Source organism: Ruminococcus sp. 1001136sp1_2201st1_G3_2201SCRN_220225, assembly GCF_040924365.1.
Lineage (GTDB): Bacteria > Bacillota > Clostridia > Lachnospirales > Lachnospiraceae > Blautia_A > Blautia_A faecis.
Genome location: NZ_JBCOME010000019.1, coordinates 1 through 57,671 on the forward strand (window position 1 = coordinate 1; position 57,671 = coordinate 57,671).

Annotated in this window: 47 protein-coding genes and 1 pseudogene (1 of these 48 running past the window's edge); 45 read left to right on the plus strand and 3 right to left on the minus strand. The window is 43.1% G+C overall.

Going from position 1 to position 57,671, the window contains the following annotated elements; all coding sequences use genetic code 11:
• Positions 1-102 precede the first annotated feature (102 nt).
• The 8 genes from recJ (at position 103) to aspS (ending at position 11,022) form a co-directional block, all read left to right on the plus strand.
• Positions 103-1,815, plus strand: coding sequence for a single-stranded-DNA-specific exonuclease RecJ (recJ, locus tag AB5642_RS08020; protein WP_173718302.1), 1,713 nt, complete (start codon positions 103-105; stop codon positions 1,813-1,815).
• Between the two features lie 204 nt (positions 1,816-2,019).
• Complete coding sequence (locus AB5642_RS08025; RefSeq protein ID WP_118579390.1) at positions 2,020-2,544, plus strand: adenine phosphoribosyltransferase; 525 nt, start codon at positions 2,020-2,022, stop codon at positions 2,542-2,544.
• 141 nt (positions 2,545-2,685) lie between these two features.
• The gene (locus AB5642_RS08030) at positions 2,686-4,965 is read left to right on the plus strand and encodes a bifunctional (p)ppGpp synthetase/guanosine-3',5'-bis(diphosphate) 3'-pyrophosphohydrolase (RefSeq protein WP_334285875.1); all 2,280 of its coding nucleotides are present in this window, start codon (positions 2,686-2,688) and stop codon (positions 4,963-4,965) included.
• Positions 4,966-5,098: 133 nt separating this feature from the next.
• The gene (locus tag AB5642_RS08035; RefSeq protein WP_148461921.1) at positions 5,099-5,728 is read left to right on the plus strand and encodes an MBL fold metallo-hydrolase; all 630 of its coding nucleotides are present in this window, start codon (positions 5,099-5,101) and stop codon (positions 5,726-5,728) included.
• A complete protein-coding gene (gene hemZ / locus AB5642_RS08040; protein WP_330590208.1) occupies positions 5,721-7,229 on the plus strand; it encodes a coproporphyrinogen dehydrogenase HemZ in 1,509 nt (502 codons plus the stop codon). The genes AB5642_RS08035 and hemZ overlap by 8 nt, the downstream gene beginning before the upstream one ends.
• 16 nt (positions 7,230-7,245) lie before the next feature.
• Entirely contained in the window at positions 7,246-7,821 is a 576-nt protein-coding gene (locus AB5642_RS08045; protein WP_173715889.1) for an HD-GYP domain-containing protein, read from the plus strand.
• A gap of 9 nt (positions 7,822-7,830) precedes the next feature.
• A complete protein-coding gene (gene hisS, locus AB5642_RS08050) occupies positions 7,831-9,081 on the plus strand; it encodes a histidine--tRNA ligase (protein WP_118579399.1) in 1,251 nt (416 codons plus the stop codon).
• A gap of 135 nt (positions 9,082-9,216) precedes the next feature.
• The gene (gene aspS / locus AB5642_RS08055; RefSeq protein WP_148461918.1) at positions 9,217-11,022 is read left to right on the plus strand and encodes an aspartate--tRNA ligase; all 1,806 of its coding nucleotides are present in this window, start codon (positions 9,217-9,219) and stop codon (positions 11,020-11,022) included.
• 198 nt (positions 11,023-11,220) lie between these two features.
• Here aspS and AB5642_RS08060 read toward each other — a convergent pair whose 3' ends face one another.
• The gene (locus tag AB5642_RS08060) at positions 11,221-12,351 is read right to left on the minus strand and encodes a hypothetical protein (RefSeq protein ID WP_173718305.1); all 1,131 of its coding nucleotides are present in this window, start codon (positions 12,349-12,351) and stop codon (positions 11,221-11,223) included.
• Positions 12,352-12,631: 280 nt separating this feature from the next.
• Between AB5642_RS08060 and AB5642_RS08065 the strand changes: the two genes are divergently transcribed.
• The 6 genes from AB5642_RS08065 (at position 12,632) to AB5642_RS08090 (ending at position 22,166) form a co-directional block, all read left to right on the plus strand.
• On the plus strand, positions 12,632-14,146 hold the full coding sequence (locus AB5642_RS08065) for an efflux RND transporter periplasmic adaptor subunit (protein WP_173718306.1): 1,515 nt from the start codon (positions 12,632-12,634) through the stop codon (positions 14,144-14,146).
• On the plus strand, positions 14,143-14,814 hold the full coding sequence (locus AB5642_RS08070) for an ABC transporter ATP-binding protein (protein WP_148461915.1): 672 nt from the start codon (positions 14,143-14,145) through the stop codon (positions 14,812-14,814). Before AB5642_RS08065 ends, AB5642_RS08070 begins: the two co-directional genes overlap by 4 nt.
• A 4-nt stretch (positions 14,815-14,818) precedes the next feature.
• Complete coding sequence (locus AB5642_RS08075) at positions 14,819-16,915, plus strand: efflux RND transporter periplasmic adaptor subunit (RefSeq protein ID WP_173718307.1); 2,097 nt, start codon at positions 14,819-14,821, stop codon at positions 16,913-16,915.
• 11 nt (positions 16,916-16,926) lie between these two features.
• On the plus strand, positions 16,927-18,198 hold the full coding sequence (locus tag AB5642_RS08080) for an ABC transporter permease (RefSeq protein ID WP_173718308.1): 1,272 nt from the start codon (positions 16,927-16,929) through the stop codon (positions 18,196-18,198).
• A gap of 311 nt (positions 18,199-18,509) precedes the next feature.
• Complete coding sequence (locus AB5642_RS08085) at positions 18,510-20,852, plus strand: ABC transporter substrate-binding protein (protein WP_173718309.1); 2,343 nt, start codon at positions 18,510-18,512, stop codon at positions 20,850-20,852.
• A gap of 12 nt (positions 20,853-20,864) precedes the next feature.
• The gene (locus AB5642_RS08090; protein WP_173718310.1) at positions 20,865-22,166 is read left to right on the plus strand and encodes a cell wall metabolism sensor histidine kinase WalK; all 1,302 of its coding nucleotides are present in this window, start codon (positions 20,865-20,867) and stop codon (positions 22,164-22,166) included.
• A gap of 14 nt (positions 22,167-22,180) precedes the next feature.
• On the opposite strand, the gene AB5642_RS08095 is transcribed toward AB5642_RS08090, so the two are convergent.
• Both AB5642_RS08095 and AB5642_RS08100 read right to left on the minus strand, forming a co-directional pair.
• Positions 22,181-22,858 (minus strand): response regulator transcription factor, encoded by a 678-nt coding sequence (locus tag AB5642_RS08095; protein ID WP_118579423.1) that lies wholly within the window; start codon positions 22,856-22,858, stop codon positions 22,181-22,183.
• A 25-nt stretch (positions 22,859-22,883) separates the two neighbouring features.
• Positions 22,884-23,000, minus strand: coding sequence for a DUF6783 domain-containing protein (locus AB5642_RS08100; protein ID WP_368357298.1), 117 nt, complete (start codon positions 22,998-23,000; stop codon positions 22,884-22,886).
• Positions 23,001-23,077: 77 nt separating this feature from the next.
• Here AB5642_RS08100 and AB5642_RS08105 point away from each other — a divergent pair, with 77 nt between their 5' ends.
• From AB5642_RS08105 to AB5642_RS08255, 31 genes and pseudogenes are all read left to right on the plus strand, one after another.
• On the plus strand, positions 23,078-23,923 hold the full coding sequence (locus AB5642_RS08105; RefSeq protein ID WP_173718311.1) for a carbohydrate ABC transporter permease: 846 nt from the start codon (positions 23,078-23,080) through the stop codon (positions 23,921-23,923).
• Positions 23,924-23,926: 3 nt separating this feature from the next.
• Complete coding sequence (locus AB5642_RS08110; RefSeq protein WP_226837636.1) at positions 23,927-24,766, plus strand: carbohydrate ABC transporter permease; 840 nt, start codon at positions 23,927-23,929, stop codon at positions 24,764-24,766.
• A 132-nt stretch (positions 24,767-24,898) separates the two neighbouring features.
• Positions 24,899-26,305 carry an HlyD family secretion protein gene (locus AB5642_RS08115; RefSeq protein ID WP_173718312.1) on the plus strand — a complete coding sequence of 469 codons (1,407 nt, stop codon included), beginning with the start codon at positions 24,899-24,901 and terminating at the stop codon, positions 26,303-26,305.
• Positions 26,306-26,354: 49 nt separating this feature from the next.
• Positions 26,355-27,338 carry an ABC transporter permease gene (locus tag AB5642_RS08120; RefSeq protein ID WP_173718313.1) on the plus strand — a complete coding sequence of 328 codons (984 nt, stop codon included), beginning with the start codon at positions 26,355-26,357 and terminating at the stop codon, positions 27,336-27,338.
• A 306-nt stretch (positions 27,339-27,644) separates the two neighbouring features.
• The gene (locus AB5642_RS08125; protein WP_173718314.1) at positions 27,645-28,514 is read left to right on the plus strand and encodes a DegV family protein; all 870 of its coding nucleotides are present in this window, start codon (positions 27,645-27,647) and stop codon (positions 28,512-28,514) included.
• Positions 28,515-28,686: 172 nt separating this feature from the next.
• On the plus strand, positions 28,687-30,453 hold the full coding sequence (argS, locus tag AB5642_RS08130) for an arginine--tRNA ligase (RefSeq protein WP_118579438.1): 1,767 nt from the start codon (positions 28,687-28,689) through the stop codon (positions 30,451-30,453).
• 224 nt (positions 30,454-30,677) lie between these two features.
• Positions 30,678-32,558 carry an ABC transporter ATP-binding protein gene (locus tag AB5642_RS08135; protein WP_173718315.1) on the plus strand — a complete coding sequence of 627 codons (1,881 nt, stop codon included), beginning with the start codon at positions 30,678-30,680 and terminating at the stop codon, positions 32,556-32,558.
• Complete coding sequence (locus AB5642_RS08140; RefSeq protein ID WP_330382705.1) at positions 32,539-34,404, plus strand: ABC transporter ATP-binding protein; 1,866 nt, start codon at positions 32,539-32,541, stop codon at positions 34,402-34,404. Before AB5642_RS08135 ends, AB5642_RS08140 begins: the two co-directional genes overlap by 20 nt.
• Before the next feature lie 271 nt (positions 34,405-34,675).
• Positions 34,676-35,986 (plus strand): serine/threonine-protein kinase, encoded by a 1,311-nt coding sequence (locus AB5642_RS08145; RefSeq protein WP_173718316.1) that lies wholly within the window; start codon positions 34,676-34,678, stop codon positions 35,984-35,986.
• Positions 35,983-37,248, plus strand: coding sequence for a hypothetical protein (locus AB5642_RS08150; RefSeq protein WP_368371534.1), 1,266 nt, complete (start codon positions 35,983-35,985; stop codon positions 37,246-37,248). Before AB5642_RS08145 ends, AB5642_RS08150 begins: the two co-directional genes overlap by 4 nt.
• A 166-nt stretch (positions 37,249-37,414) precedes the next feature.
• Entirely contained in the window at positions 37,415-38,062 is a 648-nt protein-coding gene (locus tag AB5642_RS08155; protein WP_118579450.1) for an HAD-IA family hydrolase, read from the plus strand.
• Between the two features lie 20 nt (positions 38,063-38,082).
• Entirely contained in the window at positions 38,083-38,898 is an 816-nt protein-coding gene (locus AB5642_RS08160; protein WP_173718318.1) for a CPBP family intramembrane glutamic endopeptidase, read from the plus strand.
• A gap of 203 nt (positions 38,899-39,101) precedes the next feature.
• Complete coding sequence (locus tag AB5642_RS08165) at positions 39,102-39,473, plus strand: GntR family transcriptional regulator (protein WP_148461901.1); 372 nt, start codon at positions 39,102-39,104, stop codon at positions 39,471-39,473.
• Positions 39,470-40,369 (plus strand): ABC transporter ATP-binding protein, encoded by a 900-nt coding sequence (locus AB5642_RS08170; RefSeq protein WP_368371535.1) that lies wholly within the window; start codon positions 39,470-39,472, stop codon positions 40,367-40,369. Before AB5642_RS08165 ends, AB5642_RS08170 begins: the two co-directional genes overlap by 4 nt.
• Positions 40,347-42,521, plus strand: coding sequence for a DUF6449 domain-containing protein (locus tag AB5642_RS08175; RefSeq protein WP_368371536.1), 2,175 nt, complete (start codon positions 40,347-40,349; stop codon positions 42,519-42,521). Before AB5642_RS08170 ends, AB5642_RS08175 begins: the two co-directional genes overlap by 23 nt.
• Positions 42,522-42,543: 22 nt before the next feature.
• Positions 42,544-43,371, plus strand: coding sequence for a pseudouridine synthase (locus tag AB5642_RS08180; RefSeq protein WP_195477823.1), 828 nt, complete (start codon positions 42,544-42,546; stop codon positions 43,369-43,371).
• A 375-nt stretch (positions 43,372-43,746) separates the two neighbouring features.
• Positions 43,747-44,487, plus strand: coding sequence for a 30S ribosomal protein S2 (rpsB, locus tag AB5642_RS08185; RefSeq protein ID WP_118579468.1), 741 nt, complete (start codon positions 43,747-43,749; stop codon positions 44,485-44,487).
• 107 nt (positions 44,488-44,594) lie between these two features.
• Entirely contained in the window at positions 44,595-45,533 is a 939-nt protein-coding gene (tsf, locus tag AB5642_RS08190; protein ID WP_368371537.1) for a translation elongation factor Ts, read from the plus strand.
• 339 nt (positions 45,534-45,872) lie between these two features.
• Positions 45,873-46,223, plus strand: coding sequence for a DUF6075 family protein (locus AB5642_RS08195; RefSeq protein WP_118579471.1), 351 nt, complete (start codon positions 45,873-45,875; stop codon positions 46,221-46,223).
• Between the two features lie 117 nt (positions 46,224-46,340).
• Entirely contained in the window at positions 46,341-47,024 is a 684-nt protein-coding gene (locus AB5642_RS08200; RefSeq protein ID WP_173718324.1) for a response regulator transcription factor, read from the plus strand.
• Positions 47,008-48,567 carry a HAMP domain-containing sensor histidine kinase gene (locus tag AB5642_RS08205; RefSeq protein ID WP_173718325.1) on the plus strand — a complete coding sequence of 520 codons (1,560 nt, stop codon included), beginning with the start codon at positions 47,008-47,010 and terminating at the stop codon, positions 48,565-48,567. Before AB5642_RS08200 ends, AB5642_RS08205 begins: the two co-directional genes overlap by 17 nt.
• 94 nt (positions 48,568-48,661) lie before the next feature.
• Positions 48,662-49,591, plus strand: coding sequence for a hypothetical protein (locus AB5642_RS08210; protein ID WP_118579480.1), 930 nt, complete (start codon positions 48,662-48,664; stop codon positions 49,589-49,591).
• A gap of 363 nt (positions 49,592-49,954) precedes the next feature.
• Positions 49,955-50,218 (plus strand): type II toxin-antitoxin system prevent-host-death family antitoxin, encoded by a 264-nt coding sequence (locus tag AB5642_RS08215; protein ID WP_118579486.1) that lies wholly within the window; start codon positions 49,955-49,957, stop codon positions 50,216-50,218.
• A complete protein-coding gene (locus AB5642_RS08220; RefSeq protein ID WP_173715914.1) occupies positions 50,211-50,513 on the plus strand; it encodes a type II toxin-antitoxin system RelE/ParE family toxin in 303 nt (100 codons plus the stop codon). The genes AB5642_RS08215 and AB5642_RS08220 overlap by 8 nt, the downstream gene beginning before the upstream one ends.
• A 177-nt stretch (positions 50,514-50,690) precedes the next feature.
• Positions 50,691-51,182 carry an RNA polymerase sigma factor gene (locus AB5642_RS08225; protein ID WP_195392085.1) on the plus strand — a complete coding sequence of 164 codons (492 nt, stop codon included), beginning with the start codon at positions 50,691-50,693 and terminating at the stop codon, positions 51,180-51,182.
• A 5-nt stretch (positions 51,183-51,187) separates the two neighbouring features.
• The gene (locus tag AB5642_RS08230; protein WP_237925803.1) at positions 51,188-52,240 is read left to right on the plus strand and encodes a hypothetical protein; all 1,053 of its coding nucleotides are present in this window, start codon (positions 51,188-51,190) and stop codon (positions 52,238-52,240) included.
• Entirely contained in the window at positions 52,182-52,682 is a 501-nt protein-coding gene (locus AB5642_RS08235; RefSeq protein ID WP_227199047.1) for a hypothetical protein, read from the plus strand. Before AB5642_RS08230 ends, AB5642_RS08235 begins: the two co-directional genes overlap by 59 nt.
• 419 nt (positions 52,683-53,101) lie before the next feature.
• Positions 53,102-53,392, plus strand: a pseudogene (locus AB5642_RS08240) (TrmH family RNA methyltransferase); the annotation flags it as partial.
• Between the two features lie 119 nt (positions 53,393-53,511).
• Entirely contained in the window at positions 53,512-53,973 is a 462-nt protein-coding gene (locus AB5642_RS08245; protein WP_173715916.1) for a hypothetical protein, read from the plus strand.
• 10 nt (positions 53,974-53,983) lie between these two features.
• The gene (locus AB5642_RS08250; protein ID WP_195380010.1) at positions 53,984-56,224 is read left to right on the plus strand and encodes an NHLP family bacteriocin export ABC transporter peptidase/permease/ATPase subunit; all 2,241 of its coding nucleotides are present in this window, start codon (positions 53,984-53,986) and stop codon (positions 56,222-56,224) included.
• 12 nt (positions 56,225-56,236) lie between these two features.
• Positions 56,237-57,671, plus strand: partial view of an NHLP bacteriocin export ABC transporter permease/ATPase subunit gene (locus AB5642_RS08255; protein ID WP_195380011.1) — the 5' portion only. It continues 752 nt past the right edge of the window; 1,435 of the gene's 2,187 nt are visible here — the first part of the coding sequence; the start codon lies at positions 56,237-56,239; its stop codon lies off the right edge, out of view.

A 57,671-nucleotide genomic window follows, 5' to 3' on the forward strand; every position in this document is an offset into this window, starting at 1 on the left:
GGAACGTTGCGACGCGCGGCGGTGAATATACATTGTGAAATCGCGTCCGGGATAACGACCAACCAATTAAATAGCAATACAATTTACAACAGGAGACAAAGCATGGAAAAATGGGTATTAGCGGCGAAGAGAGCTGATTTTCAGAAGATTGGCCGGAAGTATGGAATAGATCCGGTGATCGCCAGGATTATCCGGAACAGGGATATTACAGAAGATGCAGAAATTAATCAGTATCTGAACGGAACCCTGGATGACATTCCATCCTGGAAAAGTCTGAAGGATATTGACAAAGCTGTGGAAATTATTTCGCAAAAAATAGATCTGGGAACCAGAATGAGAATTATAGGAGATTATGATATTGATGGTGTAACTGCAACTTATATTCTGTTAAAAGGATTTAAACGCCTGGGGGCGAATGTAGATACTTATATTCCGGACCGCATTGCAGATGGATATGGAATTCATAATCATCTTATAGAGAAAGCAAAAGAGGATGGAGTAGATACGATCGTGACCTGTGACAATGGAATTTCGGCTGCAGATCAGATTGCATTTGCAAAAAAAATGGGCATGACAGTGGTAGTGACGGATCACCACGAGGTCCCTTTTGAAGATACAGAAGAAGGGCGAAAATACAAGCTTCCTCTGGCAGATGCAATTATCAATCCAAAACAGTCTGACTGTACGTATCCAAATAAAAATATCTGTGGCGCAGTGGTTGCAATGAAACTGGTTTTTGCATTGTATGAAAAATATGGAATCCCGGAGAGTGAGAAAGAAGATTATCTGGAACCTGCGGCTATCGCTACAGTTGGAGATATTATGGACCTTCAGGGAGAAAACCGTATTCTTGTAAAAGAGGGACTTTTACGTCTGCCTCATACAAAAAATAAGGGACTGAAAGCTTTGATAAGAGCAATTGGTCTGGAAAATCAGAAAATCAGTTCCTACGATATTGGTTTTCGCCTTGGTCCGTGCATTAATGCCAGCGGAAGACTGGATACAGCCATGCGCTCCCTGTCCCTATTACAGTGTGAAGATGAAGAAGAGGCTGCAAAGCTTGCAAACGATCTGAAAGCATTGAATGACAGCCGTAAGGCACTGACGGAACAGGGTACAGAAGCTGCCTACAAGCTGATAGAGGGCAGCAATCTGAAAAATGACAGAGTAATGGTTGTATTTTTGCCGGATTGTCATGAGAGTCTTGCAGGAATCATAGCAGGAAGAATCCGTGAAAAATATCACAAGCCTGCTTTTGTTCTTACAAGAGGGGAAAAATCGGTGAAAGGCAGCGGCAGATCTACAGAAAATTATTCCATGTATGAGGAGCTTGTAAAATGTGACAGTCTGTTGCTCCAGTATGGTGGCCATCCTATGGCAGCAGGTCTTTCTATAGAAGAAGCAAATGTGGAAGCGTTTCGCCGTCAGCTCAATGAAAACTGCACCTTGACAGAGGAAGATATGATCCCAAAAATCGTGATCGATGTACCAATGCCCATTTCTTACATAAACGAGAATCTGATCCGTCAGCTCTCTGTTCTGGAACCCTTTGGAAAAGGAAATGCGAAGCCTGTTTTTGCCCAGAAAAATCTCCGCGTTTTAAAAACCGGAATATATGGAAAGACTCAGAATACAGTGAAATTGCAGCTGATGGACGAATCCGGCACGGTGATGGATGGGGTTTACTGGGGCGAGGCAAAGGAGTTTGCAGAGTTTGCAAGGTCTCATGGAACTATTTCTGTAACCTATTATCCGAAGATCAACTCCTATATGGGAAGAGACTCTTTGCAAATTGTCATACAAAATTATTGCTAAAAAGGGGATAATCATGTAAAACCACGAAAAATGCAGTATTTCCAGTGAGCCTGTCGGTTTTGCGTTGATTCCCGATTTAAAAAGTGTTATACTAAAAAATATTTATGATGCTAGAGCATGTGTGAAAAAGGCTTTCTTTTTTTAAACACGCTCTGGGGTGGCTGAGGCTTTCCCCACAACATCCATTAATCTGAGGAGGCTATTATGAAAAAAATAGAAGAATATATAAGAAGTATACCTGATTTTCCAGAACCAGGCATTATTTTCAGAGATGTTACCAGTATCCTTCAGGACGCAGACGGACTGAAGCTTGCAATTGATTCCATGCAGGATTGTCTGAAGGATGTGGATGTGGATGTAATAGTGGGAACAGAATCCCGTGGATTCATTTTTGGAATGCCAATTGCTTATAATCTTCATAAGTCTTTTGTACCAGTACGTAAGAAAGGAAAACTCCCATGTGAGACCGTTTCTGCAAGCTATGATCTGGAATATGGCAAAGCTGAGATTGAGATTCACAAGGATGCCATTAAGCCAGGACAGAAGGTAGTTATCATTGATGATCTGATCGCAACAGGCGGTACAGTTGAAGCTGCAGCGAAACTGGTAGAGCAGCTTGGTGGAGTGGTAGTGAAGATCGTATTTCTGATGGAACTTGCGGGTCTTGAGGGGCGTAAGAAACTGGAGAAATATGACGTTGCTTCTGTAATCCGTTATGAAGGTAAATAAAGGATGTGTCTGTTTCGCCAGATTCCCCCGGGGAAACAGGTGGGCGGATGCTGACGCAGATAGTATTTAAACAGGCAGGTGTGAAATATGGCTGATATTGTTAACGAGCAGGGCAAGGAGCCTGAAGTATCAAAAGAGGATATGGAGAAGCTGGAGTCTGTGAAGAAAGCAGATGCAGCTGTAAAATCCATGCACGACTTTACAAGCCCTGAAGTATTATATAATGAGCTGATTGCCAGCATAAAGAAATATCATCCTTCTACGGACATAACCATGATCCAGAAGGCATACGAGACTGCAAGGGAAGCCCACAAGGATCAGAAGAGAAAGTCCGGGGAACCCTACATTATTCATCCTTTATGTGTTGCCATTATTCTGGCGGATCTGGAACTGGACAAGGAGACCATTGTAGCAGGCCTTCTTCACGATGCTGTTGAAGATACCTGGATGACCTGTGATGAGATCACCAGAGAATTTGGTCCTGAGGTTGCGCTTCTGGTAGATGGGGTAACTAAGATCGGTCAGCTGTCCTATTCCAAGGATAAAGTAGAGCTACAGGCAGAGAGCCTTCGCAAGATGTTCCTTGCCATGGCAAAGGATATCCGTGTTATTCTGATCAAGCTTGCAGACCGTCTTCATAATATGCGTACTCTTCAGTACATGACTCCTGAGAAACAGAAGGAGAAGGCAAGAGAGACGATGGACATCTATGCGCCTATCGCACAGCGTCTTGGTATTTCCAAGATCAAAGTAGAGCTGGATGACCTTTCCCTGAAATATCTGAAACCAGATGTTTATTATGATCTGGTTGAGAAAGTAGCACTTCGTAAAAGCGTCCGTGAGGAATTCGTAGGGAATATTGTCAAGACTGTGCATCAGCATATGGTAGAAGCCGGAATTAAGGCACAGGTTGACGGCCGTGTAAAACACTTTTTCAGTATCTATAAAAAGATGGTAAATCAGAATAAGACGATTGATCAGATTTACGATTTGTTTGCAGTGCGTATCCTGGTAGATACAGTGAAGGACTGTTATGCGGCACTTGGTGTGATCCATGAGATGTATAAGCCAATTCCAGGACGTTTCAAGGACTATATTGCAATGCCCAAACCAAATATGTACCAGTCTTTGCATACCACGCTGATCGGACCGAATGGACAGCCTTTTGAAATTCAGATTAGAACCTTTGAGATGCATAAGACTGCCGAGTACGGTATTGCTGCACATTGGAAGTATAAAGAGGCTTCTGACGGTAAGGCTTCCTCAGGCAATCGTGAGGAGGAGAAGCTGAACTGGCTGCGCCAGATCCTGGAATGGCAGAGAGACATGTCCGATAATAAAGAGTTCATGAGTCTTCTGAAAAATGATCTGGATCTGTTTGCAGACAGTGTATACTGCTTTACTCCACAGGGAGATGTGAAAACCCTTCCTAACGGCTCCACCCCCATTGATTTTGCATACAGCGTGCACAGTGCTGTAGGAAACAAAATGGTAGGTGCCAGGGTAAATGGCAAACTGGTGCCCATTGAGTACCGGATCCAGAATGGTGACCGTATTGAAATCATTACTTCCCAGAATTCCCAGGGACCAAGCCGTGACTGGCTGAAGGTGGTCAAGAGTACACAGGCCAGAAATAAGATCAATCAGTGGTTCAAGAAAGAACTGAAGGAAGATAATATTCTGAAGGGCAAGGAAATGCTTGCCCAGTATGCCAAGAGTAAGGGCTTTAAATTCGCTAATTACACCAAGACTCAGTATCTGGACGCAGTCCTTCGTAAATATGGTTTCCGTGACTGGGATTCTGTACTTGCCGCCATCGGACATGGCGGACTGAAAGAGGGACAGGTATTTAATAAGCTTGTAGAAGCTTATGATAAAGAGAATAAAAAGAATCTCACAGATGAAGAAGTTCTGGAGGCAGCAGCCGCAGAGAATCAGGATAAGAAGCATCATATCAAGAGCAAGAGCGGCATTGTAGTACGGGGCATTCATGACGTTGCAGTACGCTTCTCCAAATGCTGTAATCCGATTCCCGGTGATGAGATTGTTGGATATGTTACAAGAGGCCGTGGTGTTACCATTCATCGAACTGACTGTGTAAATGTGATGAATATGTCTGAAATGGACAGAAGACGTCTTCTGGAAGCAGAGTGGCAGGATCCGGAGATCAAGCCGGATGAGCATTACATGGCTGAGATCAATGTATATGCTAATAATCGTACCGGTCTTCTGGTTGATATTTCCAAGATCTTTACAGAGCGTAAGATTGACATCCGAAATATTAACTGCCGAACAAACAAGCAGGAGAAGGCCACTATTTCTGTAAGCTTTAACGTCAGCTGTAAGGATGAACTGAATTCCCTTATCGAGAAGATACGTCAGCTGGAAAGTGTTTTGGATGTAGAAAGAACTACAGGCTGAGAAACAATGGAAATGTGAACTGGCTGGAGATATACAGTACGTTGAGCATTGGATGGTATGTTACCGGTCAGGACACGGACAATAACGGAATAATAACATAAATGGCATATCAGCTGCCATGAAAGGATAATCTATGGGAAAACTTGAATTACAGCAGATGGTTCTTGGCCCTGTATATACCAATTGCTACTTTTTAAAAAATAAAGAAACCGGTGAAGCGCTGATCGTTGATCCGGCAGATTCACCGAAGAGAATTTTTCAGAAGGTGGAAGATATGGGTGCAAAGCCGGTAGGAATCCTTCTGACTCATGGACATTTTGACCACATTATGGCAGTACAGGCTGTGAAAGCTGAGTATCAGATTCCGGTTTATGCCTGCCGCCAGGAAGAAGAAATGCTTCGGGAGCCTTCTGTGAATATGACTGACCGGATGCATAAACCATGTTCTGTGCGTCCTGATGTTTTTCTGGAGGACCTGCAAGTATTTGAAGCTGCTGGATTTTCTATTCAGATGCTCCACACTCCAGGACACACGAAAGGAAGCTGTTGCTACTATCTGAAAGACGAAAGGGTTCTGTTCAGCGGGGATACATTATTCTGCGGTTCTGTTGGAAGAACGGATTTTCCAGGCGGCAGTTCCCGTGAAATCCGGGAGAGCCTTCATAAGCTGTTAAATGCCCTTCCAGATGAAACAAATGTTTATCCGGGGCATGATACATCTACAACTATCGGTTACGAAAAGAGGTATAATCCATTTGTGTAAAATAGGAATCCTGCTGCTTGACAGGGATTTCGAGCATGATATATATGAATTAATAAAAGCATTTTATCCGGAAGGAGATATCCACAGCCTCTACGAAAAAGACGAAGAGGAGTACGATATCTTCTTTACTGTGAAAAAAGAAAATGACAATTTTGTTATAAAATATGAGACGAAGGATCAAAAAGGTGTTGCCAGCGCAGAGGTGATCCGGGGGGCAGACGGGGATTCCAGTCAGGAAACTCATGAGAAACTCATGGATGCCCATGAGTTTCGTAAAGCCAACAAGGACAGTCTGAAATATGCACTGTACAATGTTCTGGTGAAGCTTACCGGCAGAACCCTTCCATGGGGGAATCTTACGGGAATTCGTCCGGCCAAGCTTGCCATGGGGATGATCGAGAGTGGTATGAAAAATACCGAGATTGCACAGGAAATGCGGGAGCGTTACCTGGTAAGCGCAAAGAAAACTGCTCTTGCCATCACCATAGCAAACAGGGAGCGGGCACTTCTTCAGGATATTGATTATGAGCATGGTTACAGCTTATATGTAGGTATTCCCTTTTGTCCAAGTATCTGTTTGTATTGTTCCTTCAGCTCCTACCCTTTGAAGCTCTGGGCAAAAAGAGTAGATGAATATCTGGATGCTTTATGTCTGGAAATTCGCGAAACGGCCAGGATGATGAAGAACTACAAGCTGGATACGATTTATATCGGCGGAGGCACACCTACCACGTTAGAGCCCTATCAGCTGAAAAGGCTTCTTGATCAGCTGGGAGAGTCCTTTGGCTTTGATGGACTTGTAGAATTTACCATTGAAGCTGGCAGACCAGATAGTATTACAAGGGAGAAGCTTGAGACGATCAAAGAATTTCCTGTGACCAGAATTTCTGTTAATCCCCAGACCATGAATCAGGATACTCTGGAAATCATTGGAAGACGTCATACTGTGGCACAGACCATAGAAGCTTTCCATCTTGCCAGAAAACTGAATTATAACAATATTAACATGGATCTCATTGTAGGACTGCCTGGAGAAGATATTTCTAAGGTGAAATACACATTGGAGAAAGTAAAAGAGCTTTCCCCGGATAGTCTTACCGTACATTCTCTGGCTGTGAAGCGTGCAGCACGCCTGAATATGTTCAAGGACAAATATCAGGAGATGACATTTGAAAATAACCAGGAGATCATGGATCTGACACAGCAGACTGCATATTCCATGGAAATGGGACCTTACTATCTGTACCGTCAGAAAAATATGAAGGGAAATTTTGAAAATGTAGGCTATGCAAAGGTTGACAAAGCCGGGATTTACAATATACTGATTATGGAAGAAAAACAACCGATCATTGCTCTTGGAGCAGGCGGTTCTTCCAAACTGGTCTTTGACCATGGCAAACGTATTGAGCGGGTGGAGAATGTGAAAGATGTCACAAGCTATATTGCCCGTATTGATGAGATGATTGAAAGAAAGCGAACAGGAATTGGAACCTGGTTGTAGGAGGGAGGGAAAATTCTTGGAAAAGCTTTCCAGTGAACAGTCAGAAACATCCGACAGAGTTCTGGAATTTGATTTATCAGCAGAGTTAAGGCATGGAATCGCAGTGAGTAATCTGGCGTACGCGTTAAGTCAGGAGCTGGGTCTTCCTCATGAGCAGTGTTACGATCTTGCAATTGCAGGAATGCTTCACGACATAGGAAAGCTGAAATTGAGAAGCTATATCAACGGGCAGGAAAGTAATCCCATGGTAATCGAGGAATTGAAATATGTCCGCATGCATTCCACACTTGGCTATGAGGAACTGAAAGACCAGGGCTATTCGGATTTTGTTCTTGAGAGTATTCTTTATCATCATGAAAATTACGATGGAAGCGGTTATCCGTCCAATCTGGCAGGGAAGGAGATTCCCATCGGTGCCCGGATCCTTCGTGTGTGCGATGTATTCTGTGCATTGAGTCAGGATCGGTCTTACCGCAAGGCTTTTGATAAGCATACTGTGATGGAATTGATGATAGATGAAATAAAAAACTTTGATCTGGAAGTATTTCTTGCATTTCAAAGAGTAGTACACGCCAGCCAGGCTGGTAAATAAGGAGGACACATGGCATTAAAGAAGAAGCCGGTTACCGGCATGAAAGATATTTTACCAAAGGAGATGGAAGTCCGTAACTATGTTACAGGACTGATCCGTGAGACATATGGTTCCTTTGGATTTACTTCAATTGAGACTCCAGGAGTGGAGCACATTGAGAACCTGTGCAGCAAACAGGGCGGTGATAATGAGAAGCTGATTTTCAAAATCTTAAAAAGAGGTGAGAAGCTGAAGCTTGACCAGGCAAAAGAAGAAGCTGATCTTGTGGATTCAGGTCTTCGCTATGATCTGACAGTACCTCTTTCCAGATATTATTCAAATAACTCTAATGAACTGCCTGGACCATTTAAGGCACTTCAGATGGGATATGTATGGAGAGCTGATCGTCCGCAGAGAGGACGTTTCCGTCAGTTTATGCAGTGTGACATTGACATTTTAGGTGAGCCTACTTATATGGCAGAAATCGAGCTGGTACTTGCGACTACTACACTTCTTGGTAAGCTTGACTTCCATAATTTCACTATCCGTATCAATGACCGTCGTATTCTGAAGGCTATGGCTGAGTATAGCGGATTTCCGAAGGAAAGCTTTGATACTGTATTTATCATTCTTGACAAGATGGATAAGATTGGTCTTGAGGGCGTAGCGAAAGAACTGGAAGAGGAAGGCTTTGCAAAAGAAAGCATTGATACTTATCTTGCGATGTTTAAAGAAATCAGCTCAGATATCCAGGGCGTAAGATATTGCAAGGAGAAGCTGGCAGATGTTCTTGACGAACAGATTGCAGCAGATCTCGAGACGATCATTTCCACTGTGGAAGCTGTGAAGACTGCTGACTTTAAGATGGCATTTGATCCTACACTGGTTCGTGGCATGTCTTATTACACCGGTCCGATCTTCGAAATTTCCATGGATGAGTTTGGCGGCAGTGTTGGCGGCGGCGGACGTTATGATGAGATGATTGGTAAATTTACAGGAAACAATACAAGTGCATGCGGATTCTCTATTGGATTTGAGCGTATTGTTATGCTCCTTCTTGAAAGAGGATATCAGATTCCTACAGCAAAGACTAAGAAGGCATATCTTATTGAGAAAAATATGCCGTCAGACAAGCTGATTGAGATTTTTCGTCAGGCAGAAGAAGAGAGAAAGACCGGAGTTCAGGTCAATATCTCTATTATGAAGAAGAATAAGAAATTCCAGAAAGACCAGATGACAGCTGAAGGCTATACGGAATTTGTGGAATTCTTTAAACGCTGATAAAGAGATTTAACGTGTTGTTTTTGAAAAACAGCCGTCAATGATATTTTATGGATCATTCAAAGCAATACAGCTGAATGGTTCATAATCAGAGAAAGCTGGGGGAAACCCCATAGAATAAGGAGGCGCCTTAAAATGGCTGAGAGTATGCAGGGACTGCACAGAACCTGTCGATGTGCAGAAGTGACCACACAGATGGTAGGCAGCGAAGTAACACTTATGGGATGGGTTCAGAAAGCAAGAGATAAAGGAGGAATCATTTTCGTAGATTTACGTGACCGCAGTGGTATTATGCAGCTGATCTTTGAAAATGGTTCCATTGATGAAGAAGGCTTTGCAAAAGCCGGCAAGCTGAGAAGCGAGTTTGTGATCGCAGTTACCGGAACCGTTGAGAAACGTGGTGGTGCAGTAAATGAGAATCTTGCAACAGGTGAGATCGAAGTGAGAGCAAAATCTCTCCGCGTTCTTTCTGAGGCAGAAGTTCCGCCATTCCCGGTTGAGGAGAACAGCAAAACAAAAGAGGATGTACGTCTGAAATACCGTTACCTTGACTTAAGACGTCCGGATCTCCAGAGAAACCTGATCCTGAAGAGCCGTGTAATGCAGCTGACAAGATCCTTTTTCACAAACGAGGGATTCCTGGAGATTGAGACTCCTATGCTTGGAAAGAGTACTCCTGAAGGCGCAAGAGATTATCTGGTACCATCCCGTGTACATCCTGGCTGCTTCTATGGTCTGCCGCAGTCACCGCAGCTGTACAAACAGCTTCTGATGTGTTCCGGATATGACAGATACATCCAGATTGCAAGATGCTTCCGTGATGAGGATCTTCGTGCTGACCGTCAGCCGGAGTTCACACAGATCGATATGGAGCTTTCTTTCGTAGATGTTGATGATGTAATCGATGTAAATGAGAGATATCTTTCCTACCTGTTCAAAGAGGTTCTTGGTATCGATGTGAAGCTTCCAATCGAGAGAATCACATGGCAGGAAGCAATGGATCGTTTCGGTTCTGATAAACCGGATATGAGATTTGGCATGGAGCTTCATGATGTAAGCGATATTGTGAAGAACTGTGGATTCTCTGTATTTACAGGTGCTCTTGAAGCTGGTGGAAGCGTTCGTGGTATCAACGCAGAAGGCCAGGGCAGCATGCCTCGTAAGAAAATTGACAAGTTAGTAGAGTTTGCCAAGGGATATGGTGCAAAAGGTCTTGCATATATTGCAATCGCAGAAGATGGCACCAGAAAGTCTTCCTTTGCCAAGTTTATGACAGATGAGGAGATGGATGCTCTTGTAGCTGCTATGGACGGTAAAGCAGGTGACCTGCTTCTGTTTGCAGCGGATAAGAAGAAACTGGTTTATGATGTTCTTGGCGCACTTCGTCTGGAGCTTGCAAAACAGATGGATCTTCTTGACAAGAACGAATACCGCTTCGTATGGGTAACGGAGTTCCCGCTTCTTGAGTGGAGCGAGGAAGAAAACCGTTTCACAGCTATGCACCATCCATTTACAATGCCGATGGATGAGGATATCCCGCTTCTCGACACAGATCCGGGCGCTGTTCGTGCGAAGGCTTACGATATTGTACTGAATGGTAACGAGATCGGCGGCGGCAGTGTTCGTATCCATCAGGATGACATTCAGGAGAGAATGTTTAAAGAGCTTGGATTTACCCCGGAAGCTGCCCATGAGCAGTTCGGATTCCTTCTGGATGCATTCAAATACGGAGTTCCGCCTCACGCCGGACTGGCTTATGGTCTTGACCGTCTGGTTATGCTCATTGCCAAGGTTGACAGCATTCGTGACGTAATTGCATTCCCGAAGGTAAAAGATGCATCCTGTCTGATGACTCAGGCACCGCAGCGCGTAAGCGAAGCACAGCTGGACGAGCTGGGACTTGAAGTTGAGAAAGAAGCTGCTCCAGAGACTGAGGAATAAGAAAAGAAATACAACAAGAGATAACCTAGCTTATAATTTGGAATAAGCTGACTGAAAAATCCTGCCTGCAAAAATGGGTGGGGTTTTTCTTTTGGAAGAATGTTGTCAGGGTCTGTCTGGTATGGACTTTGGATCTGCTGTCAGCACAAATAAAAAACGCCCCTGCACAAATTTGCAAAGGCGTAAATTTTAACTATATCATCCGTTGGTTTCCTGTTCGTCTTCTACCGGGCTGGAACTTAAAGTTCCAAATAATGCCTGTCCAAACACCGTTCCTGCGTCTTCCAGTTTCCAGGAAGCGCCATCGTTGATCAGTGTGAAAGTTGTTTCCACTGTTTTAGTAGCTGTATTTTCTTCAATATATTCAAGAAGCAGACTGTAGGACTTTTCATATCGTTTTTGGGCACCGTCGATAACAGCATCCACAGAGGCAAGATAGGTATCCAGCTCCTTCTGATAATTTTCCAGAATAGCATCGCTGTCAAAGGTGGTAATATTGGCTGTAACTGTGGCTGTATAGCCGGAAACAGTGGTTTCCCCAATAGAATAATCAAAGGTGGAGTGAACCTGTTTTACCAGTGCTTCTGCAAGGCTGATCTTTGCAGGGTCTTCTGTGCTGATAATGGAATCTGCATTTAAATAATTGCCCAGTTCCTCTGTGGACATATTTTTCAGGGTATTCAGATAAACTAAGAGTGTGTCTTCCGGTGATAAAATATCCGGGTCTGTGAGATCGTTCATAAGACCGCCGACAAGGTCATTTTCCAGTGTATTGGTGCGCCGGATCTCCCAACTGGTTTCGCCGTCTTTATCTGAGGCGTCTAAGGAGATGGTGCAGTTACGCTCCACAGTCTGGTAGTCATTACTCTTAAGCAGTTCATCCAGAAGCGTGTAGCGCTCTTCAAGGGAAATGGTCTGCTCCGTGGTTTCTTCAGAGGAAGCGGACTGGGAAATTTCATGCTTCAGCTGCGCCTTGGAAAAATCTTCAGCAAGCGCATGGGCATCCAGAGTGACCAGCCTGAGATTCGCCTGTGCGGATTGTTTGTCCTTGTCTACGTTAACATCCAGAATTTTATAGTCAAAATCCTGGAAAAAGAGAGAAAAGACTTCTTCAATATCAGAAGAAATAGCGATATCTTCGGGTTCACCGGGGAAAAGCTCCTGGTAGGAGATGTATTTCTGTGTGGTAACGGAATCCAGATTCTTTAGCTGATCCAGTTCCTGCTTTACTGCGTCCTCGATTTTTTTCTCCTCTTTGCTGGTACAGCCGCACAGTGAAAAAGTGCAGAGAAGCAAAAGAAGAGGAAGCAGAAATCTGACTGACTTCATACAGAGTTCTTTCCTTTCAAATTATTACGTAAAATGTTTATAAAACTTTTTTATTATACCATTTTTTTTCATAAAAGTCAAAAATGCCTAAAATTTAGACGATATTTCTAAAAAAGAGTGAATAAATTGTGAAAATTGCATTATTAGCTTAGAATACTTTTCTTTTGGGGATGAATCTGTTATTATAAACAGGGTAAATGCAGATGACAGATGTGGAGATATATCTGTTATAATTGCAAAAGATATTGAAAACCATTGAGTTATCGTATAGGAGGTAACCATGAAGAAAAAAGGTTTTGTCATCGGAGGGTTGATCATTCTTGCTGGAGCAGCTGGTGCCGGTGGCTGGTATTACTATAAAGAGAATTATGGGGATTCTGCAGCGGCTTCTGGTGAAGTTGCATATGTGACTAAGATCAGCACTCTTCTTGGAGAAGATTCCGGAGTGCTGAACCGGTTCGCAGGCGTAGTAGAACCTCAGGAGACGGTAAAGGTAAATATTGAGAACAATCGAACTGTTACCGAAGTGAAGGTGAAGGTTGGAGATGAGGTAAAGAAGGGACAGCTGCTTTTTGAATACGACCTGAGCAGTATCCAGGATAGTCTGAAGGAAGCCCAGCTGGCTCTTGATCGTCTGAAGAATGAAGCACTCAGCCTCAATACGCAGATATCCACTCTTGAGAAAGAGAAGAAGAAAGCCAATAAGAACAACCAGCTTTCTTACACCATTGAGATTGAGACCAATAAGATGAACCTGAAGAAGAACGAATATGACCAGGTGAGCAAGCAGGCAGAGATTGATAAGCTACAGGCTGCTACCACCAATACAGAAGTACGAAGCGAAATCGACGGAGTCATCCAGAAAATTGATACCAGTAAGCTGGGAAGCGATGATGGAGATACTCTGGATGACAGCATGGGAGCTGATTCCGGAAGTGATTCTTCTGATAATTCTTTTATTACCATTCTCAGTACAGGTGCTTACCGTATTAAGGGGCAGGTAAATGAGCAGAACCGGAAAACGGTTGTTCCAGGCTCCGCAGTTATTGTACGATCCAGAGTTGATGAGAATCAGATCTGGCATGGAACTATGGGGGCTGTGGACGAGCAGAATTCTACGAACAGCAGTAGCAGTAATTCCTATTTTGGAATGTCCAACAGTGATGATACTACAAATTCCAGTACCTATCCTTTCTATGTAACTCTGGATTCATCAGAGGGACTTATGTTAGGACAGCATGTATACATAGAAATGGATGAGGGACAGGAAGAGCAGAAGAAAGGTATCTGGCTGGGAGATTATTATATTGTGGATGCAGATACAGAAAACCCATATGTGTGGGCTGTAGATTCCAAGGGAAGGCTGGAGAAGCGCTCCGTTGTTCTTGGGCAGCATGATGATGATCTTTCAGAATATGAGATCGCAGATGGCCTTACAGAAGATGACAGTATTGCGTTCCCATCAGACAGCCTGGCAGAGGGAATGCGGACAAAGGATGTATCTGAGATGACAGATGAGGATCTGGAGGCTGTTGATATGGAAAGTAATCTGGATGGCAGTGAGTACTCAGACGGGGATACCATGGAGCCTATGGATGGAGACTATTCCAGTGCGGACTTTGAGACAGGTGTTTCTGATGAAAGCATGGATGCCGCCATTGATGGTGATTATACAGACTCTTCAGAAGACTTCTCAGATGAAGATTTTACAGAGGATGATTCAGAAGATTTTACTGATGAGAGCATTGATGAGCCTGGACAGTATGGTTCTGATGATACGGAGGCCGCAGGATGATACTTGAACTGAAGGGGATTTATAAAGATTACCAGCAGGGAAAAATGATTGTCCCCGTATTGAAGGACGTAAACTTTTCCATGGAAGAGGGCGAATATGTAGCCATCATGGGACCCTCCGGTTCTGGTAAATCTACATTGATGAATATAATCGGCTGTCTGGATCAGGCAACCAAGGGGACTTTTTTTCTGGATGGGCAGGACATCAGCAAATGCTCTGAGAATGAGATGTCAGATATCCGTCTGAACAAGATTGGATTTGTATTTCAGAGTTTTCATCTTCTTCCGAGGCAGTCTGCTATTTCCAATGTGGAAATGCCGCTGAACTATGCTCATGTGCCGAAGAAGGAGCGACGCGAGCGCGCTTTTGCAGCACTTGACCGGGTGGGGCTTGCAGACCGTGTGGATTTCAGACCCAATCAGCTCTCAGGGGGACAGATGCAGCGAGTTGCCATAGCCCGTGCCATTGTAAATAATCCAAGACTTCTTCTGGCTGATGAGCCTACCGGTGCACTGGACAGTAAGTCTGGCAGACAGGTTATGGAGCTTTTCCAGAAGCTGAATGATGAAGGTGTTTCTGTTCTTATGATCACTCATGATCCGGATATTGCAGCACATGCCAAGCGGGTAGTTATGATCCGTGACGGTGAGCTTCAGGAAAAGAGGTGATCCTATGGGAAAAGCGAAGAAAATTATAATAGGTGTGGTAGTCACAGCCCTTGTAGGAACCGGTATTGGCGGCGGACTAATGTATGTACGGAAGGGAAGCCAGAAGGAAGTGCTGGTGGCAAGCGTCAGTGATCTGGCAGGTGAAAGATATGATTCTGATGCTACATTGAGTGGAACTATATATGCCAATGCAACACAGAGGATTTCCGTAGAGAAAGACATGATCATCAAGGAAGTTTATGTGAGCAAAGGGGATGAGGTAAAGCCGGGAGACAAGCTGATATCCTTTGATATGACGCTTGTGGAAATGGAACTGAATATTGCCAAGCTGAAGCTTCAGAAGCAGCAGCAGGATCTTGCTGCTGCAAAGAAAAGACTTGCCAGCCTGCAAAATGGCGGACCGATTCTTGATTCCGATTCTTCCTCCGCAGACAATCTGATTGATTCAGGAAAGGATTCTACAGAAGATGACAGCTCAGATTCTATGGGAGATGATGAACTGTCTTCCGCAGTAACTGCTTCTGATCATTATCTGGCAGCTGTTTTGCAGCCAATGCTTCTGGCTGCTGTGACAGATGGATTTGCAGACGCTCAGGCAGTTGGAAATGAAGAAATTACTTCTGCAGATACCCAGGAAGTGGGAAGCGAAGATATTGGTTCTGCAGATGAAATGACAAGCGGTGACACAGGAGATCTTTCTGCTGATACAGAAGCTGATTCCGGAGATGATTCTGAAGACGATTCAGAGTATAGCACCGGCGATCCGGGTACTGCTTCCGGATTTTATGATGAACCTTCCAGTGATGGGTTTAGCAGTGATATTTCAGACACGAATCAGGGAGGATTTTCAGATGGAAGCAATTCTGGTTCCTCACAGAATAATGCTACCATTGGAAATGACGGATTTGTAGATGGAGAGGAACCTTTTTACCTGACTTTGGATTATGATACAGAACCTTACCAAGGAACAGGAACCGAAGAAGATCCTTATCTGTATCTTTGTTCCAGTGCAAAAGGCAAGGTAAATGTAACCGGGGCTTTTCTGAACAAGATGGCTGGCTATAATGCTGACGGAACCATTCTTCTTCATCCGGGCGGATACTGGTATCTGCTGGAATTCCATCAGAAGGATACCATTGCTGATTATACCAACAGAAAAGGATCCTGTACCGGATACTATCTGGTCGATGGAAATATGCTCAGCAATCCGGTTGACCGTTTTGCGGAAATGGATTTTACCCTTGACGGGGCTATGCAGTATGATAATGGAGATGACGAGCCGGATATTCCTGGTGATGGAGGCAGTGGTGGCGGAAGCTCTTCCCTGTCCCGTTCAGAGGCCATTAAGATCCAGAAGAACCGGATTGCCAGTCTGGAACTGGATGTGCAGGAGAGTGAGATCAGTATCAGTAAGCTTCAGAAGAAAGCTGACAGACAGATGATCACCAGTAAGCTGGATGGTATTGTAACCACTGTGGGAGATGCAGCTACAGGTACCAATTCAGAATCTGATTCCTTTATGATCGTTAAGAGCAAAGACGGCTATTACGTACAGGGAACTGTAGGGGAACTTATGCTTGACCAGGTGAAGGAAGGCACAATTTTGAACTGCAATTCTTATGGTGAGAATGGATATATGAATTTTGAGGCTGAGGTGATCCAGGTTTCCGATTATGCAGTTGATGGAGACAGCTCCTATTATTACTATGGAGACAGCAATCCAAATGTTTCTTCTTATAATTTTACTGCCAAGATCACAGATGACACCGTGCAGGTAAGTGTTGGAGACTGGGTGGATATCCAGCTGGAACAGCAGGCGCAGAGTACTGACGGCATTGTTCTTTCCAAGGCTTTTGTCCGAACGGAAGACGGCGTAAGCTATGTGTATAAGGATGACAATGGTGTGCTGAAGAAACAGATCGTTAAGGTAAAAGAGAATGTAAACGGTGGTGCTTATGTATTGGTAAGCGGCGGTTTGTCCATGGATGACAAGATTGCATTCCCTTATTCGAAATCCATCAAAGAAGGTATGAAGACAAAGGAAGGATCGCTGGATACGTTTATGGGATATGATTCCACATCATATGGCGGTCTTGGTTAAGGAGGGATTTCATGTTTGAAAATATACGTCTGGCATTCCAGGGAATCTGGTCACACAAGATGAGATCTTTCCTCACAATGCTGGGTATTATTATCGGTATTGCATCTATTATTGCTATTGTTTCCACGATTAAGGGAACGAGTGAGCAGATTAAGGATAACCTGATCGGTTCTGGAAATAACACGGTAAATGTAACTTTGTCACAGGGAGACAGTGCTTACAGTGTGGATTATTATGATGGCAGTTCTTCCGGCTCTACACCGATCCTAAGTCAGAGCCTGAAGGATGAAGTATTAAAAACAGATCATGTGGAGAATGCAACATTTTTCTACAGCAGAACAGATTACAACAGCAGTGTTTACTATGAGAACAGCAGTTTTTCCGGCGGCAAGGTCTATGGTATTGATACCAATTATCTGAATACCTGCGGTTATCAGGTTCGTTCCGGAAGGGGATTTGTACAGGCTGACTATGATAATTTCCGCAAGGTGGCACTGGTGGACAGCTATGCTGCTGATACCATGTTTCCGGGAGCGAATCCGGTGGGAAAAATCATTGAGATCGGTTCTGAACCCTATACAGTTGTAGGAGTTGTACGCCAGTCGGCTGACAGCCTGCCCAACATGGATACACCGAGTGATTTCGACAGCTATTATGAAAATGTAATTGGAACCGTAATGATTCCAAATAAATGCTGGCCGATTTCTTACAAATTTGATGAGCCTGAGAATGCGATCGTCAAAGTAGACAGCACGGACAACATGAGTGAAACAGGTTCAGCTGTGGCGAAAATCCTGAATAAATCTATCAGCAGCACTGGCAGTGGAAGCAGCGGCTTCAAGTATAAAGCAGATGATGTTATGCAGCGGGTAAAGGATCTTCAGGATTTAAGTGAGAGCACCAACTCCCAGCTGATCTGGATCGCAAGTATTTCTCTTCTGGTTGGAGGTATTGGTGTTATGAATATCATGCTGGTATCTGTAACCGAGCGTACCAAGGAGATTGGTCTGAAGAAGGCAATTGGTGCCAGAAAGAAGGTGATTCTGGGACAGTTCCTGACGGAGGCAGCAGTACTTACCAGTGTTGGAGGTATTATCGGAGTTGTTCTTGGAATCGGACTTTCAAAAGTAGTATCCAAGGTGGCAGGCTCACCTACAGCCATCAGCGTTCCGGCGATTATAGGCTCTGTAGTATTCTCTATGCTGATCGGTATCATCTTTGGTCTGCTTCCTTCTGTTAAGGCGGCCAACCTGAATCCGATTGATGCACTTAGAAGTGAGTAATGGTTAATATTTTGCAATAAATGTTAATATTGTTATAAAAACGAACGGCTGAAAGCATAAATTAGATGATTTGTGTTAACGACCGTTCTTTTTATGAGTCAATTCATGTGTCCAAGTATGTTTTTTTGTTATTTGGGTAAAGTGGAGTGTGCAGATTGTGGAAATGCTTTTAGGACAGGCTATAGACAATGTTATGTTTCGTCGGTTATAATTTTGCAAAATATAAGGGGAAACATGATATACTTGTTTAGAGATTACATAGAGATTCCTTTGGTAGGATTATTGCATACCACTGGAAGGAGAATTTTAATATGCAAAAATATAAAAAATGGAAACAAGTTCTGTCTGTTTCTACAGCAGTATGTCTATGCATTGTGGGAGCAGGAAGCCTGATGGGCTGCGGCAGTACTGACAGAGGGAAGGACAAGGCAGATTCTGTGGAATCCAAAGCAATGGGACGGTATCTGGAGAATGAACTGGCCGTGCCGGAAGGCTGTATGGAGATTGTGGATTTGCAGGTTATGAAAGAGGGAAGCCTGAAAATGCTTGCAAGAAACAGTGATTACGAATTGATGCTCTACCAGTCCTCTGACAAGGGCAAGACCTGGGCGGATGGGAAGGCGGTTGCCGATCTTTTCGGGGTGGAAGGGGAATCCATTTATAAAGCAGCGCTTGGGAGAGACGGAAGTATTCTGATCGGCGTGTATATAGAATCTGAAGATGAGAACAGCATGGGAAGTATGGAATATTATTATTGTCCGACTGACGGTAAAGGAAAGAAGGTTGAAATTGGAGAAGCTTTGGATGAAACCATGGCCTGGAGTATAGATATCGGGGAAAATGGCAATCTGTTTTTGCAGATTTCAGGAAATGGAATCAGGGAAATCAATCCTGTTGACGGGGCAGTGGTTCATGAGTATGAGAAGGGAAAAACCACAGATTATATGTGTGTGACTTCTGAGTATCTGATCGTGATTACAGATGGAGATGTGCATTATTATGATGTGGCTTCAGGTAAGCCTGCCGATGGAGGTGATGCACTGACTGCCCAGCTGAAAAAGACTCCTGCAAATCTGGAATTTGGAAATTCCTCCGGTACTGCTTTGCTGTTTTTGGATGGCGATGAGAAAAACACCGTATTCTATGTGGATCAGACTGGTTTATACCGCTATGCATTTGGCGGCAATGTAATTGAGCAGGTAATTGATGGAAGCCTGAATTCCATAAGCTCTTCAAATAAGGCATTTAACTGTATGGCAATGGATTCGGAAGGAGTGTTTTACATTGGGGAAATTGATTACAATTCCGGTTTAAATTGCGGAAGGCTGGTTTCTTATAAGTATTCTGCAGATACTCCAACTGTACCGGATACAGAGCTCACCATATATTCCCTGGAAGAGAATTCCGGTATTCGACAGGCAGTTGTTATGTTTCAGAAGAAATATCCGGATATTTATCTCACACTGGAAACCGGAATGTCCGGAAACGATGGTGTAACACGCACGGATGCGTTAAAAACACTGAATACGGAGATTATGGCAGGAAAAGGACCGGATATTCTGATTCTGGACGGAATTTCTTCCGAAACCTATGCAGAACAGGGAATGCTGGAGGATTTAAGTGGAATTCTGAAAGAGGCAGGATTACTGGACAACATAGAAAGTGCTTATACAAAAGAGGATGGAAGTATCTATGAGATGCCAGTGAAATTTGGAATTCCCATGATAGAGGGAAACAAGGAGGATGTGCAGGAAGTGACAGACCTGGCTTCTCTTGCTGATGTGCTCACGAAGCACAAGGATGAATATGGACTGACCTCGGAAAGCATCTATAAGCTGCCCTTACTTTATTCCATGTATCCACAGGCACTTCTGGAAAAACTGGCAGACAACAGTTCCGCAGCATGGATGAAAAAGGATGGAACTCTGGATGAAGAAAAGATAAAGGTATTTCTGGAACAGTCCGAAAGGATTTATCAGGCTGGAAAGGATGCTATGGATGAATTAAAGGCTGCGTATCCACAGGCTTTTGATGACAGTGGACAGCCAGTATATGAAAGAGCAGGCAGTATTTCTGGAGAAACTGCTGTGCTGCTTTCCCATAACTGTATATTTGCGTTGGGTGATATTTTTTCGCCTTTGGATTTTGCATTTGTAAATTCTATGGAAGAGATAGATACTTCCTTGTCCTATGCACTTTGGAATGGGCAGATGGCAAATTGTTTCATTCCGGTCAGCCGAATCGGAATCAGTTCCAGAGCTTCCCAGAAAGCTGCTGCTGAGAAATTCGTGGAATATTTATTTTCTGAGGAAGGACAGATGCTTTCCAGAGAAGATGGTTTCCCTGTAGTGGAAGCTGTTTACAATGGAGAGGACTACTGGAATCAGGGAGAGGCTGGAAACGTGTTAGTTACTGGCGGCAGCAGTAACAGCGAGAACGGTCAGGAATTAGTATACAGTATAAAAGTTCCGTCCGCTGATAAGGTGAATGAATTAAAACAGCTTGGAAAAATGCTTACAACTCCGGTTTTGGATAATACAATCATTACCAGTGCTGTCTGTGAAAACGGAGTGCGTTACCTGAATGGGGAAATCAGCCTTGATGAGGCGGTAAATGCAGTCATGCAGCAGGTGAACCTGTATCTGGCAGAATAGAAGGAGTAAGAGATGTTTAAAAAGCTTCACAGGCAAATGACCATATTTGCATCACTGATCACAAGCGGAATACTGATCTTGATGGCAGTTTCCTGTCTTGTGATCTCCGAGAGGGGGCTTACCCATAATACTTACGAGAGATTTTTAAATAATGGAAATTCCTGTGTGGCTTATCTGGAAAATCAGACTGTGCTTTCTCACAAGTGGATACTGGAAGCAAAGCAGGAATACAAAGTGGAATTTCGCATTCGGAATAACGGAAAAAAGCTGTATTTTGATAAGCTGGATACAGAAAGCCAAAATCAGGATAAAAAGGAAGAGGATCTGAGCTCTGTAGAAAATATGCTGACAGAGGCTGCCAGAATTTCCCGGGAAGAGCAGGGGCTTGATGTGGACTATATGGGAAGCCTCTCTCTTTCCAAAACGGTTTATTTTGAAACTTCAGATTTTTATGCCTGTACAGCCTTGATTCCTAAGGGAAGCGGCGTGTTAAGCCTGGTGTTGGTATATCCTCTTGATGGGTTGAAAACACAGATCTTTCATCAAAGAGTCTGGTTTGGAGGTATGGTGCTGCTTGCAGTTCTGGCTTTGGTTACATTTTCCTGGTTTTTTACAGGAAAAATGCTTCGCCCTCTGGAAGAGAATCAAAGGAAACAAACCCAGTTTATTGCTTCGGCATCCCATGAACTGAGATCTCCGCTGGCTGTGATATTGTCAAGTGTACAGGCAATGGAATCTGACTGGGAAAATGCCGGCAGATTTTTGAAAACCATAAAAAGTGAGGGAGACAGGATGTCCCGGCTTATCGGGGATATGCTTTCTCTTGCAAATGCTGACAATAAATCCTGGAGTATTATGAAGACAGATTGTGAGCTTGATACCTTGCTTCTGGATACATATGAGAAATACCAGCCTATTCTGCATGGGAAAAAGATTTCCCTGAAAGTAGTTCTGCCAGAGGAGCCTCTTTCTATCTGTAAGTGTGACAGTGCCAGAATCAGTCAGGTACTGGAAATCCTTTTGGATAACGGGGCAAGCTATGTGTCGGTCGGTGGCAGGATGGAAATGGGAGTAAAAGAAAATGAAAAATATTTTCAGCTTTATGTACAGGATAATGGTCCGGGAATTTCGGATGAGAATAAGGAGGCTGTATTCCGAAGATTTTACAGGGCTGATCCGGCCAGAAAGGAGAAACAGCATTTTGGACTTGGACTTTGCATTGCCAGGGAAATTGTGACGTTACATAAAGGGAGTATCCGTATTCTGGATACTCCGGGTGGCGGAAGTACATTTGTGATAAGATTACCGAAATAAAATGAGATTTCTGTTTACTGGCAGACCTCCAACTGATAACCTATCCCGCGTATGGTTTTGAGAACCAGTGTGCTTTCCACAGATTTCAGGCGGCGACGGAGAAAATGTATGTAGTTGTCAAGATTTCCTTCTTCTACGTCGGATTCCATGCCCCATACGCGGGAGAGAAGAAGGTTTCTGGGAAGAACCTGACCGGGATTTCGGAGAAATACTTCCAGAAGAGCACTTTCGCGGCCGGAAAGAGTGCATTCTTTTGCACCCTTGGTAAGGCGCCCGCATTCAGGATCAAAAGCAATATCTCCCAGCTTCAGAAGATTTAAGTCACCCCATTTTCCGGGACGGCGCATAATGCTGTGGATTCTTGCAAGAAGCTCTTCAAAGGCGAAGGGCTTTACCATGTAATCATCTGCTCCGCAGTTCAATCCGTTGACTTTGTCCTGTAATTCGCCAAGTGCCGTAAGGAAAATAACAGGGGTTGAGATGTTGGACTGTCTGGCTTCTTTCAAAACCTGGGTTCCATCCATGGAAGGAAGCATGCGGTCCAGAAGTACCAGATCATACATATTTTCCTGCATATAGTAAAGACCTTCCGCACCATCCAGACATATATCTACCGTGAAATTTTCTTTTTCAAGTGCAAGCTTTGTAAGCTGCGCCAGATCTTTGTCATCTTCTATTATTAAGATTCTCATAAGAAACTCCTCTTCTTATAATCTGTTATCCATTATATACGCAAATCTCTAAAATTTCTCTAATTAATTTTAAAGCCTGTTTGAAAACCGGACAAAATCTCCCACAAATTGTGGCGCACATCTTGCAGAAAGCCTTTTTCAAACACGCTTTAGAGAAAGAATAGAGATTTCTTTGCTATTTTTATAATGCTGAATGAAAGATAGAAAAGAGGAAATTTTTTGAAAAGAAAACATGCCCTGAAAGGGATTTTATTTATTCTCCCTAGCTTTGCAGGAGTCTGTGTATTCTGGCTGCTTCCTTATGTGGATGTGATCCGCAGATCTTTTTTGGGAGCTGTAAATGGAGTGTTTACTGGATTTATGAATTATCAGATGATATTTTCCAATCAGGCATTTCTTCTTGCCGGGAAAAATACCTTGCGGTTTTTCGGAATCTGTATTCCGTTACTGGTGGTTTTGTCACTGGCAGCTGCTGTCCTGCTAAATGGACTTGGGAAAAATCAGAAGCAGCTGATGAAAACCGCATTTCTGCTTCCAATGGCCATTCCAGTTGCTTCTGTGGCAATTTTATGGAAAGTACTCTTTAATGGACAGGGGCTTTTGAACCATTTTCTGGAAATGTTGTCGTTGAAAAGTATAGACTGGTTGAATACAAAGGCTACCTTCTGGGTGCTGGTGATCAGTTATATTTGGCGAAATTTAGGGTATGACATTGTACTGTGGCTGGCAGGCCTTTCCACAATTCCGGAATCTCTTTATGAGGCAGCAAAGGTGGATGGAGCAGGTGCCTGGAAATGCTTTACCAGGATTACCTGTCCCAATCTTTTACCCTCTCTTTTTACCATTGTAGTTCTGTCGCTGCTGAACGGCTTTAAAGTATTCCGGGAGGCTTATCTGGTCGCAGGAGATTATCCACAGGAGAACATGTATCTTCTGCAGCATCTGTTCAATAACTGGTACAGAGACCTGGCCATGGATAAGATGGCGGCTGCGGCAGTTGTTACTGGAATTGCGATCATGGTTCTGGTACTTTTACTGCAAAAAGCATGGGAAAGAGAGGATTAAGATGTGAAAAAGATAACTTGTTTTTTTCTTGTACTTTTAGCTTTGGTCTTTATATTTCCTGTTTTATTTCTGGTAGTTGGTTCTCTTATGGGAAAAAATGAGCTTACAGATCTGCTGTTTCCAGTGCTGCAGGAGGGGGCGAAAGGATATGCTTCCTGGAAGCTGTTTCCGGAATATCCGACTCTGAAACATTATGTGGAAGTACTGCTGGATTCACCGGAATTTTTCGTAATGTTCTGGAACTCGGTGAAGATTACGGCTGGTGCCCTCGCTGGCGGGCTTCTGGTTGGAATGCCTGCTGCATGGGGATTTGCCAAATTTGATTTTCCAGGGAAAAATATATTGTTTACTTTGTATATTGCACTGATGATGATGCCGTTTCAGGTTATGCTTCTTGGCAATTATCTGGTGTTGGATAAAATTGGGCTTCTTGACTCGCTTTTGGGGATTATTTTCCCGGCGTTTTTTTCTACATTCCCCATATTTATTATGTACCGCTTTTTCAAAGGGATTCCTCTGGCGTTTCTGGAAGCGGCAAGACTTGACGGTGCAGGTGAGCTTAAACTGTTTTTTATAGTTGCCATCCCCTTGGGCTCACCTGGCGTCATTTCTGCCATTGTTCTGGGCTTTCTGGAATACTGGAATCTGATCGAACAGCCGATGGCATTTTTGAAAACAAAAGAATTGTGGCCGTTGTCTTTGTACCTGCCTAATATTGAGTTGGAGCAGGCAGGGTTTGCATTTGCGGCCTCTGTGGTGGCGCTGGCCCCGGCAGTTCTGGTATTTTTGTCCGGACAGGACTACCTGGAGCAGGGAATTGTCTCTACGGCGGTAAAGGAATAAAAAGAGAAACAACTGGAAAGTGACGATAAAAAACGACAGTTTGATAAAATATATTGTCAATGGAATTTAAAAGAAATAGTTAGAATGTAGAGTGTTTTACAAATATGTTCAGGAACAGAATGGGAGTTTGACATGAAGAAAAAATTAATTCAGGCAACTTGCCTGTTTTTTGTAATGATGCTGATTTTTACCATATTGTCAAGAGTTTCGGATTCTGTAAATGTGATACAGATCCAGACTAAGAACCCGGCAAATCAGATGATCACTCATGAGGTGAAAGGTTCTGGAAAAGTGGAGGGCAGTCAGGAAGTGGCGGTGTTTGTACTGGAAAATCTGCAGGTGGAGCAGGTGATGGTACATGCAGGGCAGACTGTGAAAAAAGGGGATATTTTATTGAAGCTATTCCAGAACAGCATTCAGGCGGCTTTGAAGAATCTGGACGATAAAATAAAAACTCTGGAAGGGCAGGCAAAGGATCTGGAAAGCCAGAAAAAGGTGAACAGCCAGAAGCGTGCAGCGGAACAGGCATGGGCTGGAAATTCTTATGATCTGGCTGTGCAAAGCGGAAATGTTTCCGTGGATAATGCAAGGGCGGAAGTTCAGATAGCCCAACAGCGGCTTGACGAATTTTACAGGGAAAAGGAAGCAAAGACTTCCGGGGATGATTTAAGTGGCTTCACAGATGGAGAGGAAGGGTTTAATGATGGTGAGATCACTGTAACACAGGAGGATGATTCCGCCACAGAAACTGCCCTTCAGGATGATCTGCGAGCCAGACAGGAAGCATTAAATGAAGTGATCGCGGGAAGAAACCAGACTCTGGCAAGTGCCGGAAAAGCGGTGTCCGATGCCAGTACGCCGGAGGCTTCAGACAGTACTTTGGAGAACGTACAAAGAGAATTGGAAAATGCCAGAGCAGATATGGAAAAGGTTACAGTGCTTCAAAGTACAGAGGGAGTGATTTCGTCTCCTTCTGACGGTGTGATCAAAAGTCTGTCCGTGCAAACCGGAGACCTTACAGGACAGACTGCAGCAGTAGTTTTATATTCAGCCGATGGTGCTCTTCGAATGACTGGTACCATCTCAAAAGAAGATATAAAATATGTGTCTGCCGGTGCAGACGTGAAAATCACAGACAATAACAATAATGATATTTCTGGTGCAACAGTGGAAAATATAACAGAAAATAAGGAGGATAATGATATTCGCGACCTGTCCATCATAATACCGGCGGACAGTCTGTCCATCGGTCAGAGCGGAGATTTTTCCATATCAAAAGATGCTGGGCCTTATTCCTGCTGCGTTCCGCTTTCAGCGCTGTACCAGGAGAATGGGAAGGTCTATGTGTATGTTACAGACACAGAAAATACAGTGCTTGGAACGGTAATGGTTGCAAGAAAAGTGGAAGTTACTGTGCAGGATAAAAACCAGACAACTGCTGCATTGGGTGAGGGAAGCCTTTCTACGGATCAGGCTGTGATCGTCCAGGCAGACAGGGAACTGAAGGATGGAAGCAGGGTGAGGATTTCTGAAAATTAGCATGGAAAGTAAAAAGAAGAATTATTTTTTAAAATATATGAGAATAATTATGACAGCATTGCTGGCCTCCTTTTTATTTTATTCTGGAATGAAAGATTATGTGAAGGTGGGAAAAACAGACACAGCGGTGGTTGAACTGTATGGAGATTATCCTGCAGTAAACCTGGCGAAGCAGATCTGGGAAAATTATCAAAGTAGTGATGAGATTACAGATTTTTGTTTTGTGTGGAATGGAGGCGTTCAGGTGGTTACGAATCCAGAGGATTTCAGACAGACAAATGCCCGGGTGACAGGCATTGTGGGAATGGCTGCTTTGTATGACCGACAGGCTGCTTTATTAGAAGAGAATGATGAAACCGGATGCGTGATCGATAAAGATACAGCCCTGGAGCTTTTCGGCAGTGAAAATTGTGCGGGAAGTCAGTTGACTGTGGGAGAGCAGATTTACGAAGTGCGGGGTGTGGTATCCTGGAATCAGCATACGATGCTTATCCGTCCGTCACAAAAAAATCAGGTTTGTACTCAGGTTCTGATCAGAGGGAAAAAAGGTCAGAATCTGGAGGGTGCTGCATCTGATTTTCTCGTGGGAAACGGACTATCCGGAATATTAGTGGATGACAGCTGGCTGGAAGTGATTTTGCCCTGGTTTCCAGTGGCTTTTCTTGTAATGCTTATAATAACTGTTTCCAGGTGGCTGTATGAGATGGAGCACGAAATCTGGGAAAATGGAATTCAAAGAAATAGAGAAAAGAAAATTGATTTTAGAAAATGCAGTTGCTTTGTTATTAGAATTTTACTGTGGGGAATCGGCCTTTTTTTTTGCGTAAGGCTTTTATCCCATATTCCCCAGAGCTGGCTGCCGGACAAATGGTCAGATTTTTCTTTCTGGCCTGCGAAGATCCGGAAAACAATGGAAGCTTTCCGCTGGTACATCATGTTCCCGAAAACTATGGCGCAGGCGGAGCGGCTGATGAGCGGAATTGGCTGTATTATAAAATGTGGGGCAGCAGCACTGCTTATAGGGGCGGTGTAGGCTGTCTTTTTTTCTTTTTTGCCAAAAGAATTTTATAGATGAAGAAATATTTTGGTACATTTTTTTCGAGACTTTTCTTTAAAGTGTTTGCCAGACTGGAGCGCAGGTATTATAATAGACTTTAAGACCCTGAATAGGGAAAGAAGATTTACAGTCGCTGTTTACTGGGAAAAAAAGAACCAGCTGCCAGAAGAAAAGGCAGGACGGCGGCAAGTTTGTTACTGTTCATTGGTAAGGTTCGCGAAGCCTGTTGCTGTGAACGAAGTGAACAGGAACATGAGTTTTTATGAGATAAGGAGAGATTGAATGAGTAAGATTGCCATTGTAACGGACAGTAACAGCGGCATTACACAGGAGGAAGGACGCAGACTTGGAGTGTCTGTTATTCCTATGCCTTTTTTTATTAATGAGAAAATGTACCTGGAGGGAATTACCCTGAGCCAGGATGAATTTTATCAGTGGCTGAAGTCGGATGCTTCTATTTCCACTTCCCAGCCAAGCCCGGGAGAGACTATGGGATTATGGGACAACCTTCTGAAAGAGTATGATGAGATTGTACAGATCCCCATGTCAAGTGGTCTCAGCGCTACCTGTGCTACTGCAATGGGACTTGCCCAGGAGTATGAGGGCAGAGTGTACGTGGTAGATAATCAGAGAATTTCCGTAACCCAGCGTCAATCTGTGGTGGACGCGATTGCCCTTCGGGATGCAGGTAAAAGCGGAGCTGAAATTAAGAAGATCCTGGAAGAAGAGAAATTTAATTCCAGTATTTATATTACCTTGGAAACCCTGAAATATCTGAAAAAGGGCGGCAGGATCACACCTGCTGCAGCTGCAATCGGTACCGTTTTGAATCTGAAGCCGGTGCTGCAGCTCCAGGGTGAGAAGCTGGATGCTTTTGCCAAGGTAAGAGGCAAGAAGCAGGCCAGACGTACTATGCTGAAGGCTATGAAGGCAGATTTTGAGGGACGCTTTGCACCGTTTGTCCAGAATGGAGAAATGTGTCTTCAGGCTGCTTACACAGGTAATCCGGAAGAGGCAGAAGAGTGGAAGCAGGAGATGCAGGAAACCTTTCCTGGTATGGAAATCCATATGGATCCGCTGTCACTTAGTGTGGCATGCCATATTGGATATGGTTCTCTTGCAATCGCATGTTCTAAGAAAGTGACTGCATAGAAGCTAAGAAATGGCTATAGTTTATAAACATTAGTTTTGGATGTCACATATAGATAGTAATTGAAAAGAATTGATTTTTTTAGAAAAGATTCCGAAATAGAATATATATTTTCGGAACGAATTCAGAAGAAAACAGAAGTATTCTCTCTGAGAAGAAAATTTAGGAGGATTTATGAAAAAACTTACAGACTACATGGCAGAAGAGCTTTCTGCAGCATTTGAAAAAGCAGGATACGATTCATCCTACGGTAAAGTAGGCGTTTCCAACCGTCCTGATCTTTGCGAATACCAGTGCAATGGTGCCATGGCGGGAGCTAAGGCTTATAAGAAAGCACCATTTATGATCGCAGATGACGTAGTGGGCAATCTGGCAGATTCCAAAGTATTTTCCATGAAAGAAATGGTAAAGCCCGGATTTATCAACCTGAAAGTCAGCGAAGAGTTTCTTGCAGATTATCTGAAAGAGATGGAGAAGGATGAGAAGCTTGGTGCAGACACAGCCAAAGAGCCGAAGACCATCGTAATCGATTACGGCGGACCGAATGTTGCCAAACCTCTTCATGTAGGTCATCTCCGTTCTGCAATTATTGGTGAAAGTATTAAGAGAATCGGTCGTTTCGTAGGCCATAAGGTGATCGGTGATGTTCATCTTGGTGACTGGGGACTTCAGATGGGACTGATCATTACAGAGCTGAAGCACAGACAGCCGGAGCTTGTATATTTTGATGACAGCTATACAGGTGAATATCCTGCAGAGGCACCTTTTACTATCAGTGAGCTTGAGGAGATTTATCCATGTGCAAGCGGCAAATCCAAGGAGGATGAGGCATACCGTCAGGAAGCACTGGAGGCAACTCATCTTCTTCAGCAGGGTAAGCCGGGGTACATGGCTCTCTGGAACCACATTATGAGTGTTTCTGTTACAGACCTTAAGAGAAACTATGCGAATTTGAACGTATCCTTTGATCTGTGGAAAAAAGAGTCTGATGCGCAGCCTTACATTCCGGACATGGTAGAGATGATGAAGGAAAAAGGCTTTGCATATGAGGATCAGGGAGCGCTTGTTGTAGACGTTAAAGAGGAGACCGATACCAAGGAAATCCCGCCATGTATGCTTCTGAAATCAGATGGAGCATCTCTTTATACTACTACAGACCTTGCCACAATTGTAGAGCGTATGAAGCTGTTCCAGCCAGATGAGATCCTTTACGTTGTTGACAAACGTCAGGAGCTTCATTTTATCCAGGTCTTCCGCTGCGCAAGAAAGACCGGTCTTGTGAAAGAAGATACAAGGCTTTCCTTCCTTGGCTTCGGTACTATGAATGGAAAAGATGGCAAACCGTTTAAAACAAGAGAGGGCGGTGTTATGCGCCTTGAGAACCTGATTGCCGATATTGATGAGGAAATGTTCACAAAGATCGTAGAGAACAGAAGTGTCCGTGATAAAGATGCAAGAGATACTGCTAAGATTGTAGGTCTGGCAGCAATTAAATATGGCGATCTTTCCAATCAGGCTACCAAGGATTATATTTTTGATGTAGACCGCTTCACCTCTTTCGAGGGAAATACAGGTCCGTACATCCTTTATACAATCGTTCGTATCAAATCCATCCTGAACCGTTATGTGGAAGCAGGCGGAAATCTTGAAGCAGGTGAGATCCTTCCGGCATCTAACGGCAGCGAGAAGAACCTGATGCTTCAGCTCAGTGGATTTGGAAGTATGATCGAGAGTGCATTTGAGGAAAAAGCTCCGCATAAAATCTGTGCATATATTTATGAGGTTTCCAATGCATTCAACAGCTTTTATCATGAGACCAAGATCCTCAGTGAAGAGAATCAGGCGCAGAAGGAATCCTATATCCGTCTTCTGCAGCTGACCAAGAGAGTGCTTGAGACAAGTATTGATCTTCTTGGATTCGAGGCACCGGATAAGATGTAATAAAATAATAAGCAGATTATGAGGGCATGGTCTGTGGTATGGAGCTGCGGCACTTTCTGGAAAAGCTGGAAGTGAGCGGCTCCTTTTTTCTTTACGCAAGCGACGTGACCAGGTTCATGCCTGCATGAGACGCTGACGGCTGCTGCGATAAGAGGTAAAGCTTACATAGTGTGTTTTGTCTCATTTTTGTATCGTTATGCTTTAAGGCAGAAAGGAAATGTCAGATGAAAGCGAAACATCATACAAATTTTCTGCCGGACAGGGTGTTTTCCTATTTTCAGAAAGAATGGAAAGTGCTTCTGGCAGTGACTATATCCGGTTTGATCTATAATATCGGCCTTCTGGCAGGTCCCTGGTTTGAGGGGAAAATGACCGGCTGCCTGGTGGATATCCTGAAAGGGGCTGACCAGTTTTCAGATATGCTGGTTCTGGTGCTGGGCTATGTGACCGCCATTGCAATTGTCCAGACTGCCAGATATATCAAGAGGTTTTATGTGCGGCGTTTTGCCAACAATGTAAATCGCAGAATGAAAGAAATCCTGTATGCCAGTCTGGTGCGGAAAAGTCGTGCAAGCCTTCGGGAAGAGGGGGAGGGAAGCATTATGACCAAGGCAATACTGGATGTGGATGACTGCGTAGAGGGAATGCGCAAATTCACTACGGAGATTTTTGATACAGGAGTTGCCCTGGCTGCTTATGCAGGAATGCTTTTGTGGTATGATTTCAGGCTTGCCTTGCTTTGCATGATTTTCCCGCCGGTTTCTTATATGACGGCGGAAAAAATGAAAAAAATGATCCAGATAACCGGAACTGCATACAAAGAGCAGTCTGGACATTTAAGTACAGCGACTCTGGATCGGGCGGAAAATGCTGTTACATACCGTGTTTTTGGATGTGAAGAGGATCGCCGCAAGGCATATGAAGAAAATCTTACCGCTTATGAAAAGTCAGCAGTAAAAGCGAATATCTGGAATTCCATCATGCCGCCTTTGTACCGGATCATTTCCATGACCGGGGTACTGTTTATCCTGTATTTTGGACAGAAAAATGTTCTGGGAACAGGCTGGAGCACATGGACGATTGCATCTTTTACTACTTTCCTGGCATGTTTTGTGAAGCTGTCCGTGAAGTCATCCAGTGCAGCGAAGCTGTTTAATGCAGTGCACAAGGCGCAGATTTCCTGGAAGCGTATTAAGCCGCTTTTGACAAAGCAGGAAGAAATTCCAAAGAGTGAGAAAAATGTGTCTGGAATTCTGGAAAATGGGAAAGTGGAAAAGATCGAAAATGTGTCTGCTAAACATGCAGAAGAAACATTGTCGCAGAAGGAACTATCTCAGCTAGAGATAGCCCAGTCAGAAATTCGTTACAGGAACGTAAAACAATTGCAGGTCCGTCATCTGAATTTTGCTTATCCGGATGGGAAACAGATTCTGAAGGATATTTCCTTCAAGGCTGAAAAAGGGCAGATAATCGGAATTACCGGACCAGTGGCCTGCGGAAAGTCTACTTTGGGAAAAGTATTTTTGTGCGAGTATCCATATGAAGGTCAGATTCTTGTGGATGGCAAAGAGCTTCAGAATATGCCCCAATCCTGGCAGACGAATATCATAGGCTATCTTGGTCATGATCCGGAGCTGTTTAACGACAGCGTGGAAAACAATGTGCTTATGGGTGAACAGAAAAAGACAGAGGATTTCCTGAAAATGGTTTGCATGGCAGAAGAAGTAAATGAGATGGATGATGGTTTACAGACTCTGGTAGGAAATGGTGGCGTACGTCTTTCGGGCGGACAGGGAAAACGTCTGGCTCTTGCAAGAACTCTTTGCCACAAAAAGCCAGTTCTGGTTCTGGATGATCCTTTTTCGGCTTTGGATAAGAGCACCGAGAGACAGATTTTTGCCAATTTGAAAGCACAGGCGAAAGAGAATATTGTGCTGCTGATTTCCCACCGTCTGTATCTGTTTCCGCAGATGAATCAGATCATCTGGATGGAAGATGGAAAAACAGTGGTGGGTACGCATGAAGAATTACTTGTGAAGGTACCGGAGTATAAGAAATTATTTACTGAGGAAGGAGGTGCAGAGAGTGAAGACAGACAGAAATAAGAACAACGTGAAATCAGAAGAAAATATGATTTTGGAAAAGAGCAGAAGGTCAGATGCAAATGTTTTTCCGGTAGAAAACAAGGGAAAAGGGAAAATTGCAAAAGCGAAAAAAAGACAGGTAAAAGGTGTGATCTGGAAAACAGTTCTGCAGCAGAAATGGCTGTCTATGGGTATTGTCTTTGCTGTAGCAGGCGCAGTGGTAACGGCTCTTATCCCGCCGCTGATCCTGGCAAAAATCGTAGATACAGTCACAGCGGGAAAAGCCGTGACATTCTGGGTGATTTTCCTTTATTTTGCAATGCTTGCACTTACCGGATTCATGGAATCTGCCAGGGAAGGTCTGCTTACCGTATTTGGGCAGAAAATCACACATGCACTTAGAAGCAGCCTTATGGAAAAATTCATATGCCTTACTTCTGACAAACTGACAGGGCTGGAACCTGGAACTCTGGCTTCACGCTTTGTTGGTGATGTAGATACTGTGGAAAATCTTTTTACCTCAGGGATCATCAGTATGTTTGCTGACGCCTGCAAGATTATCAGTATTCTGGTGGTGATCTGGTTTGAAAATAAGGGTCTCGCTGTGGTGCTTCTTGTAATACTGCCATTTCTTTTCTGGTTTACCAGACATGTGCAGAAAAACATGCTGGCAGCCCAGATCGAAAACCGTAAGGCTGTGGGAAGAGCCTCTGGACATGTGCCGGAAACCCTTCATAATATCCGTACCATCCATTGCCTTGGCAGGGAAAAATATATGGAAGAGCGTTACGACACTTACATCGGTGAAAGTTACCAGGCAATGGAGAGAACCAATTTTTATGATGCAGTATATTCACCGGTGATCTTGATTTTAAATGCAGTCGTGGTTGCAGCTGTGATGCTGCTTTCAGCATCTGGAAATAAGATGGTGCTCACGTTTTTTGGAATGTCTGCGGGAACTGCAGTGGCTGTGATCAACTATATTTCACAGATTTTTTCGCCGGTGGAAAGTCTTGGAATGGAGATTCAGACCATCCAGTCCGCGGTAGCTGGAATCCATAGGATTAATGAATTCTTTGGGCTGGAGGAGAAAGAAAATGGCGCACAGGAGAATGGAGATACCGAGAAAACCTGGAATAATCCGGCAACAAAAATAGAAGAAAACAGAAATGAAAAGATTAGCCGAAAGGAAGCGATGGCTGATATGGAAGAAAGGCACAGACTGGGAGCGTCTGGCAGTAATAGTTTTCCGTTTGTAGAATTCCGGAATGTAACCTTCGGCTATGATGAGCATGTGGTGCTGGAACATCTGAATTTCAAGGTGATGGATACCGATCAGGTGACTCTACTCGGACGAACTGGTGCAGGAAAGAGTACGATATTGAAGCTGCTTCTTGGACTTTATGAGCCGGATCAGGGGCAGGTACTGCTCCACGGCATTCCGGCAACGGCTGTGAGGGCTGGAGAACGACGGAAACTCTTTGGATACGTAGAGCAGACTTTTCACATGGTGCCGGGAACCGTACGCGACCAGATTACATTATATGATGACCGGATCTCTGAGCGTCAGGTAAAGGCTGTTGCAGAGCTTACAGGTTTAAAAGAGGCAATTGAGAGTCTGGAAAATGGTTACGATACTTATTGCACCCCGGAGATTTTTTCCCAGGGACAGTGGCAGCTGCTATCCATTGCCAGGGCAGCAGTGGCAGAGCCCAAACTGCTTCTTCTGGATGAGATCACTGCAAACCTGGATGCGGAGACAGAGAAGGCTGTTCTGGCCGCATTGAAACGTGTGGCAAAGGATCGTACCGTTATTTCCATTTCACACAGAACGTCCGCAGAACTGGGAAGGACGATTCAGATTTAATCTGAGATTGTGAAAAGCACTTATAAAATTTTTATAAAGTGCTTTTCACAGTGGATTTTAAATGTTATAATTCTAATTACATTCTTACATGTCTGATCTGGAGTTTTTTATCATGCTTCAGAATAGCGGGCATTTCATAATCACTAATTTTTATTCTGTTTATATTTATCATTTGCCGGAAGTCATCGGCAGCATTCACTTAATTTACGCGGACAAGGAGTTGAAGCCTTTTTTGTCTCGTTTTTGTTGTTGGTAAAGGGTTGCGTTTTATGTGAAAATCGAGGTGATTATCATCAATCTTACAGGTATGATCTTGAAAATGCGTTACTGTATCCTGGAGCAGGTGGGCGCAGGCGGGGAGGGGCATTTGTACCTTGCCAGGGATATGGAGCTTGGAAATTACTGGGCAGTAAAAGAACTTCCCCTTGAGAAAAAGCGTGAAGCCAGACTGCTGCGGCTTCTGGAACATCCATCCATTCCACGGATGGTAGATTATGTGGAAAATGGGGATCATTGTTATCTGATCATGGAATATATTCGTGGAAAGTCCCTTGGACAGATGTTAAAGGAGGGACATGTTTTTGCAGTGGATGAGCTTCTTTCCCACGGAGACACTGTGCTTGCAGTTCTGGAATATCTTCATGGGCAAAAGCCGCCGGTATATTATGGGGACTTGAAACCGGATAATCTTATGCTTTCAGATTCGGGCAAATTGTATCTGGTGGATTTTGGGAGCGCGGTGTTTGGATTTGGAGAAAATCAGCGGATCTGTATGGGAACAGAAGGCTTTGCAGCTCCAGAACAATATGAGGGAAAAGTAAACAGCTCCAGTGATCTTTATGCTTTGGGAAAAACATTACAGGCGCTGGCAGGAAAAAACTGGTTATCTGTTTTGTGGAAAGTTCCTGGGTTTGCTTTGTTTCTCTATAAATGTACCCGGCCTCAGGGGAAAAGACGATTTGAAAATGCGGCACAGGCAAGAAAAATGCTTTCTGGTATAGGAAAAAGAAAAGGGCTTGCCAGAAAAAATGCAGCGGTGGTGATTGGAACTACGGGGATTTTGCTGGCTGCAGGTGTATTTCTTGCAGGATCAGAGCAGCAGGCAGCTTTCGAAAGTGCATTGGCAGAAGTAACGAAAGGATATTACGAGATAGAGGAAAATGAGTCTTCTTCGTTGTCAAAGAAATTTGCAGCAGAAGCGGATAAAAAAAGTACAGACAAAGAAGCAGATAAATTTCTTCTTAAAAAATGCGAGCATGCAGAAAGTGCTTTGCAAAAACTGCAAAAAGAATATACGAAAGATGAAGAGCAGAGAAAATTGCTTTTATTATTGGCGGTAAATGCGGAACTTCAGAAAGAGTGGGAACGGGCCGCCGTGTATTATGAGCAGCTGCTTTTGTATGCGCCGGAATTTGCAGAAGGGTATGGGAAATATGGACTGTTCCTTTTGCGAAGAGGTCAGAAGAATTCCAGCAGGAGACTTTATGTTTTATACAGAAGCAGTAAGGCAGATGGGACGGATTGTAAGAGCGTTGAAATCTGGGAAAAACAGATGGAAAGTGAAACAGGTGAGGGAAAATGAAAAGATGGAGAAGCATAAGGAGAAAAATTGCGAAAAATTCAAATCGAAAAGGTATATATTCGCACAGCATCTGGAATAACTTTCGGAAACCTGGAATTTATCTGATGGTGACAGTGATTTTACTTATTACCAAAGTTGGTATACTTTACACTTATGGTGGGGAATTTGGAGGATTTGATATCGATATTGGTGCTGATGAAGGTATATTTGATAATTGGGAGGAGGCTGAAGGAAACCAGGAAACTACGGAGCCAGAGCAGAAAGAAAATGGGAGCAGTAATGGTAATGCGAGTAATAACAACAGCAATAATGACAGCGCGAATGGCGGTATTAGCAGTAATGACATAGAAAATGACGGTAATAATAACAGTCATAATAGCGGCAGCAGTAACGATAACAACAGCGGGAATAATAACAGTAACAACAATAATAGCAACGCAGGAGCTGGCTTGTCGAAAACAGAGAACGGTGACAACACAGGTGATAAGGAGGGCTGGGAAAAACCTCAAGCTGCGGGTTCTGAGAGAAGACCAAAAGAAAATAGGAAAGAAATAAAGAAAGAAAACAGTGTCACGGCAGCCTCACCGGCAAACAAAAACGCAGAGAATAAGAAAACGAATATAAATGCAGACAACAGTGCCAATGGAACTGAGTCTAAAAGCAATACTACAAAAAACACTTCTCGTGTAAAGAAGGATAGCTCAAAAAGCAAAGAAGAAAAGTCAGAAGATACCGCAGCAGATGAAAATATAAGTGAAAGCAGGATTACTGCCAGAGAAACAAAGAATACTGATCGGAAAAAAGAGAATAGGGTCAAAGCAAAAATTACGGAAAGTTCCAAAAAAGAAAATACCAGTGAGTACTTGAAGCTCACGGGGGCCGGCACGGTTTTTACAGCAGTCGGAATGACAAAGACATCTCATGGACTTGGATTCTATAACAGAAATGATGAAAATAGAGAAAAAAATGAAAACATAAATAAAAACAATAACATAAATGACAATGAAAATGGCACAATACGTTTTGTACACGAAGAAACAGTCCCTGTAAATGAATATCCTGAAATACAAGTTATAAGAACTACCGGTGAGCAGGATGTTACAATTCTGTCTTTGAACCTAAATGGTGATGAGATTTTCTGGCACCAGAAGGGGGATACCCTTATATTTGACCAGCCGATTACAGCGAAGGAAAATACTGTGAAAGTGATTGCTGTAATAGATGGGAGAAGAATTGTGCATATGCCTATATGGGAGTTTTGAAAGTGTGCATCAATTGTTACTGGTCATGGAGTGAATGGTAACCATTAACTAAGATTTTGCCATCTGGACGTTATAAAGAAATGATGTTATAATTAACACTCATATAGCGAAAGACCTGAAAAATCAACGACAAAAATTACATGACGATACAGGAGGCAAAACACAGATGTACAAAGCTATTTTATTTGATTTGGACGGAACTCTCACCGATTCCGGGGAGGGAATCACCAAATCCGTACAATATGCTCTGGAGAAGGTAGGAAAACCAGAACCAGATCTTCAGAAGCTGCGCATTTTTGTGGGACCGCCCCTTTTGGAGCAGTTTCAGGAATATGCGGGAATTGACGAAGAAACAGCAAGAAAGGCAGTTGAGATTTACAGAGAACGATACGCACCAGTGGGGATTTATGAGAATGAACTGTATCCTGGCATTCCGGAAATGTTATCTGGACTGAAACAAAGAGGATACAAGCTTGCCATTGCGTCTTCCAAACCAGAGAATTTCGTGAAGATCGTTGCGGAATATTTCCATATTGATTCTTATTTTGACGAGATGGTTGGAAGTGAGCCTGAGGGTAGACGAACCAATAAGACAGAGGTGATCGAGGAAACTCTGAAGCGGCTGGGACTTTCGGAACACCGTGACCAGGTGATCATGGTGGGGGATAAAGAGCATGATGTATTTGGGGCAAGACGCGCCGGACTGGAATGCATTGCAGTTTCTTATGGTTACGGAACCGAGGAAGAACTGAAAAATGCCCATCCCTTTAAAATTGTGAATTCGGCAGAGGAAATACTGGATTTTTTCGCCTGAGCCCCAGAAGAAAACAGAAAATGCCGGTTTTGGCATGGAAGTGTCTGTATCCGGTGGGAATCCATTTTGTGCTTTCCCAGCTTGTCTCCTATCTGGGACTGTATTTTCTGGTGCAGCGGACTGGCGCAGATATGAGTGCATATTACCAGCATGTGCTTATGCTGACTGGTCTGACAGGGATTTTGGCTGCAGTTCCCTGCATATTGTTGTATCGGGGCGATTTTTCAAGAAGAAAAGAAACCGGGATATTATATCCTGCAGCTGATCGTCACCTTCCTGTTCCTGAAATTCTAGGGTTTCTTATAATTGGCGCATTTCTTGGTCAATATGGAAACATTCTGGTAGGGCTTTTTCAGCAATATTTGAATCCGGAAGCTTATCAGGAAACTCAGTCCCTGATTTCCGAGGGGAAAAGTATCTGGAGTCTGATTTTCTGGATGGGGATTGCAGCACCTTTTGCAGAAGAGGTTATTTTCCGCTGGCTGGTATTTCTTCGTATGAGAGATAATATGCGCGTGATCACAGCTGCACTGTTTTCAGGACTGACATTTGGAATTTACCATATGAATCTGCTCCAGGGAGTGTATGCAACTATTATGGGATTGCTTTTCGCATTGCTCCTGGAATGGAGAGGAAATCTGTTTGCCAGTGTGTTTCTTCATATGGGGGCAAATATCTGGAGCCTGCTGGTCAGTGATGTGATGCTGTACATGCTGGATCATACAGGAGCCACATCCGTAATTGCACTGAATCTGTTTCTTGTTTTTGCAGGAACTTATGGTATCTGGAGATGCTATAAGAATTATCAGAAACGAGGATGTACGAGGCTGATATAAAGCATAATCAGAAATATATTAAGAAAAATAGAAGACCTTCTTACAAAATCCTGGAAAAACAGGGGAGATTGTGAGAAGGTTTTTTGTTGGCGCATTCCACTTTATAAACATTTAAGAATTTCCCGTCTTGAATTTAAAGTACACATATGCTATCTTAAGGGTATTAAATGTATTAATACACTTAGAAAGGAGGAAGCATGTCTATGATCGTTTTGGATTATCAGGACAGAAGGCCACTGTACGAGCAGGTGGAGGAGAAATTTCGGAATCTGATCCTGATGGGAGTACTGGAGCCAGGCTCCAGAATGCCCTCTGTGCGGCAGCTGGCCATGGAATTATCGATCAACCCCAACACCATCCAGCGTGCTTACATGCAGCTGGAACAGGAGGGACTGATCTACCCGGTTAAAGGAACAGGAAACTTTATCGCAGACAGTGAAGAAGTGCGTAAACTTAGCAAAGCTTCCTATATAAAAGAACTGAAAACCCTGATCCGGAAGGGAAAGGCTATGGGAATGGAAGCGGAAGAGCTGATCTACATTATTAGGGAGTGTTACAAGGAGGAGAAGCCATGATAGAAGTCAAAGAATGCAGTAAGGCGTTTGGCACTGTCAAAGCGGTCAATAAAGCAACTCTGGATGTTGGAGTGCGGGAAGTGTTTGGTCTTGTGGGCAGTAACGGCACCGGGAAAAGCACCCTGCTTCGGATGATGGCTGGAATTATAAGGCCAGATGAAGGGGAAATCCAGATTGACGGTATGCCAGTGTATGAAAATGAAGAAGCAAAGAAACTGTTTTTCTATATCTCAGATGACAGTTATTTTCCGGCAAATTATACAGCAATGGATCTGGTGCGCTTTTACCGGAACTTCTATCCTCAGTTTCGAACCAGGTTTTTCCATGAACTGATGGAACAATTTCATCTGGAAGAAAATCGCAGAATTGCAACTTTTTCCAAAGGTATGAAAAAACAGGTTCTGGTAATCATCGGTGTGTGCGCGGCAACGAAATATTTGTTTTGCGATGAGACCTTTGATGGCCTTGATCCGGTAATGCGTCAGGCTGTAAAGAGCCTGTTTGCAGCGGAGATCATGAACCGGGAATTTACGCCTGTGATCGCGTCTCACAATCTGCGCGAACTGGAAGATATCTGTGACCATGTCGGGCTTTTGCATAAAGGGGGGATTCTTCTTTCCAAAGATCTGGAAGACATGAAATTTCACATTCACAAGATCCAGTGTGTGCTTAGTGGAAGACAGCAGGAAAAAGAACTGGAAAAGGAACTTCAGGTTTTGAAGGTGCAGCATCAGGGTTCTCTTCTTATGATAACAGCCCGGGGAACCAGAAGTGAGATCATAGAGAAGATCCAGGCCAAAAATCCTCTCTTTATGGAGGTGCTTCCTCTGACCCTGGAGGAAATTTTTATCAGTGAAACGGAGGTGGCAGGCTATGAAATCAAAAATTTATTCTAGCAGATATATGAAGGTGTCATCAAAAGGCATGATGTGGATTCCGGCTTTTGTGACCATCGGATTTCTTCTGGCATTTCCGGTGGCAGAGCTGATCATGCTGGGAAACTGGTTTGGAATGGGATACACCACCAGTGAGATCAATGCACTTTATGCAAATCTGTGGCGGGATGGATTTATGCTCACCGGACTTGCAGTTGCGGCAACTGCAGCATTGTTTAACGGAATCAGCCAGTTCTGGTATCTTTATTCACCGCGGAAAATTGATTTCTATCACAGTCTTCCGGTGAAACGAAGCAGAATGTTCTGGCATAAGACTTTGCAGTCCCTTTTGTATTATTTGCTTCCATATCTGGCAATGGAATTTTTCTCCGTCTGCATCGGGGCAATGAGGGGATTTTTCAGCCTTCATCTTATGAAACTGGCATTTTTGATGATGGTATTTCATTTGCTTTTATATCTGCTTTTGTATTTTTCGGTTGTGTTTGTAATCTGCATTACCGGCCATCTGCTTATGGGAGCTCTTCTGCTTATTGCAGTGGCTGCTTATGGACCGGTGCTTTCTGTTACTCTGCAGTTTTACGAAAAAGTCTTTTATTATACCAGCAGTGTAGGTGTCTATGGCTTTATAAAAGGCTTGAGAGAAATGGCGTCACCAGTCATCCTTGCCTACACCTTTGTGGGAAAATATGCAGAAGGAAATTATGGTGGCATTCTGGGAATTGTGCTTCTGGTGACAATCGCTTTTGGCGTTCTTGGATATTATGCATTTGTAAACAGAAAATCCGAAAGAACCGGTATGGCCTTTGTTTTTCCATGGGTTGGCACAATCATAAGATTTATGATTGTGGTTCCCGGAGGACTTGGAATCGGACTTATTTTCTATATGCTTCCAAGTGACAATTCCAGAATTGTATGGTGGATTTTCGGATTGATTTTTGGAACCCTTCTTTCAGGTGGAATCATGGGAATTATTTATTACAGGGATTTCCGAAAATTTTTCTCCAATAAAATACAGTTTGTGGTAAGCGGGGCCTGTGTAGCATTTGTGGCCTGTATGTTCTTATTTGACCTGACTGGATACGACAACTATATCCCTTCTTATGATAAAATCGAAAATATTGCAGCTGAATTTATGGATGGCGGTGGATGGGAGAATACTTATAGCGTTGAAATAAATGAAGATGGCAAGATTTCCACACAGGATTCCGGATATTATAGGAATGGAGATCTTCTGGGCAATAATCTGGGCATTAGTCCTGATATTTATGCATGTGTGGAGCAGATTGTGAAGGAAAACAAGGTTATATGCCGATCCCTTTCAGAAGATAGTGACAACAGAGCGCTGTGGAACGGCGATATATGGGATTCTTCTAACGATACATCAAGACTTCAGATGCGTTATGACCTGAAATCCGGAAAAACTGTTTATCGCTCTTATATGGTCAGCACAGAGAATCAGAAGAACTTGTATAAAGAGGGATATGCGGAGGGAACCTTAAAGTCTGAGCGCTATTCCATTTTAAAGCTGGATGATAAATATGTGGATGAGGTGCGCTGTGATTTTATTACAGGAGAATCTATTTCCCTTTTCCAGGACAATAAGGCAAAGAGACAGCTGTTGGTGGATGCATTTCGTCAGGATGTAGAGGAGGCGGATCCGGAAGTGCTGACCGGAGAGCCATGTGCAAGCCTGAACATTGAGTATTCCGGAGTACCATCTGCAGAATCTGTTGATGCCATGGTGCCTGGCAGAACCGGAGACTATTATTTTTCCGCATGCTTTTATGTATTCCCGCAGTTCAAAAGGACAGTTGAAATTTTGAAGGAAACAGGGTATCCTGTCTCTATGGAGGATGTGAAGCTGAGCGCTGTGGAAGTGGAATATTATATGAATGAGGAGCACAATGAATATTCTTCTCCTGTGGTTTACGATCAGCCGGAACAGCTGGAAGAACTGAAAAAGGTTCTGAGATGTTACCAGATGGTGCCATTCTGGGAAAAAAGGGAAGCTGATAAATGGGTCAGACTGAAGGTTGTGATTGACGGAGTGGAATCAGAGGCAGCGTGGTCCATAATGGCGAAGGATGTTCCGGAATTTATGAAAGAGGATTCACAGCGGGCATTATCCTTTGAGGTTTTTGAAAAGGAATAAAGAAGGAGAGCTACTATAAAGAATGGGAAAAGCAGTGAGATTGGACAGATTTCTGGCGGATTCAGGAGCAGGTACGAGAACGGAAGTGAAGAAGCTGATCCAGAAGGGATTGGTTCAGGTAAATGGTGAGAAGGCGAAAAAGCCGGAACTGAAAATAGATCCGGAGACGGATGTGGTAGAATTTGACGGAGAGCATATTGGAGCAAGGGCAGAGTTTGTGTACTATCTTTTGCACAAGCCTGCCGGATATGTAAGTGCCACAGAAGATACCAGGGAAAAGACAGTTCTGGATCTGGTGCCAAAGGATGGCAGACGGAATCTTTTTCCGGTAGGACGTCTTGATAAGGATACGGAAGGCTTGCTTCTTATTACAGATGATGGACAGCTTGCCCACAGACTGCTTTCCCCGAAGAAACATGTGGATAAGACGTATTTCGCGGTGACGGAAGGAAAAGTGGTGCCGGAGGATATAGAGAAGATCCGGCTAGGTGTGGATATTGGAGATGAGGAGCCGACCTTGCCGGGGAAGCTGGAGATTCTCAGTACATGGAAAGAGGATGATGACCGTAAAAAGGTCGAAGGTGAATCAGGAGCAGTGATAGCCAATTCAAATGCTGCAGGACATAAGGCAGATCCGGAGGGCAGCATCTGGTGTTCTGAAATTCTTCTGACAATCCACGAGGGCCGTTTTCATCAGGTGAAGCGAATGATGGAAGCTGTTGGAAAGAAAGTAATTTATCTGAAACGGATTTCTATGGGGGCGCTGACTTTGCCAGATGACCTGCCGAAAGGAAAGGCCAGGGAACTGACGCCTGATGAACTGGCGGCGCTGAAATGCGAAAACTCCTAAAAGGGTATGTCTGCTTACGCAAATATTGTTGAATATGAAAGTCAGCTGCTTTGCAGCTGTTGACTGTATTTGTAATTCGGGCTATCGTCCTACTTACTCATACGGTATAGCCCGCCCGATATCCATGAATTCGCTCATGCAAGCCTGGCTCATTCATGGCTGCCGTCTGGGACTTTCATTGTAAAATAGCGAAAAAAATAGCGGAAAAATTTGCAAAAACCCTCTTTACACGGAGGGTTTTGTCATGTTATAATGCAAAAGTTGTAAACCATCAAACACGCATGGAGATTCCCAGGATGGTGCCCTGCGGTGTGAGGCTGGGTCCGAGAGGAAAAGGATTCATGCGGAAGAATTTAACCAAAAGGAGAAAAAGACATGAGCGTTATTTCAATGAAACAGCTTTTAGAGGCAGGTGTTCATTTCGGACATCAGACAAGAAGATGGAACCCTAAAATGGCTCCATACATCTACACAGAGAGAAATGGTATCTATATCATCGACTTACAGCAGTCTGTAGGAATGGTTGACGATGCTTATAATGCAATCGCTGATATCGTAGCTAACGGCGGAAATATCCTTTTCGTTGGTACTAAGAAACAGGCTCAGGACGCTATCAAGACAGAGGCTGAGCGTTGCGGACAGTTCTATGTAAATGAGAGATGGTTAGGCGGTATGCTTACCAACTTCAAGACTATCCAGAGCCGTATTGCGAAACTGAAAGAAATTGAGACCATGGAGTCTGATGGAACATTCGATGTTCTGCCTAAGAAAGAAGTTATCGCTTTAAGAAAAGAATTAGATAAACTTCAGAAGAACCTTGGCGGTATCAAAGAAATGAAGAGACTTCCAGATGCTATCTTCGTAGTAGATCCTAAGAAGGAAAAGATCTGTATTCAGGAAGCTCATACACTGGGAATTCCGCTTATCGGAATCTGCGATACTAACTGTGACCCAGAAGAACTGGATTACGTAATCCCGGGTAACGATGACGCTATCCGTGCTGTAAAACTGATCGTTTCCAAGATGGCTGACGCAGTTATCGAAGCAAACCAGGGACAGACAGACGCTGAGGGAGAAATCCAGGCTGAGTCTGAAGAGTTCGCTACAGAGGAATAATTTGTGAAAATTCTGGACATCAGCTGTGAATGAGCTATGCCTGCATAGGCATATCCACAGCTGACGGACAGGTCCTTACAACACACTATCATCAGGAGGAAATGAAAATGGCTATTACAGCAGCACAGGTAAAAGAGTTAAGAGAGATGACCGGCGCTGGTATGATGGACTGTAAGAAAGCTCTTACAGCTACAGAAGGCGATATGGATAAAGCAGTAGAGTTCCTTCGCGAGAAAGGTCTTGCTACCGCTCAGAAGAAAGCAAACCGTGTTGCAGCAGAGGGTCTTTGCAAGACACTTGTTGCTGACGATGCTAAAAACGCAGTTGTTGTTGAGGTTAACTCCGAGACAGACTTCGTTGCTAAGAACGAGAAATTCCAGCAGTATGTTGCAGATGTTGCTGCTCAGGCTCTGACAACTACAGCAGCTGATATCAATGCTTTCCTTGCAGAGGCATGGGCACTTGATACCACTAAGACTGTTAAAGAAGCTCTTGCAGCTCAGATCGCAGTTATCGGTGAGAACATGAACATCCGTAGATTCGCTCAGATGAAAGAGGAGAACGGTTTCGTTGCTTCCTACACACATATGGGTGGAAAGATCGGCGTTCTTGTTGACGTTGAGACAGATGTTGTAAACGACGCTGTTAAAGAGATGGCTAAGAACGTTGCAATGCAGGTTGCAGCTCTGAAACCTCTTTACACAAGCGACAGCGAAGTAAGCGCTGAGTATATCGAGCATGAGAAAGAAATCCTTATGGCTCAGATCCAGAACGATCCTAAGGAATCCCAGAAACCGGAGAAGGTTATCCAGGGAATGATCGCAGGACGTATCAAGAAAGAGCTTAAAGAGATCTGCCTTCTTGATCAGGTTTATGTTAAAGCTGAAGATGGAAAACAGTCTGTTGGCAACTATGTAGCACAGGTTGCTAAAGAGAACGGCGCTAAGATTACAATCAAAGGCTTCGTTCGTTACGAGACCGGAGACGGAATCGAGAAGAAAGAAGAGAACTTTGCTGAGGAAGTTGCAAAGCAGATGGGTAAATAATCCATTAACTTAAGTTTTCTTTCTATTATTTTAATAAGTCTGAATTTAAGTATTTAAAGGCCCTGAAAGCCTTATAAACACTACGTTTCACAGTGATTATAAGGTTTTCGGGGCTTTTTTCTATATTTTTCTAAAAAAGTCCTAAATACCGCCAAGCATCGCTGGAAATCACCAAGAATCTCCAAAAATTGAGTATTGAGTAAGGAAAAACTGAGTAAAAGCAAAGGCTTGCAATCTTCAGCGAAGTTACTCAAATTATCAGCGGTTTCATCAGATCGCCATAATTTTCAAAAATCAAATTATAAACTTAAAAACTAATTGCATAAGGAGGAAATCAATATGGCAAGTACAGCGATAGGCGCAGCTGGCGAGGATGCTCGCACAATAACTTTTATGAGCAAAGAACATAAGGAATTCTATTTGGAATATCTGCCTAAATGCAGATGGAAAGACGTATATCATGAAGCATTGGTATATTGTCTTGGAATTGACAGAGATACACGAAAACACGTTAACAAAATTTATGATTTTAAAAATGGCAGTGTGAAGCCAGAATGTCTGCAGGAAGGTGGAGGAAAGACCACTACCACTATCAATCTTGGAGTAGTGTTCCGATTACTTAGCCAATTATGTTGTAACATCGGAATGATTAAAACGCATTGCCATGAAAAGAAAATGGTTTTATTATAATGATATAGATTTTATGTGTGAAAATAATTCTATATTTTTTATTAACTCCATCGTAACTCCATATATCTAATGTATAATTACAGGAAATATTAAAAAGAAATTGTGGGGAGTGATTTTATGTATCGAATATTGGTTGTTGAAGATGAGGATGACATTCAGAAAATATTAGAAAACTATTTGATAGATCAAGGATATGCAGTTACACTGGCGTATGATGGTGTGGATGGGATTGCAAAATTTCACAATGGCGAGTTTGATCTTGTGCTGTTGGATGTTATGATGCCAAAGATAGACGGTTTTGGAGTATGTGAATTAATCCGTAGAGAATCGAATGTACCAATTATCATGCTTACGGCATTAGATGAAGAAGCGTATCAGATCAAAGGCTTTGATATGAATGCAGATGATTATGTCACCAAGCCGTTTTCTATACCCATTTTATTGAGAAAAATTGCAGCAATCTTGAGAAGGACACAAAGAGAAGATGAATTGCAGGTGATTTCTTATAAAACGTTAAGCGTGGATGTGAAGGGGCATCATGTTTATATTTGTAAAGCAGAAAAGGGAGAACAGATAGAGGTTGAATTAACACAGAAAGAATTTGAAATGCTATATGTTCTGCTGATTAACAAAGGAATCGTTTTGACACGCCAGAAACTTCTAAATATGGTATGGGGAGAAGATTATTATGGGGAAGAGCGAATTGTGGATACACATATTAAGAATATCCGCAAAAAGCTGGGAGTAAATCTGATTAGTACAATAAGAGGGGTGGGATACCGGATTGATAAAGAGAATTAAAAACAGTCTGACCATAAAAATTTGCACACTGATTGCTGTCTTACTGGCAGTATCCAGTGGAATTACATATGCGGTAATTGTAGGATTCCTTCCAACCTATTATAGTAAACAGCTACAGAAGGATATTGATTCGGTTTCACAGGAAATGATTGAAACCATTCATTCTTATGAAACGATTAATGAAGCTTCTTATGCCATTGAATTGTTTGAAGCAGGTTCGAAAGTTTCAGTCGTGATTTTGGATGAACAGGGAAATAGGATATGGCCGGCTGAGAGTACAGCCGTGACAGAAGATGTATTGGATAATGGTGTGGTAGAGCAGGGTTATATGGGTGATATGATATTGACACACGAAAATAGCGCAGAGCAAACCACTATCGTACAGGAAGAAAATGCGGCCTATGAAGAGGGAGTAATCGGCCAGGCGGACGTCGTAACAGAGGATGTCGTCCAACAGGCTGATGGAATTGCAGAAGTCGGAGATAATTCAGCAGTGAAACGGTACAGCGTTAAAGTGGGTGGAGAAACATATACAATGATTGTTTCTGGGGGAATGCAGCCAGTCAATCAGGCTCTTGAAATATTATATCAGATACTGCCGTATATCCTTGGAATCGCTATTATAGTTTCCATATTGTTTGCACTGGGGGCATCCCTTTATTTGACATTTCCGATCGTTAGGTTAAGTCAACTGGCTCAAAATATGGCTGCGCTTGATTTTGACAGTTCCTATCAGGGGAAAAGAACAGATGAAGTAGGAGTATTAGGGGAAAGCTTGAATGAGCTTTCCAAAAACCTCTCACGAGCATTGGAAGAACTGAAGAGTGCAAATGAAAAGCTTAAGTCAGATATCGAAATGGAACGCAAGATAGAGAAAAAGAGAATTGCATTTTTTTCAGCAGTGTCCCATGAACTGAAAACACCGATTACAATATTGAAAGGGCACTTGTCCGGAATGCTGCAGGGAGTAGGGGAATACAGGGACAGAAATTACTATTTGCAGCGGTCACTGGAAACCACAGAAAAAATGGAAGACATGGTAAAGGAACTTCTGACTGTTTCACGGATCGAGAATAACAAATTTATTACACAAAAGACCGATATAGCAGAACAGCTCCGCTTGCAGATTGCTGATATGGCTGAACTGATAGAAAATAAAAAACTGGAACTGCAAGTGGAGATCCCAGAACATTTGTATGCAGATGTGAATCCGGTGATGATGGACAAAGTTTTTTCTAACCTTCTGCTTAATGCCATCCGTTATACGCCGGAAGAAAAAGGAAATCATATCAGAGTTTTGCTGAAACCGGGAACAGATACCGAGACGGTATATTGCCAGATTGAAAATACCGGGGTGTTTATTCCGGAAGAAGCATTAGTCCATTTGTTTGAAGCATTTTATCGTGTGGAACAGTCCCGTAACCGCCAGACCGGTGGAAGCGGATTGGGTCTTTATATTGTAAAAATGATCTTGGACCAGCATGGAGCAAGCTATCGTATGGGTAATACATGTGATGGGGTTTGTTTTTCCTTTTCTCTATAAATCACACACGAATCACATATAAACTCCAATTACATTACAAAATTCAATGGTATGGTATGGACATAATAAAAAATGTAAAGGAGTTGGATGTACAATGAAAAGAAAAATTGCAGCTTTATTAATGGGAACTACCTTATCTGTGGCAGTATGCGGCTACAGTGTGCAGGCAATGACTTACGGATATGATATGGGAGGAAAGGTATTTATCTCCGAAGATTCTTCATCTTCCAATCTGACAGAGGAAGAAAAGGAAAAATTATCCGACTGGCATAAGGAAGAAATGCGTAATGAACTTGCTTATCTTGAATGCTACGGTGTTACTTATGATGCAGACAGTGATACACTGTATTATCAGGGGAAAACCGTAAGATGGCTGATTGACCGACAGCTTGAGGATACTTATAAGTCGATCCAGATGCCGGAAGGTGAAATTGATGTCTATACGGTAAGGGAAGACGATTACAGATTAACGGGCGTTCGGATTGCTACACAGGAAGAATATGACCAGCGGACAAAGGAAATGGAAGCGTTGGAAGCAGCGGCTGGAAAAGAATCATCTTATGTACAAGAAGCTGTGGATACAGAAACGGGAAGTAGTATTCATATGTTTGCTTACGATGAGGAAACAGTAACGGAAGCCAATGATGGGTCAGCGACGGAAACAGCAGTAGTGACAGAAGATGTGGTGTCAAATTATGCGGAACAGAAGGATACAGTTGAAAATGCAGTGGAAACAGCAGAGGGTACCTGTGTAGTAGGAGATAATCTTAATTCAGAAATAAAGATTCAGGAATATAAGCAGAATGGCATAGACCTCGATTCTGCGACAGGTAGCTGGATGTGGCATGGAAAAGAAGTTCATTTACTAATGGACGAGGATGGAAGTTTTTACCAGAATGGAAGCAAGGAGGCAAAAGATAATAAGATATATCTGATAGTGAAACGGGAAGATGATGGCAGGATTAAAACTGTGAGACAGATTACAATGGAAGAAGTTATGGCACGTATAGCGCATTTGAATTAGAAATTAGATATAAACGTTTGCAAGGTGAAGCATATTGGGAAAATGTTGATTTTGACATTTGAGGATCATGAAGAGAACATGATTGACTGGATTGTGTCATGTTTAGGCATAGGTGTAAAGTCTTTTCAGATTCAGAATACTAAAACGGAAAAATTAAAATTTCGAGATCTAAGAATAGATTTTAGTTGTCGTAAGGTTATAAAAAATAATAGACAAGAATGCACCACAGCTGCGGCTGTGGTGCGAGTTTTAGGCGGAAAATTTCTGGAAGTTCATACATAATTTTCAAAAATTCTAGAATAAGAATTTACACCGACTCATAATTATGATACAATTATAGCACAAGAAAGAGAGGTGTTCATTATGCCAACAATTATGCCGATTAGAGATTTAAGAAAAACCAGTGAAATATCGGAACTGGCACATAAAAAGCAGGAACCAATATTTATTACGAAAAATGGATATAGTGACTTAGTTGTAATGAGTTCAGAGCTGTATGAACGTTTTGCCCAGACAAACAAGATTGATCAGGCAATTTATGAAGCAGAACAGGAAGTAACAGAAGGAGCAGAGCCGATTTCATTAGAAAGTGCAATGGAACAGCTCAACAAGAAATATTATGGATAAATATGAGATAATGCTGTATCCAAGAGCGTACCGGGATATTCATGATATTTATGCTTATATTGCACTTGAAAAATTGTCACCTGAAACTGCAAAAGAACAGACGGATCGGATTTGGCAGGCAATAAAAAAGCTGGAACTGTTTCCAAAATCGCACCAGGACCGTCTGGTGGGCCGCTATGCCGGAAAAGAATATAAACAGCTGATCATTGACAATTATATTGCTATTTTTAAAGTTGATGAAAACAAGAAAAAAGTATTTGTATTGACAGTGCAATATCAGGGAAGGCAGATGTAAACGAAAGGGTTGAACTGCTGTACAAAATAACATTTAAGAATGATAGTCAGATATAAAAAGGACACAGACAGTCAAGTTTCGATTGCCTGTGTCTTGTTTTGTAAAAATAAAAAATTTTTGAAAGCAAATTCCCATATTTTAAGTCTAATAGTTATAAAAACAAAAAGGGGGAATAAAATGGAGGCTTTGGTAACAGCTGCTAAAAATGGAGATAAAGAAGCGTTCGTTCAGCTGATCTGGATAAATAAGCAGAGCATGTATAAAGCTGCCTGGGTTTATCTTCGGAACGAACAGGACATTGCAGATGCACTGCAAAATACGATCCTGTCCTGTTATGAAAAGATACAGGGATTAAGGGAAGTGAAATATTTTAAAACCTGGCTGATGCGGATTCTGATAAATGAATGCAAAGACATTCTCCGTCAAAAGAACCATGACACGGAACTGGATAATTTCTCAGAAGGTGTACAGTGTGAAGATCTGGATCTCTGCGAATGGAAACAATTGCTTTTATGTCTGGATGAAGAAAGCCGGAAAATCGTGGAACTCTATTATTTTGATGAATTTTCCGTAAAGGAAATTGGTAATCTTCTTGAAATGAACAGCAACACCGTATCAACCAAACTTTCCCGGGCAAGAGCAAAATTAAAAAAGGTGATCAGGAGGTGAAGACTATGGATGAAAAAGAAATCAGAAAAATTTTAAAAGAAGAAACTGTGATACCGGACAATATTGATAAAGCTATGGAAGATGTTCTGAAGGGAATTTTGGATTCTCCAGATGAGAGAATGAGCAGCACGAAGAATCTAATTGTAAAATCAGATAAAGGAAGATCAAAAAATTTAGGGAATAAGAAAAAAATAATCCGGATTCTTCTTCCTGTGGCTGCTGTATTAGGCGTCAGCACCGGCGTACTTGCAACAAAACTTGGATGGCTTCACAAAGAACTGGAGCAGCAGGGGGTTACAGAACAGGAAGCTGTTCAAATGGTTGTCACAGAACCTGATTCAACTGCAGAAAATGTGGAAGATGTGACTTCTTATCATATAACGCCAAAGGAGAGGGATTGGAACCAGTCTATGCTGTCTGTTACAGAAGCGTATTTTGATGGCAGCGGTTTCAGCTTTCTTGGAGATCCTTCCGGGGCGGTGGAGAATTATACGCTCAGCTGCCGTGACCATGCGACAGTGAATGGAGAAGATGCACTTGCAACTTTGAATAAGATAGACGGGGAAGATCTCTATTATGGACATATTACCCTGTATGATGATGCTTTGACAGAGAAAATATTAAATGAAGATTCCCAGGTAGAGGTTTCCATGACCATTCAGGCATATCCGGATTATAACGGCAGGATCTATTACACCTGGAAAGATGATGAAGCTTTCAGAAAGATTTTTAAAACTGGTTCTTTTACAGATTCAGAAGGAATGCTGGCTTATGCACTGCCTGCGGAGGATGCTTACAGAGGATATACGCCGCAGACCCTTACAGTAACCCTTCCGTTAAATGATGAAGTACGGGATATTATAGAAAAATACAGAAAAGAAGGAAAGATGCAGGCGGAAGATACTGGTGTAGAACCCATTTCGGATTCTACGGAAGAGAGTACACAGGAAACAACAGACTCAGAAAATCCTTCAGATGCTACGGGAGCGAATGAGAAATATGATCCGGAAACAGCAGTATGTAAGAAAATCAATCAGCAACATGACGGAGGGATATGATTATTACGATACAGAGATTCTGTTGAATGGGATCCCGGTGGGCGGGCTTTCTCAGCATGGTTATCTGGAAACTGCAGGCTTTGGCCCTGCGCCTGAAGACTGTTATTTCAACATACCGATTCCGCTTCAGTTGAAAGTGGAAGAAACAGTTACTATGCTTCCAATGGAAGAAATTATGAAGTCAGTGGAACAATATGTAAAAGAAGGCCAAATTGGTCTCTTCACGGAACAGGACACTGCGGAGGAAACAGAATCCACCACGATTCCAGTTACAAAAATATGTTTGGAATACTATATTGATGAAACCGCAGACGGAATCACATACAGACCTGTCTGGAGCTTTCGCTGCCCTTACCAGTGGAAAGATTCCCCGGACGAACAGGAACTGTTTTACATAGACGGGGAAACGGGGGCACTGATTCGTGATGCGTTTGGCTGGTAGGTATGAAAAAAAGAGCCGGATCCATTCCGAATTAGAATAAGTTCAGAACCCCCAGTTTATTCAGTAAGTTGCGTCAAATTTGCGTAAGCTTTATGGGCAGAACCGCGCAAATCCATATAAATAAAGCCTGTTCACAAATACTTCGCAAAGCAGATGGGTAAATAATCCATTAACTTAAGTTTTCTTTCTATTATTTTAATAAGTCTGAATTTAAGTATTTAAAGGCCCTGAAAGCCTTATAAACACTACGTTTCACAGTGATTATAAGGTTTTCGGGGCTTTTTTTGTATTTTTCTAAAAATCTGCCTGTTGAGGACAAATATATTGCATTTTCATCCATATTCTCTTACAATTACAAGTAGAATAAATAACGAAAACGGAATTGGAAAATGGATTTAAAATGCAGAACACTTTTGAAAAAAACTGCCTGGCCCGGAGAGGGAATGCAGCTGCTGAAAAATATGGGGTTTAAAACAGCTGCCATGGCATTGCGTGATGACTCTGTGGGAATTGACAACCAGACACTTCAAGCAGAAGAGAAGCTGGCTATTGTTCTCGGAACAGAGGGAGACGGGCTTTCCTCACAGACGATTGCAGATTGCGATTATACAGTGAAAATTCCCATGTCTCACGGTGTGGATTCCTTAAATGTGGCTGCCGCAAGTGCAGTGGCATTCTGGGAACTTGGGTATATTAACAGACGGAAATAATTGTGTATATAGAAATCGCTTTCAGGATAGAGTTAAAACAGAGATGCAGGATAGAGTTAAAGCGGGGACGCAAGACAAATGAAAGATAATAACTATAAGCAAAAAGGAGGCTGCAGGTTATGAGTGATCAGATATTTCGGAAAAAAAGTCTGGACCGGATTTCCTCCCCGGAGCAGCTGAACGATTATATCCGGGTGGCAAACCCGGGCATATGGATGATTCTGGCGGCTGTCATCATACTGCTGGCCGGGGTGTGCGTGTGGGGGATATTCGGTCATCTTGATACAAAAACAGAGACTGTGGGAACTGCAAAAGCAGGAAAAATCACATGTTATATAAAAGAAACAGATATCCGGAATGTCAAAAAAGGAACTCCAGTGTATATAGATGGGAAAGAATATGAAATTGCGGAGATATCCGAAATCCCTGTGAAGCTAAAAGAGGAACAGTTGGAAAGTGCTGCTTTTGCAGTGGATGAAAGCGTATACACAGCAACCATCCATACAGGGCTGGCAGACGGAATCTACAAGGTAGAGCTTGTTACGAACCGGGTGTCACCTATGTCATTTGTAATAAATTGAGGTGACCATAATGAGTGCTGAGAAAAAAGTAAAACAGCCGATTACAAAAGGGGTGGCGAAGGTTCCTGTAGTCATGCAGATGGAGGCTCTGGAATGCGGTGCAGCAAGTCTTGCCATGATACTTGCCTACTATGGGAAGTGGATTCCATTGGAGCAGGTTCGCTTCGATTGCGGCGTATCCCGTGACGGTTCCAGTGCAAAAAACGTACTGAAAGCTGCAAGAAGCTATGGGCTTACAGCCAAAGGATACCGCTATGAACCGGAAGATCTGAAGAAAACAGGTCGTTTTCCCTGTATCATCCACTGGAATTTTAATCATTTCGTGGTACTGGATGGCTTTCGAGGAAATAAAGCTGTTATAAATGATCCTGCCAAAGGAACCTATGCGGTTTCAATGGAGGCTTTTGATGAAGCTTTTACCGGAATCAGTCTGCAGTTTGAGCCTTCTGAGAATTTTGAGCCAGGAGGAAAGCCAGCCTCTGTACTTCGTTATGCGAAAAGACGCTTAAAAGGCACAGGCACAGCGATTGCATTTGTTGTCCTTACTACATTGATCTCTTCCTTGATCGGCATTATAAATCCTGCTTTTTCCCGTATTTTTATGGATCGGCTGCTGACCGGAGAGAATCCGGACTGGGTATTTCCTTTTCTCATAGGAATGATTCTCATGGGAGTGGTACAGTTGACTGTTATGTGGATTCAGCAGGTATATTCCCTGAAGATCAATGGAAAGCTGGATATGGTTGGAAATGCCACCTTTATGTGGAAAATACTGAGAATGCCTGTAGAATTTTTTTCACAGCGCATGGCAGGGGATATTCAGGTACGCAAGAATACCAATGCTTCTGTTGCAGAAGGGCTAGTGAATACGTTTGCGCCGCTGGTTTTGAATTCGCTGATGATGATTTTTTATCTGGTGGTTATGATAAGGTACAGTCCTGTTCTTACGCTGATGGGTGTAACCTCTGTATTTCTGAATCTGCTTCTTTCTAACATAATATCGAAAAAAAGGGTAAACATTGCCCGTGTCCAGCTGAAAAATGCAGGCAAACTTGCAGGTGCAGCCGTGGCTGGTATTGAGATGATCGAAACCATTAAGGCTACCGGCGCAGAAAATGGCTTTTTTGAAAAATGGGCAGGTTATCAGGCCGGAGCCAATACAGGAGCAGTAAAATTCCGGAAACTGAACAGTGTGCTGGGACTTCTTCCCGGGCTTATCAGTACTCTGTGCAACACAGCAGTTCTGATGACAGGAGTGTTTTTTGCAATGCAGGGAAGGTTTACTGTGGGTATGATCCTGGCATTTCAAGGCTTTCTGAATTCGTTTATGGCTCCGGCAGCCAGTCTCATCGCAGCAGGTCAGACTTTACAGGAAATGCGTACGGATATGGAGCGTGTCGAGGATATTATGAATTATCCGGAAGACGTTATATGGGGAAAAGCAGATGGGAAAGAGCCTGAAGCCTGTTTGAAAAATCATTCGGAAAGCCTGTTGCAAACAGAATCCAGTCCGGAAGAGGAGTACAGAAAATTATCCGGTCACATTGAACTGAAAAATGTCACATTCGGCTACTCCAGGCTTGCCCAGCCGCTGATAAGGGATTTCAATTTGTCCCTGAAGCCGGGCAGCAGAGTCGCTTTTGTTGGACCTTCCGGCTGCGGCAAATCCACTTTGTCCAAACTGATATCAGGTCTGTATGCCCCATGGAGCGGCGAAATCCTTTTTGACGGTAAAAAGATATCAGAGATAGACCGGAATGTGTTTACCGGTTCCCTGGCTGTGGTAGATCAGGACATTATCCTGTTTGAGGACACCATAGCGAACAATATTAAAATGTGGGACAATTCCATCGAAGATTTTGAAATGATCCTGGCTGCACGGGATGCACAACTTCACGATGATATTATGATGCGTGAGGGAGGTTATCAGTACAGGCTGACAGAAGGTGGAAAGGATTTTTCAGGCGGACAGCGCCAGAGAATGGAAATTGCCAGAGTTCTGGCACAGGATCCTACCATTGTTATTCTGGATGAAGCCACCAGTGCACTTGACGCAAAAACAGAATACAATGTGGTGAAATCTATAAAGGACAGAGGTGTTGCCTGTATTGTGGTCGCACACAGACTTTCTACCATCCGGGACTGCGATGAGATCATTGTGCTGGATGAAGGCAGAGTCGTGGAGCGTGGAACACATGAAGAACTTATGAGAGCCGGCGGAATGTACACTATGCTGGTATCAAATGAATAGGAGGCGGAAGCATTGGGCTGGTTTGACGAACAGATAAAACTTAGAAAGCAGAGCGATGACGATGCTTTCGCAGATTCTTTTGTGAAAATGGCAGGTGCCGTTATGGGGGAGAAGGTGCTTGCCTCGCTGAATGACGACCGTATTGTTGCCAAGAATGAAATCGATGAGATCCTGAAATTTTACCATGTAAAAAGCAGGGAGGTTCCGGATTCCATTGAGGATATGAATGAACAGCTGGAATACCTTATGCGCCCCTATGGAATCATGCGCCGCACGGTTTATCTGGAAAAAGGCTGGTATAAGGATGCAATTGGTGCCATGCTGGGCGTTATGAAAGAAACCGGAAAGATCGTAGCTCTTCTTCCCGGAAAAGTGTCTGGTTACAGCTATTATGACATTGAAGCTGGAAAAAGAAGAAAGATAACCCATGGAAATGAAGATTTGTTTGAAAAAGAGGCCCTTGCATTTTATAAACCTTTTCCCATGAAAAAGATGGGAATCCTTTCTCTGGCGAAATACATAATGGAGACACTTTCCGGGGCTGATTACGGGATGATGGTTCTTGCCGCACTTGCAGTGACTTTTGTGGGGATGCTGACACCGAAGATCAACCAGCTTATTTTTTCGGAGGTTCTGCCTTCTGGAAGCATGCAGCTGTTTTTTGCAATTTCGGTTTTTATGGTGTGCACTGCAATAAGCAGCTTGCTTTTTGAGGCAGTAAGTGCGATGGTAACTGCCAGGGTGGAAACGAAGCTGAGCTTGTCTGTAGAGGCTGCAACCATGATGAGGGTAATGTCCCTTCCGGCAGGTTTTTTCAGAAAGTACAGCGCAGGTGAGTTGTCCAGCCGTGCCAGCCAGATCAACTCACTTTGCAATATGCTGGTATCTACCGTATTTACAACAGGGATTACTTCCGTTTTTTCCCTTATCTATATCTCACAGATTTTTGCGTTTGCTCCGGCACTTGTGGCACCGGCGCTGACTATTGTAGCGGTGACGGTTGCGTTTTCTGTTATTTCTTCCCTGGTACAGATGGGAATTTCCAGAAGACAGATGGAGCTTGCAGGAAAAGAAAATGGAATGACATACGCTATGATCACTGGTGTCCAGAAAATAAAGCTTTCAGGGGCTGAGAAAAGGGCTTTTGCAAGATGGGGAGATTTATATGCCAAAGAAGCAAAACTTAAATATAATCCTCCTGTATTTATTAAAATAAATGCTGTGATCAGTACAGGGATTTCTCTTGCGGGTACTATTGTGATGTATTACGCAGCAATCCGGTCTGGCGTTTCCGTAGCGGATTACTATGCTTTTAATACTGCATACGGCATGGTATCCGGAGCTTTTCTGTCATTGGCAGGAATTGCTCTTACAGTAGCAAGGATAAGGCCTACACTGGAAATGGTAAAGCCGCTTTTTGAGACAGTGCCCGAGGTTTCCAGCGGAA

Coding starts and splice junctions, on each gene's coding strand:
- recJ (WP_173718302.1), top strand. CDS start 103: ATGGAAAAATGGGTATTAGCGGCGAAGAGAGCTGATTTTCAGAAGATT.
- AB5642_RS08025 (WP_118579390.1), top strand. CDS start 2,020: ATGAAAAAAATAGAAGAATATATAAGAAGTATACCTGATTTTCCAGAA.
- AB5642_RS08030 (WP_334285875.1), top strand. CDS start 2,686: ATGGAGAAGCTGGAGTCTGTGAAGAAAGCAGATGCAGCTGTAAAATCC.
- AB5642_RS08035 (WP_148461921.1), top strand. CDS start 5,099: ATGGGAAAACTTGAATTACAGCAGATGGTTCTTGGCCCTGTATATACC.
- hisS (WP_118579399.1), top strand. CDS start 7,831: ATGGCATTAAAGAAGAAGCCGGTTACCGGCATGAAAGATATTTTACCA.
- aspS (WP_148461918.1), top strand. CDS start 9,217: ATGGCTGAGAGTATGCAGGGACTGCACAGAACCTGTCGATGTGCAGAA.
- AB5642_RS08060 (WP_173718305.1), bottom strand. CDS start 12,351: ATGAAGTCAGTCAGATTTCTGCTTCCTCTTCTTTTGCTTCTCTGCACT.
- AB5642_RS08065 (WP_173718306.1), top strand. CDS start 12,632: ATGAAGAAAAAAGGTTTTGTCATCGGAGGGTTGATCATTCTTGCTGGA.
- AB5642_RS08070 (WP_148461915.1), top strand. CDS start 14,143: ATGATACTTGAACTGAAGGGGATTTATAAAGATTACCAGCAGGGAAAA.
- AB5642_RS08075 (WP_173718307.1), top strand. CDS start 14,819: ATGGGAAAAGCGAAGAAAATTATAATAGGTGTGGTAGTCACAGCCCTT.
- AB5642_RS08080 (WP_173718308.1), top strand. CDS start 16,927: ATGTTTGAAAATATACGTCTGGCATTCCAGGGAATCTGGTCACACAAG.
- AB5642_RS08085 (WP_173718309.1), top strand. CDS start 18,510: ATGCAAAAATATAAAAAATGGAAACAAGTTCTGTCTGTTTCTACAGCA.
- AB5642_RS08090 (WP_173718310.1), top strand. CDS start 20,865: ATGTTTAAAAAGCTTCACAGGCAAATGACCATATTTGCATCACTGATC.
- AB5642_RS08095 (WP_118579423.1), bottom strand. CDS start 22,858: ATGAGAATCTTAATAATAGAAGATGACAAAGATCTGGCGCAGCTTACA.
- AB5642_RS08115 (WP_173718312.1), top strand. CDS start 24,899: ATGAAGAAAAAATTAATTCAGGCAACTTGCCTGTTTTTTGTAATGATG.
- AB5642_RS08120 (WP_173718313.1), top strand. CDS start 26,355: ATGACAGCATTGCTGGCCTCCTTTTTATTTTATTCTGGAATGAAAGAT.
- AB5642_RS08125 (WP_173718314.1), top strand. CDS start 27,645: ATGAGTAAGATTGCCATTGTAACGGACAGTAACAGCGGCATTACACAG.
- argS (WP_118579438.1), top strand. CDS start 28,687: ATGAAAAAACTTACAGACTACATGGCAGAAGAGCTTTCTGCAGCATTT.
- AB5642_RS08135 (WP_173718315.1), top strand. CDS start 30,678: ATGAAAGCGAAACATCATACAAATTTTCTGCCGGACAGGGTGTTTTCC.
- AB5642_RS08150 (WP_368371534.1), top strand. CDS start 35,983: ATGAAAAGATGGAGAAGCATAAGGAGAAAAATTGCGAAAAATTCAAAT.
- AB5642_RS08155 (WP_118579450.1), top strand. CDS start 37,415: ATGTACAAAGCTATTTTATTTGATTTGGACGGAACTCTCACCGATTCC.
- AB5642_RS08160 (WP_173718318.1), top strand. CDS start 38,083: ATGCCGGTTTTGGCATGGAAGTGTCTGTATCCGGTGGGAATCCATTTT.
- AB5642_RS08165 (WP_148461901.1), top strand. CDS start 39,102: ATGATCGTTTTGGATTATCAGGACAGAAGGCCACTGTACGAGCAGGTG.
- AB5642_RS08170 (WP_368371535.1), top strand. CDS start 39,470: ATGATAGAAGTCAAAGAATGCAGTAAGGCGTTTGGCACTGTCAAAGCG.
- AB5642_RS08175 (WP_368371536.1), top strand. CDS start 40,347: ATGAAATCAAAAATTTATTCTAGCAGATATATGAAGGTGTCATCAAAA.
- AB5642_RS08180 (WP_195477823.1), top strand. CDS start 42,544: ATGGGAAAAGCAGTGAGATTGGACAGATTTCTGGCGGATTCAGGAGCA.
- rpsB (WP_118579468.1), top strand. CDS start 43,747: ATGAGCGTTATTTCAATGAAACAGCTTTTAGAGGCAGGTGTTCATTTC.
- tsf (WP_368371537.1), top strand. CDS start 44,595: ATGGCTATTACAGCAGCACAGGTAAAAGAGTTAAGAGAGATGACCGGC.
- AB5642_RS08195 (WP_118579471.1), top strand. CDS start 45,873: ATGGCAAGTACAGCGATAGGCGCAGCTGGCGAGGATGCTCGCACAATA.
- AB5642_RS08200 (WP_173718324.1), top strand. CDS start 46,341: ATGTATCGAATATTGGTTGTTGAAGATGAGGATGACATTCAGAAAATA.
- AB5642_RS08210 (WP_118579480.1), top strand. CDS start 48,662: ATGAAAAGAAAAATTGCAGCTTTATTAATGGGAACTACCTTATCTGTG.
- AB5642_RS08215 (WP_118579486.1), top strand. CDS start 49,955: ATGCCAACAATTATGCCGATTAGAGATTTAAGAAAAACCAGTGAAATA.
- AB5642_RS08220 (WP_173715914.1), top strand. CDS start 50,211: ATGGATAAATATGAGATAATGCTGTATCCAAGAGCGTACCGGGATATT.
- AB5642_RS08225 (WP_195392085.1), top strand. CDS start 50,691: ATGGAGGCTTTGGTAACAGCTGCTAAAAATGGAGATAAAGAAGCGTTC.
- AB5642_RS08230 (WP_237925803.1), top strand. CDS start 51,188: ATGGATGAAAAAGAAATCAGAAAAATTTTAAAAGAAGAAACTGTGATA.
- AB5642_RS08235 (WP_227199047.1), top strand. CDS start 52,182: ATGATCCGGAAACAGCAGTATGTAAGAAAATCAATCAGCAACATGACG.
- AB5642_RS08245 (WP_173715916.1), top strand. CDS start 53,512: ATGAGTGATCAGATATTTCGGAAAAAAAGTCTGGACCGGATTTCCTCC.
- AB5642_RS08250 (WP_195380010.1), top strand. CDS start 53,984: ATGAGTGCTGAGAAAAAAGTAAAACAGCCGATTACAAAAGGGGTGGCG.